The sequence below is a fragment of the Sphingopyxis sp. 550A genome, assembly GCF_053569535.1.
The window spans coordinates 3,138,321-3,193,504 of sequence record NZ_CM131615.1; the positions used below are offsets into that span (position 1 = coordinate 3,138,321).

The 55,184-nt window shown below is 66.6% G+C and carries 55 protein-coding genes and 1 tRNA gene (2 of these 56 cut by a window edge); 21 read left to right on the plus strand and 35 right to left on the minus strand.

All coding sequences use genetic code 11. The features are described 5' to 3' along the window. The 8 genes from ACVENA_RS15075 to argH form a co-directional block, all read right to left on the minus strand. A protein-coding gene (locus ACVENA_RS15075) for a hypothetical protein (RefSeq protein ID WP_449326019.1) crosses the window boundary here: on the minus strand, positions 1-664 show its 5' portion. The gene continues 395 nt to the left of window position 1, outside the view; 664 of the gene's 1,059 nt are visible here — the first part of the coding sequence; it begins with the start codon at positions 662-664; the stop codon falls past the left edge of the window. Positions 665-781: 117 nt separating this feature from the next. After that, complete coding sequence (locus ACVENA_RS15080; RefSeq protein WP_449326020.1) at positions 782-1,666, minus strand: transposase; 885 nt, start codon at positions 1,664-1,666, stop codon at positions 782-784. Continuing rightward, complete coding sequence (locus ACVENA_RS15085) at positions 1,626-2,660, minus strand: hypothetical protein (RefSeq protein WP_449326021.1); 1,035 nt, start codon at positions 2,658-2,660, stop codon at positions 1,626-1,628. The genes ACVENA_RS15080 and ACVENA_RS15085 overlap by 41 nt, the downstream gene beginning before the upstream one ends. Before the next feature lie 56 nt (positions 2,661-2,716). Beyond that, complete coding sequence (locus ACVENA_RS15090) at positions 2,717-2,860, minus strand: hypothetical protein (protein WP_257544426.1); 144 nt, start codon at positions 2,858-2,860, stop codon at positions 2,717-2,719. A gap of 183 nt (positions 2,861-3,043) precedes the next feature. Then, on the minus strand, positions 3,044-3,805 hold the full coding sequence (locus tag ACVENA_RS15095; RefSeq protein WP_449326022.1) for an NAD(P)-dependent oxidoreductase: 762 nt from the start codon (positions 3,803-3,805) through the stop codon (positions 3,044-3,046). 165 nt (positions 3,806-3,970) lie between these two features. Then, positions 3,971-5,230, minus strand: a complete 1,260-nt coding sequence (lysA, locus tag ACVENA_RS15100; protein WP_449326023.1) for a diaminopimelate decarboxylase — start codon at positions 5,228-5,230, stop codon at positions 3,971-3,973. Between the two features lie 129 nt (positions 5,231-5,359). Continuing rightward, a complete protein-coding gene (locus ACVENA_RS15105; RefSeq protein WP_257544433.1) occupies positions 5,360-5,614 on the minus strand; it encodes a hypothetical protein in 255 nt (84 codons plus the stop codon). After that, positions 5,614-6,990 (minus strand): argininosuccinate lyase, encoded by a 1,377-nt coding sequence (gene argH / locus ACVENA_RS15110; RefSeq protein ID WP_449328948.1) that lies wholly within the window; start codon positions 6,988-6,990, stop codon positions 5,614-5,616. Before argH ends, ACVENA_RS15105 begins: the two co-directional genes overlap by 1 nt. Before the next feature lie 52 nt (positions 6,991-7,042). Here argH and ACVENA_RS15115 point away from each other — a divergent pair, with 52 nt between their 5' ends. Beyond that, complete coding sequence (locus tag ACVENA_RS15115) at positions 7,043-7,624, plus strand: TlpA family protein disulfide reductase (protein ID WP_449326024.1); 582 nt, start codon at positions 7,043-7,045, stop codon at positions 7,622-7,624. Positions 7,625-7,896: 272 nt separating this feature from the next. Here ACVENA_RS15115 and ACVENA_RS15120 read toward each other — a convergent pair whose 3' ends face one another. From ACVENA_RS15120 to zwf, 11 genes are all read right to left on the minus strand, one after another. Further along, a complete protein-coding gene (locus tag ACVENA_RS15120; RefSeq protein ID WP_257544438.1) occupies positions 7,897-8,235 on the minus strand; it encodes a hypothetical protein in 339 nt (112 codons plus the stop codon). Between the two features lie 105 nt (positions 8,236-8,340). Then, positions 8,341-9,342, minus strand: a complete 1,002-nt coding sequence (locus ACVENA_RS15125) for an NAD(P)H-dependent glycerol-3-phosphate dehydrogenase (protein ID WP_449326025.1) — start codon at positions 9,340-9,342, stop codon at positions 8,341-8,343. Between the two features lie 135 nt (positions 9,343-9,477). Next, complete coding sequence (locus ACVENA_RS15130; RefSeq protein WP_449328949.1) at positions 9,478-10,434, minus strand: alpha/beta fold hydrolase; 957 nt, start codon at positions 10,432-10,434, stop codon at positions 9,478-9,480. A 120-nt stretch (positions 10,435-10,554) separates the two neighbouring features. Next, positions 10,555-11,403: an alpha/beta hydrolase gene (locus ACVENA_RS15135; protein WP_449326026.1), complete on the minus strand. Its 849-nt coding sequence runs from the start codon at positions 11,401-11,403 to the stop codon at positions 10,555-10,557. Then, positions 11,400-12,848, minus strand: a complete 1,449-nt coding sequence (locus ACVENA_RS15140; protein WP_449326027.1) for a DUF3336 domain-containing protein — start codon at positions 12,846-12,848, stop codon at positions 11,400-11,402. Before ACVENA_RS15140 ends, ACVENA_RS15135 begins: the two co-directional genes overlap by 4 nt. 147 nt (positions 12,849-12,995) lie before the next feature. Then, positions 12,996-14,627, minus strand: a complete 1,632-nt coding sequence (locus ACVENA_RS15145; protein WP_449326028.1) for a wax ester/triacylglycerol synthase family O-acyltransferase — start codon at positions 14,625-14,627, stop codon at positions 12,996-12,998. 116 nt (positions 14,628-14,743) lie between these two features. Beyond that, positions 14,744-17,086, minus strand: coding sequence for a glycerol-3-phosphate 1-O-acyltransferase (locus ACVENA_RS15150; protein ID WP_449326029.1), 2,343 nt, complete (start codon positions 17,084-17,086; stop codon positions 14,744-14,746). A gap of 163 nt (positions 17,087-17,249) precedes the next feature. After that, on the minus strand, positions 17,250-18,800 hold the full coding sequence (locus ACVENA_RS15155) for an HAD-IB family hydrolase (RefSeq protein ID WP_449326030.1): 1,551 nt from the start codon (positions 18,798-18,800) through the stop codon (positions 17,250-17,252). A 135-nt stretch (positions 18,801-18,935) separates the two neighbouring features. Then, positions 18,936-19,556 (minus strand): bifunctional 4-hydroxy-2-oxoglutarate aldolase/2-dehydro-3-deoxy-phosphogluconate aldolase, encoded by a 621-nt coding sequence (locus ACVENA_RS15160; RefSeq protein ID WP_449326031.1) that lies wholly within the window; start codon positions 19,554-19,556, stop codon positions 18,936-18,938. A 101-nt stretch (positions 19,557-19,657) separates the two neighbouring features. Continuing rightward, positions 19,658-21,499 (minus strand): phosphogluconate dehydratase, encoded by a 1,842-nt coding sequence (gene edd, locus ACVENA_RS15165; protein ID WP_449328950.1) that lies wholly within the window; start codon positions 21,497-21,499, stop codon positions 19,658-19,660. A 206-nt stretch (positions 21,500-21,705) separates the two neighbouring features. Further along, positions 21,706-23,109, minus strand: a complete 1,404-nt coding sequence (gene zwf, locus ACVENA_RS15170; protein WP_449328951.1) for a glucose-6-phosphate dehydrogenase — start codon at positions 23,107-23,109, stop codon at positions 21,706-21,708. A gap of 182 nt (positions 23,110-23,291) precedes the next feature. Here zwf and glpD point away from each other — a divergent pair, with 182 nt between their 5' ends. After that, positions 23,292-24,812, plus strand: a complete 1,521-nt coding sequence (glpD, locus tag ACVENA_RS15175) for a glycerol-3-phosphate dehydrogenase (RefSeq protein ID WP_449326032.1) — start codon at positions 23,292-23,294, stop codon at positions 24,810-24,812. Here glpD and ACVENA_RS15180 read toward each other — a convergent pair. Beyond that, complete coding sequence (locus tag ACVENA_RS15180; RefSeq protein WP_449326033.1) at positions 24,809-25,552, minus strand: SDR family oxidoreductase; 744 nt, start codon at positions 25,550-25,552, stop codon at positions 24,809-24,811. The two genes, glpD and ACVENA_RS15180, sit on opposite strands and share 4 nt — an antisense overlap. 93 nt (positions 25,553-25,645) lie before the next feature. On the opposite strand from ACVENA_RS15180, the gene ACVENA_RS15185 reads away from it, so the two are divergent. Beyond that, a complete protein-coding gene (locus ACVENA_RS15185; RefSeq protein ID WP_449326034.1) occupies positions 25,646-26,563 on the plus strand; it encodes an AraC family transcriptional regulator in 918 nt (305 codons plus the stop codon). Here ACVENA_RS15185 and ahpF read toward each other — a convergent pair whose 3' ends face one another. Together ahpF and ahpC are read right to left on the minus strand one after the other, a co-directional pair. Then, complete coding sequence (gene ahpF / locus ACVENA_RS15190) at positions 26,564-28,147, minus strand: alkyl hydroperoxide reductase subunit F (RefSeq protein ID WP_449326035.1); 1,584 nt, start codon at positions 28,145-28,147, stop codon at positions 26,564-26,566. Between the two features lie 183 nt (positions 28,148-28,330). Next, positions 28,331-28,894: an alkyl hydroperoxide reductase subunit C gene (gene ahpC / locus ACVENA_RS15195; protein ID WP_449326036.1), complete on the minus strand. Its 564-nt coding sequence runs from the start codon at positions 28,892-28,894 to the stop codon at positions 28,331-28,333. A 189-nt stretch (positions 28,895-29,083) separates the two neighbouring features. On the opposite strand from ahpC, the gene ACVENA_RS15200 reads away from it, so the two are divergent. Beyond that, positions 29,084-29,251: a hypothetical protein gene (locus ACVENA_RS15200; RefSeq protein WP_257544470.1), complete on the plus strand. Its 168-nt coding sequence runs from the start codon at positions 29,084-29,086 to the stop codon at positions 29,249-29,251. Between the two features lie 446 nt (positions 29,252-29,697). Here the strand turns inward: ACVENA_RS15200 and ACVENA_RS15205 are convergent. Next, positions 29,698-29,774: transfer RNA gene (locus tag ACVENA_RS15205), tRNA-Arg, on the minus strand. Positions 29,775-29,845: 71 nt separating this feature from the next. Here ACVENA_RS15205 and ACVENA_RS15210 point away from each other — a divergent pair. After that, complete coding sequence (locus ACVENA_RS15210) at positions 29,846-30,595, plus strand: queuosine precursor transporter (protein ID WP_449326037.1); 750 nt, start codon at positions 29,846-29,848, stop codon at positions 30,593-30,595. A gap of 7 nt (positions 30,596-30,602) precedes the next feature. Then, positions 30,603-30,998: a hypothetical protein gene (locus ACVENA_RS15215; RefSeq protein WP_449326038.1), complete on the plus strand. Its 396-nt coding sequence runs from the start codon at positions 30,603-30,605 to the stop codon at positions 30,996-30,998. Here ACVENA_RS15215 and purQ read toward each other — a convergent pair. Both purQ and purS read right to left on the minus strand, forming a co-directional pair. Next, a complete protein-coding gene (gene purQ, locus ACVENA_RS15220) occupies positions 30,960-31,625 on the minus strand; it encodes a phosphoribosylformylglycinamidine synthase subunit PurQ (RefSeq protein ID WP_449326039.1) in 666 nt (221 codons plus the stop codon). The two genes, ACVENA_RS15215 and purQ, sit on opposite strands and share 39 nt — an antisense overlap. Before the next feature lie 22 nt (positions 31,626-31,647). Then, complete coding sequence (gene purS, locus ACVENA_RS15225; RefSeq protein WP_058812514.1) at positions 31,648-31,878, minus strand: phosphoribosylformylglycinamidine synthase subunit PurS; 231 nt, start codon at positions 31,876-31,878, stop codon at positions 31,648-31,650. A gap of 181 nt (positions 31,879-32,059) precedes the next feature. Between purS and ACVENA_RS15230 the strand changes: the two genes are divergently transcribed. From ACVENA_RS15230 to ACVENA_RS15240, 3 genes are all read left to right on the plus strand, one after another. Beyond that, positions 32,060-32,233, plus strand: coding sequence for a (2Fe-2S)-binding protein (locus ACVENA_RS15230; protein ID WP_095387519.1), 174 nt, complete (start codon positions 32,060-32,062; stop codon positions 32,231-32,233). Between the two features lie 100 nt (positions 32,234-32,333). After that, positions 32,334-32,816: a bacterioferritin gene (gene bfr, locus ACVENA_RS15235; protein WP_449326040.1), complete on the plus strand. Its 483-nt coding sequence runs from the start codon at positions 32,334-32,336 to the stop codon at positions 32,814-32,816. Positions 32,817-33,098: 282 nt separating this feature from the next. Further along, the gene (locus ACVENA_RS15240; RefSeq protein WP_449326041.1) at positions 33,099-33,521 is read left to right on the plus strand and encodes an addiction module antidote protein; all 423 of its coding nucleotides are present in this window, start codon (positions 33,099-33,101) and stop codon (positions 33,519-33,521) included. Between the two features lie 236 nt (positions 33,522-33,757). Here ACVENA_RS15240 and ACVENA_RS15245 read toward each other — a convergent pair whose 3' ends face one another. From ACVENA_RS15245 to purC, 3 genes are read right to left on the minus strand one after another with little or no spacing between them, the layout of a single operon-like run. Beyond that, complete coding sequence (locus tag ACVENA_RS15245) at positions 33,758-36,670, minus strand: M16 family metallopeptidase (RefSeq protein WP_449326042.1); 2,913 nt, start codon at positions 36,668-36,670, stop codon at positions 33,758-33,760. A gap of 42 nt (positions 36,671-36,712) precedes the next feature. Then, positions 36,713-37,858: a diguanylate cyclase domain-containing protein gene (locus ACVENA_RS15250; protein ID WP_449326043.1), complete on the minus strand. Its 1,146-nt coding sequence runs from the start codon at positions 37,856-37,858 to the stop codon at positions 36,713-36,715. Positions 37,859-37,907: 49 nt separating this feature from the next. Then, positions 37,908-38,684, minus strand: a complete 777-nt coding sequence (gene purC, locus ACVENA_RS15255) for a phosphoribosylaminoimidazolesuccinocarboxamide synthase (RefSeq protein WP_449326044.1) — start codon at positions 38,682-38,684, stop codon at positions 37,908-37,910. A 259-nt stretch (positions 38,685-38,943) separates the two neighbouring features. On the opposite strand from purC, the gene ACVENA_RS15260 reads away from it, so the two are divergent. Next, on the plus strand, positions 38,944-39,867 hold the full coding sequence (locus tag ACVENA_RS15260) for a crotonase/enoyl-CoA hydratase family protein (RefSeq protein ID WP_449326045.1): 924 nt from the start codon (positions 38,944-38,946) through the stop codon (positions 39,865-39,867). On the opposite strand, the gene ACVENA_RS15265 is transcribed toward ACVENA_RS15260, so the two are convergent. The 5 genes from ACVENA_RS15265 to ACVENA_RS15285 form a co-directional block, all read right to left on the minus strand. Beyond that, positions 39,858-40,076, minus strand: a complete 219-nt coding sequence (locus ACVENA_RS15265; RefSeq protein WP_257544500.1) for a hypothetical protein — start codon at positions 40,074-40,076, stop codon at positions 39,858-39,860. The two genes, ACVENA_RS15260 and ACVENA_RS15265, sit on opposite strands and share 10 nt — an antisense overlap. A gap of 10 nt (positions 40,077-40,086) precedes the next feature. After that, the gene (locus tag ACVENA_RS15270; RefSeq protein WP_257544502.1) at positions 40,087-40,524 is read right to left on the minus strand and encodes an SRPBCC family protein; all 438 of its coding nucleotides are present in this window, start codon (positions 40,522-40,524) and stop codon (positions 40,087-40,089) included. Then, on the minus strand, positions 40,521-40,844 hold the full coding sequence (locus tag ACVENA_RS15275) for an ArsR/SmtB family transcription factor (protein ID WP_257544504.1): 324 nt from the start codon (positions 40,842-40,844) through the stop codon (positions 40,521-40,523). The genes ACVENA_RS15270 and ACVENA_RS15275 overlap by 4 nt, the downstream gene beginning before the upstream one ends. A gap of 66 nt (positions 40,845-40,910) precedes the next feature. Further along, positions 40,911-42,542 carry an alkaline phosphatase D family protein gene (locus ACVENA_RS15280; protein ID WP_449326046.1) on the minus strand — a complete coding sequence of 544 codons (1,632 nt, stop codon included), beginning with the start codon at positions 42,540-42,542 and terminating at the stop codon, positions 40,911-40,913. Positions 42,543-42,596: 54 nt separating this feature from the next. After that, positions 42,597-43,730, minus strand: coding sequence for a DUF3667 domain-containing protein (locus ACVENA_RS15285; RefSeq protein WP_449326047.1), 1,134 nt, complete (start codon positions 43,728-43,730; stop codon positions 42,597-42,599). A gap of 227 nt (positions 43,731-43,957) precedes the next feature. On the opposite strand from ACVENA_RS15285, the gene ACVENA_RS15290 reads away from it, so the two are divergent. The 11 genes from ACVENA_RS15290 to ACVENA_RS15340 all read left to right on the plus strand — a co-directional run bounded on the left by ACVENA_RS15290 (position 43,958) and on the right by ACVENA_RS15340 (position 51,851). After that, positions 43,958-45,241 carry a glutamate-5-semialdehyde dehydrogenase gene (locus ACVENA_RS15290; RefSeq protein WP_449326048.1) on the plus strand — a complete coding sequence of 428 codons (1,284 nt, stop codon included), beginning with the start codon at positions 43,958-43,960 and terminating at the stop codon, positions 45,239-45,241. Between the two features lie 31 nt (positions 45,242-45,272). After that, entirely contained in the window at positions 45,273-45,542 is a 270-nt protein-coding gene (locus ACVENA_RS15295; RefSeq protein WP_449326049.1) for a CopG family ribbon-helix-helix protein, read from the plus strand. Then, positions 45,542-45,829 carry a type II toxin-antitoxin system RelE/ParE family toxin gene (locus tag ACVENA_RS15300; RefSeq protein WP_449326050.1) on the plus strand — a complete coding sequence of 96 codons (288 nt, stop codon included), beginning with the start codon at positions 45,542-45,544 and terminating at the stop codon, positions 45,827-45,829. Before ACVENA_RS15295 ends, ACVENA_RS15300 begins: the two co-directional genes overlap by 1 nt. Further along, the gene (locus ACVENA_RS15305) at positions 45,826-46,479 is read left to right on the plus strand and encodes a nicotinate-nucleotide adenylyltransferase (RefSeq protein ID WP_449326051.1); all 654 of its coding nucleotides are present in this window, start codon (positions 45,826-45,828) and stop codon (positions 46,477-46,479) included. The genes ACVENA_RS15300 and ACVENA_RS15305 overlap by 4 nt, the downstream gene beginning before the upstream one ends. Beyond that, positions 46,476-46,859, plus strand: coding sequence for a ribosome silencing factor (gene rsfS / locus ACVENA_RS15310; RefSeq protein ID WP_449326052.1), 384 nt, complete (start codon positions 46,476-46,478; stop codon positions 46,857-46,859). Before ACVENA_RS15305 ends, rsfS begins: the two co-directional genes overlap by 4 nt. 32 nt (positions 46,860-46,891) lie before the next feature. Next, complete coding sequence (locus tag ACVENA_RS15315) at positions 46,892-47,320, plus strand: 23S rRNA (pseudouridine(1915)-N(3))-methyltransferase RlmH (RefSeq protein ID WP_449326053.1); 429 nt, start codon at positions 46,892-46,894, stop codon at positions 47,318-47,320. Then, complete coding sequence (locus tag ACVENA_RS15320; RefSeq protein ID WP_449326054.1) at positions 47,317-48,534, plus strand: murein hydrolase activator EnvC family protein; 1,218 nt, start codon at positions 47,317-47,319, stop codon at positions 48,532-48,534. The genes ACVENA_RS15315 and ACVENA_RS15320 overlap by 4 nt, the downstream gene beginning before the upstream one ends. Positions 48,535-48,644: 110 nt before the next feature. After that, on the plus strand, positions 48,645-50,033 hold the full coding sequence (locus ACVENA_RS15325) for a S41 family peptidase (RefSeq protein WP_449326055.1): 1,389 nt from the start codon (positions 48,645-48,647) through the stop codon (positions 50,031-50,033). 109 nt (positions 50,034-50,142) lie between these two features. Then, complete coding sequence (locus tag ACVENA_RS15330) at positions 50,143-50,625, plus strand: disulfide bond formation protein B (RefSeq protein ID WP_449326056.1); 483 nt, start codon at positions 50,143-50,145, stop codon at positions 50,623-50,625. After that, positions 50,622-51,137 (plus strand): demethoxyubiquinone hydroxylase family protein, encoded by a 516-nt coding sequence (locus tag ACVENA_RS15335; protein ID WP_449326057.1) that lies wholly within the window; start codon positions 50,622-50,624, stop codon positions 51,135-51,137. The genes ACVENA_RS15330 and ACVENA_RS15335 overlap by 4 nt, the downstream gene beginning before the upstream one ends. A 90-nt stretch (positions 51,138-51,227) precedes the next feature. Continuing rightward, the gene (locus tag ACVENA_RS15340; protein ID WP_449326058.1) at positions 51,228-51,851 is read left to right on the plus strand and encodes a hypothetical protein; all 624 of its coding nucleotides are present in this window, start codon (positions 51,228-51,230) and stop codon (positions 51,849-51,851) included. 157 nt (positions 51,852-52,008) lie between these two features. Here the strand turns inward: ACVENA_RS15340 and ACVENA_RS15345 are convergent, their stop codons facing one another. Together ACVENA_RS15345 and ACVENA_RS15350 are read right to left on the minus strand one after the other, a co-directional pair. Then, positions 52,009-53,271, minus strand: coding sequence for a SulP family inorganic anion transporter (locus tag ACVENA_RS15345; protein ID WP_449326059.1), 1,263 nt, complete (start codon positions 53,269-53,271; stop codon positions 52,009-52,011). A gap of 71 nt (positions 53,272-53,342) precedes the next feature. Further along, a protein-coding gene (locus ACVENA_RS15350) for a prolyl oligopeptidase family serine peptidase (protein WP_449326060.1) crosses the window boundary here: on the minus strand, positions 53,343-55,184 show its 3' portion. Its footprint extends 93 nt past the window's final position; the window shows 1,842 of its 1,935 coding nt (coding positions 94-1,935); its start codon lies beyond the right edge, outside the window; its stop codon occupies positions 53,343-53,345.

The window sequence follows — 55,184 nt, forward strand, 5'->3', positions numbered from 1 at the left end:
AACCCCACGTCACTTTGGTGACGATGCCGCACCGACCATTGAAGCCGCCGGGCAGGTCGAGCACGTCCCGGTCGCCGCGACGCACGATCATGGCGGGGGCAATCCAGCCCATGAAGCCGTCGAAAGCCTTGTAGCCGCCAGCCGTGGAAACGATGAAATCCACCGGCGGCCCCTGATCGCCATAAGCGGGACCGCTGGCGACGCAGCCATGTGCCGGCGTGGTGACGACGAAATCGGGTTTGCCGTCGGCATTGAAATCGGCGGACACGAACCCGCCCTTGCCGCCCGCAAAAAGCCGTTCCACAAGTTCGACGGATTCTGCGTGCCCCGCGAGCGGCGCAAAGCGCACGGCACCGAAACGCTCGCCTTGATCGCGGCACTGGCCGCGCGCGAAGCTTTCCCATGCCGCAGCGGCAGCCGGCGGCAGAGCCGTAGAGGCCGGCGCAGCGGCGGCCGCGGTCGCGATATTCGCGGCCGCGCCGCTCGCCGTTGTCGCCGCATCGACATTGTCGCTGGCGCGGGTCGATTGCGAACCGCATCCGGCAAGCATGGCTGCGGTCAGGAACAGCGAGACAAGGCGGCCACGGTTCGCTGTATGCGGAACGACCTCGCCGTGCAGCGCGATCTTGCAAAAGCGCCGGTTTCTCGTTTCGATATTCGCCATTCGTCATCCCCTCACATCCTGACTGCCGGATAGGGGGGAGAGGCGTTGAAGTCCTGACGGATATCTCAAGAAGTTCTGAAGCTTGCGGCGAACATCGAACCATGGCCGATCACGGCGCTAAATCGCCAGCCACCGTTCGCAATCATCGCGCACCCGCGCGTCCGCATCGCACAGCCCCCGCTCGAGCACCGTCGCCCTTCCAGCCCCTTCCTCGACCGCCGCCAGCGCCGCGATCGCATTCGCCCGCACCCGCGGGACCGGGTGCGTCCGCGCGAACTGTTCGGCGATGTCCTTGCCGTTGTCGGTCAGATGGACGGCGCAGCGGAGCAGCATTTCGGCGGGGGTCAGCGTCGGGCGCTTTGCAATCGTGCCATGCTCCAAATCGACGACATATTGATCGCGCCACGGAACATGCTCGCCCTCGTCCATGATGTTAAGACTGACCGACAGGCGCTCGGGCGGGAGCTGGCTGTGGATGTCGCGGTGGGCGCGATAGAGCATCATCCGGCCTTCGCTCAACGCACTGCGCTCGACGAAGGTCAGGTCCAGCGGCTCGCCGAGACGGCCGTCGACCCGCTCGGCGTCATAGTCGTAATAGTCGCTGACATAGCCCGGACCCCAATAGCCGGCGGTCAGAAACGAGAAATTATGGTCGTGCGGCACGCCGTAGGCGAAGGCGGCGGCGCCGCTCGCGGCATAGACGGCGTCCGTCGCGGCAGGCCACAGGTTGGCGCGGAGGAAAAAGCCGCGCGGGCTGCGGTGGAGAAGGAAGACCTGCGCCGAATAGCGGTTCGCCGCGAGTTGATCGGCGTAGCTTGCCTTGAGTTCGGCGATGATGCGGTCGGCGAGAAAGCCCCGATTGCGCGCCAGACCGGCGAGAAGCCGGGCGCAGCGAGCGAGACTGGCTTCGTCCGCCAGATCGACACCGCTCTCGTCGAGCCGCGCGGCAACCTCGGCAAGGTCATATTCGGGCGCGGCGGGAGGATCGATCGGGCGGGGCATGGGAGACTCCTGCTCTCTTCCCGCCTGCGGGCGGGGGTGAATAGAGCGCCAGCGTCGCGGCGGCGGCGCGGCGGATTTCGGGATGGGCGTCCGATGCCGCCATGCGGCCGAGATGCGGCAGCGCCGCGGCCGGATCGAGCGCGATCAGCTCGCGCATCGCCGCCCATCGCGCCGCGAAATCGCCGGCTTCGATCTCCGCGGCGAACAGGGGCGCGGCGTCGCGGCGGCCGAACGCGCGCAGCAGGGCGAGCCCCATCTGCCGGAAGCTGGCGTCGCGGCGCGACGAGGACAAGTGGACGAGGCGGCCGCTCGCCACATCATAGGCGCGCACCGGCAGCGGCAACGGCGGCTGCACGGCGAGTTCGAGGAACATTATATCGCCGGTGGCATCGGCGAGCGTGAAACTCTCGCGCGCCGTGTCGAATATCAGACATTCGTCCGTCACGAGCGAGCGCGCCGTCTCGCTCCGGCAAGGGGCCGCGGCCGCGGCGGTGAAGACGCCCGCCTCTTCGGCCGCGCTGACTGCGACACAATGCCGTTGGATCGATGCGCCGCCCGTGGCGAGAAAGCGGACAGCCGCGGCGCCCGGAACGAAGCGCGCGATCGCCGGCGCCTCCCCGCGCCACTCGAACCGCTGGATGCGGAGCGTCAGCTGAATCGATCCATGCTCCGCGAGGAGCAGGCCGCCAGCCCCCTCGCCGCCCCCGACCGGGGGTAGCGGCGGGACGGCGAAGGGATCGGCAGCGAGCAGCGCGGCCGCTTCGTCCAGCCGGCGGGCGAGCCAGCCGGGCTCGGCCAGCCAGGGCATGAGCGCGGCAAGCGCGACGGCTGGAGGCTCGGCCGCGACCGCCGCCATCGCCGCGCGCAGCCCGCCGGGCGCCCCGTCCTCGTCCCGCCAGCGCGCATCGAGATGCGATGCCGCGCGGCGGATGCGCTCACGGCGCGGGCGGTCGCGGCGGGGAAAATGATCATGGCGCGAAACGGCAGCCGTCATGGGATGAATTGCCGGTTGGGGGGCGGACAGCGGTTTCGGCTGCCCGCCCGGAACATTCAGCTGTAGATGATCATGGCGACGGTAACGGCGATCTCGAAGACCGAAGGCCCCGAGCTGACGCTTTCCCCCGCGAAAGTGCCGAACAGCCCGACCGCGGTGTCGAGCAGCGGAACAGCATCGATATCGATGGCAGGCAACATGCATCCTCCTGTGCTTGAGCGGCGGAAAACCGCCGGCACAAGAGCTATGGGCGATGCCGAGCCGCGCCCAGTTAACTTATCGTAATCGGGGGCGGCGGGCGAGCGGCAAGGATGGCGGCCTGCCGTCAGCGGGACGACCTTTGCGCAGAGATTTTGGTTCACGCGGAGACGCGGTGAATCTTTTCAGGAGGACAGCCAGAGCGACAGGCCCGGTGGTGGCTCAGCCGGCGGCGCATCGGCGACATGGCGCACCGCGTCGGCGCGGGCACGGTCGAGGATCGCGGCGGGGATGTCGGCGGGATGGAAGACATGATCGGCCTCCCCCAACAGGCGCGCGGCGCGCAGGGTAAGATCGTCGGGATCGGCGCCGGTGAGACGGATCGTTTCGAGGCGCGACGGCTGGACGGCGGCATCGCCCGCGAGCCAGTCGGCCAATTTGTCCGCAGCGTCACCGTCCAGCGGATCGAGCGCGCCGCCCGGCGCGAGCGCGGCGTCGATCCTGCGGCGGCGGTCAGCGGCAGCGGGCCAGCGCGCCTTCATCGCGCCGCGCGCGGCGTGGAGCGCGGCCGCGAGCGCGCCGAGGCGCGCGGGGAGCAACGCCTCGATGCGCTGGCGAATCGCCTTGGCGAGCCCCGCCGAAGCGCCGCCGGTGCCGATCGCGATGGTGACCGGCGCGCGGTCGACGATCGCGGGGGTGGTGAAATCGCAAAGGTCCGGGCGGTCGACGACATTGACCAGCAGCCCGCGGGCGCGAAGATCGGCCGCGACCGCTTCGGCGCCTTCGTCGAGCGCGACGAAGGCGAGGCTCGCGCCTTCCTCCCATGCGGGGACGATCCGTCCGCCGGCGCGCGCGATCAGCCGCGCCTTGGCGGCGGCCGCCTCCCCCTCCCCCACCAGCACGACGGTGCGGCCGGTGAGATTCAGGAAGATGGGGAGCTGGTGCATGAGAAACCTATAGCAAATCCTCCCCCAACGGGGGAGGGGGACCACCCGAAGGGTGGTGGAGGGGCAGGTTGCGCCATGATGCTTCCTCTCGGCGACAAGGAAAGCCGCGCGTGCCCCTCCACCATGCTTCGCATGGTCCCCCTCCCCGTGCCGGGGAGGATTTGGTCAATCGATCCAGTCGGGCACGCGTTCGGCGGCCATGATCGTCCCCGCCGCGATGCGGTCTGCAACGATGATGGAACGGTCGCCATCGACGAGCACCTCGGGGACGAGGCTGCGGCTGTTGTAGGTCGAGGCCATCGTCGCGCCATAGGCGCCGGCGGTGCGGAACACCGCGAGGTCGCCCGACTCCACCTTGTCGATCACGCGGTCGCGCGCGAAGGTGTCGCCGGTCTCGCACACCGGGCCGACGATCGACGCGGTCATCTTTTCGCCGGTCGGCCGCACCGCGACGAAGTCGTGATACGCATCGTAGAGCGCCGGGCGCGCGAGGTCGTTCATCGCGGCGTCGACGATCACGAAGGGATTCGTCGCGCCGGGCTTGACCCACAGCACTTCGGTCAGGAGCACGCCGGTGTTGCCCGCGATCACGCGGCCGGGCTCGAACATCAGGGTGACGTCCCAATCCTTCGTCACGCGCGCGACCATCGCGCCATAGTCGGCGGGCGACGGGGGATTGTCGTCGGGCCTGTAGGGCACGCCGAGGCCGCCGCCCAAATCGACATGGGTGATGCTGTGCCCAGCGGCGCGCAGATCGGCGACGAGCCGGCCGACGCGCTCGAAGGCCGCTTCGAGCGGTGCAAGGCTGGTGAGCTGGCTGCCGATATGGAGCGCGATGCCGCGCATCTGAAGCCCCGGCAGCGCGGCAAGGCGCCCGAATATCTCGGGGGCGACGTCGATCCCGACGCCGAACTTGTTCTCGGCCTTGCCCGTCGAGATCTTGGCGTGCGTTCCCGCATCGACGTCGGGATTGACGCGCAGCACCGCGGGCGCGGTCATCTCCTTGGCCAGCGCGATCTCGGCGAGCGCGACGCCTTCGGGCTCATGCTCGATATTGAACTGGCCGATGCCGCGATCGAGGCCCTGCGCCAGCTCGGCGCGGGTCTTGCCGACCCCGGAGAAGACGATGTCCTCAGGCGCCATGCCCGAGGCGAGCGCGCGTTCGAGCTCGCCGCCCGACACGACATCGGCGCCATAGCCCTGCCGCGCGAGAACGCGCAGCACGCCGAGATTGGGGTTGCACTTGATCGCGAAGGCGATGTGCTTCTTCGGCACATCCTTCAGCGCGTCGCGGAACACCTGCGCATGGCGTTCGAGCGTCGCGCGCGAATAGACATAGACGGGGGTGCCGATTTCCTCGGCGATGCGCGGCAGGGGAATGTCTTCGGCGTGGAGGACGCCGTCACGGTATTCAAAATGGTCCACGGTCAGATCCTAGTCTCTATGATCCGTTCGCCCTGAGCTTGTCGAAGGGCCGTCCTTCTCTCCATCGTTCAAGCAAGAACGGTGCTTCGACAAGCTCAGCACAAACGGAAAAAAGGGAAGGCTCAGTGGTCAGCCCGGAGGCGGCAGGTCGAAATCGTCGGGTTCGCGTTTTTCGGACCGTTTGAGAAGTTCGTCGCTGCGCGCGGGCTTGGCCTGCGCGTCAGGCGTCGTGAGCTCCTCCGTGGTCGGGGCGCGCGTCGCACCGACGGGAATCGTCGGGGCGGGCTGGTTCGCCGCGGGCTTCAGATCTTCTTTCGCGCCGCACGCGCCGAGCAGCGCGGCGGCGGCGCATGTCGTGACGATAAAGATGCGGCGCGTCGCCATCAATCGCTTCCTTCCAGCGCGCCGCGCGCGGCGGCGACCGCTTCCCTTACCCGGTCGGGCGCCGTCCCGCCATAGCTGCGGCGGCTGGCGACCGACGCTTCGACGGTCAGCGCGGCGAGCGCGTCGGGAGTCACCGCGGCGTGGATCGCCGCGGCGTCTTCGGCGGGCAGCGCCGACAATTCAACGCCGAGCTCCTCGGATCGTTTCACGCAGGCGCCGACGATGTGGTGCGCCTCACGGAACGGCACCCCTGCCTCGCGCACCAGCCAGTCGGCGAGGTCGGTCGCGGTCGAATAGCCCGAGGCGGCGAGCGCGCGCATCCGGTCGGTGCGGAAGGCCAATGTCTCGACCATCCCGGTCATCGCGGCCAGCGACAGCGTGAGCGCGTCGAAGGCGCCGAACACTGTTTCCTTGTCGTCCTGCAGATCCTTCGAATAAGTGAGCGGCAGGCCCTTCACGATCACGCTGAGCCGCTGGAACGCGCCGAGCAGCAGGCCCGCGCGCCCGCGCACCAGCTCGGCGGCGTCGGGGTTGCGCTTTTGCGGCATGATCGAGCTGCCGGTCGACCAGGCGTCGGGCAGGCTGACGAAGCCGAAGGGCTGACTCGCCCAGATCACGATTTCCTCGGCAAGGCGCGACAAATGAATCGCGGCGATCGACGCAGCGGCGCAAAATTCGAGCGCGAAATCGCGGTCGGACACGGCGTCGATGCTGTTCGCCATCGGGCGGTCGAAGCCGAGCGCCTCTGCGGTTGCGTGGCGGTCGACCGGGAAGCCCGTGCCCGCGAGCGCCGCGGCGCCGAGCGGCGATTCGTTGAGGCGCGCGCGGGCGTCGGCGAAGCGGCTGCGGTCGCGGCGGAACATCTCGACATAGGCGAGCAGATGATGACCGAGCGTCACCGGCTGCGCGACTTGCAGATGGGTGAAGCCAGGCATGATGCTGCCCGCATGCTCGTCGGCGCGCGCGAGCAGCGCGGTCTGGATCGCCTTCAGCCCGCCGTCGATGCGTTCGCACGCGGTGCGGACCCACAGGCGGAAATCGGTCGCCACCTGATCGTTGCGCGAGCGCGCAGTGTGGAGCCGCCCTGCGGCGTCACCGATCAACTGCTTCAACCGCGATTCGACGGTCATGTGGATGTCTTCGAGCGCGAGATCGACCGGAACGCCTTTCGCCCTGAATTCGCCGGCGATCTGGGTCAGACCGCTGTCGATCAGGACAGCGTCGCCGACGCTGATGATCCCGGCGGCGCCGAGCATCGCCGCGTGCGCGCGGCTGGCGGTGATATCCTCTTCCCACAGGCGCTTGTCGACGGGGATCGAGGCGTTAATCTCTTGCATGATCGCCGCGGGTCCGCCACCGAAGCGGCCGCCCCACATGCTGTTACTGTCCGGAGTATCCGCCATTTTCCGAATTCCAAACATCAGGCTGATGATCCTGCCGCTGATGCTGGCCGGATCGACGATCGCGGGCTGCGATAGGGAAAAGGCCGACGGGGAGCAAGCGGCAGGCGCGCAAGCAAATATTTCGGGCGGTGAAGCGAAGGATGCGCGCGGGGTCGAGACCTTTCAGCATGTCGTCGACCGCAGCCAGGCGGGCAAGGCGGCGCCCACGGCAGCATTCAAAGGCCCCGACGACGCGCCGGTGACGCTCGCGGCGTTCAGGGGCAAACCGCTGCTCGTCAATCTCTGGGCAACCTGGTGCGCGCCCTGCGTCGCCGAGATGCCGACCCTCGGCGCGCTCGCCGCCAGGCAGGGGAAGGCGATGACAGTGATCGCCGTCGCACAGGACCTGCAGGGCGCGGCGGTCGTCGATCCCTGGTTCCAGAAGGCGGGCCTGAAGGCGCTGCAACCCTATCTCGACCCCGAGAACAAGCTGCTCGACGCGGCCGCCGGGGCGCTGCCGACGAGCATCTTCTATGGCGCCGACGGGAAAGAGCTGTGGCGCGTCATCGGCGCGATCGACTGGCAGGGCGATGAGGCGAAGGCGCTGCTGGCCGAGGGTGGCATCTGACCTCGCTTCAATAGCCGTGTGCTCCCGCGAAGGCGGGAGCCCATCACCCGCCCGTGCCATTTTGAACCGGCCGGAGATGGGTCCCCGCCTTCGCGGGGACACACGGAAAAATTCCATTTCCTTTCCTTCGTGCCATCGTGCGAGTCCAATAAATCTCGCACGAAGGCACGAAGGAAAGCTGGATTCCCGCTTTCGCGGGAATGACGGGAATTTGGAACGAGGGTGAAGAAGGCGAGACGCTTAAGGTGTCCGCCCTCTCCTGTTCCGGCTAATCAGCCGCCCACCGTCACGCGGCCGACGCGATAGCCCTTCTTGCGCATTTCCTTGGTGTAATCCTTGTCGGCGTCGACGACCTCGTTCGACCATTCGTCCCACGCGTCCCAGCGGTCTTCGCGGTCGGTGGCATGGCGAAGGTCGCTGACGAGTTCCTTCTCGGCCTCGAGGATGTCGGCTTTGTAATTATACCAATATTGGTTGTAGACGCCGGCGATCGGCGCCGTGCGGATTTCGGGGCGATCGAACCCCGGCGGCATCGCGCCATAGGGGATCGCGGCCATCGCGGCGCTGGCGGGGAGAGCCGCAAGCGCTACAAAAATCGTCCATTTTTTCATCGTTCTTCTCCTGGTGGACCCTGTGGTCGGGAAAAGAACGAAGGAGCGAGGCCTTTTCTTCCCGGCTCGACGATGATTCCGCACGGCTGACGGTGAATCGGCGCCCTACCCCGGATGCGCCTCGTCGCCGACGCTCGATTTCAGCAAACCGCGGAACACTTCGCGCGCATCCCGCTTGCCCTGCGTCACGTCGAACACGTCGCGCGCGATCGGCATGTCGACCCCGTGATGCCGCGCGAGCGCCATCACCGTCGGCGCGCTCTTCACCCCCTCCGCAACCATGTTCATGCCCGCAATGATCTCGTCGATATGCCGTCCCTTGCCGAGTTCGACCCCGACATGGCGGTTGCGCGACAAGGGGCTGGTGCAGGTCGCGATCAGGTCGCCCATGCCGGTCAGCCCCGCGAAGGTTTCGGGCCGCCCGCCCATCGCGACGCCGAGGCGCGTGATCTCGGCGAGCCCGCGCGTCATCAGTCCGGCGCGCGTATTGTCGCCGGCGCCGAGCCCGTCGCCCATGCCGACCGCGATCGCGATGATGTTCTTGAGCACCCCGCCAAGTTCGCAGCCGAGCAGGTCGGTGTTGGTGTAGACGCGGAACAGCCCCGAATGGAACACCGGCTGGAGCGCGCGGACGACGATTTCGTCCTCCATCGACAGCACGCTCGCCGCCGCCTGGCCCGTCATGATCTCGCGCGCGAGGTTCGGCCCGGTGAGCACGCCGACGGGGTGGCCGGGCAATATCTCCTCGATCAGCTCGGTCATCCGCTTGCCCGAAGAAAGCTCGAGTCCCTTGGTAAGGCTGATCACCGGCACCCACGGGCGAAGGTGATTGCGCGCTTCCTCGAGCACGCCGCGAAAACTGTGCGAGGGCACCCCCATCACCAGCACGTCGGCACCCGCGACGACCTCAGCCATGTCGTTCGTCGCCCGGAGCACCGCCGGCAGCTTCACGCCGGGCAGATATTTGCGGTTCTCATGATCGGCATTGATGCTCCCGACCGTTTCGGCATCGCGCGCCCAGAGCGTGATCGGCGCGTTGCGCGACACCACCGACGCGACCGTCGTCCCCCAACTCCCCCCGCCGAGCAGGCCCACTTTCAGGCGCATGCGTCTCTCCCGCTGTTTCGGCGGAGAGTGGCGCGGGACGGGAGGGTTGGCAAGCAACGCTTCACGTCCTTTCGTCATGCCGGACTTGATCCGGCATCCCGCTTTCCACGTTGCAGAAAAAAGCGGGACCCCGGATCAAGTCCGGGGTGACGGCGATTTAGGAAGATTGATCAGAAAATCCTTCATCGCTTCCGCGGTCGCCTTCGGGTCCTCGATCATCGGGACATGACCCATATGCTCGAAGATATGCGAACGGCTGCCCGCGATCCCCGCTTCGAGCACCGGAACGCAGCTCACATCGAGCAGCTTGTCGTGGCGCCCCCACAGGATCAGCGTCGGCACCTTGACCTCGCCGAGCCGGTCGTTGAGCGGATGGTCGCGCCCCTCGATCGCGATCACCCAGAAGATCGCGTCGAGCTGGTCGCGATATTGGAGCGCGTCGGCATAAAGCACGGGCTTCAGTCGCGACGGGATGTGCGGCGGCTTGTGGACGACCATTGCCACCAGCCGGTCGGCATCCTCCAGCCCCGCGAGGACGAGCGGATTATAATCCTCGTTCGCGGCCAGCTTCTGAAGCTCGCTTTCGTCGGCGCCGTTGACCCCGGCATTGTCGAGCAGGATCAGACTGGCGAGCGCATCGGGGTAATCGATCGCATAGCGCAGCGCGATCCAGCCGCCCATGCTGTTCCCCGCGATATGCGGCCGGACGAGACCGAGCGCATCGGCGAAGGCTTTGAGGCGCGCGGTCTGCGCCGCGATGTCGTAGGCAAGGTCGGGGTTACGTTCATTTTCGCCGAAACCCGGCAGATCGGGCGCGATGATATGATAGTCGCGCGTCACATAGGGGGCGAGAAAGGACCAATTATCCTTGTCGCCCGAAAAGCCGTGGACGAGCAGCAGGGTCGGCTTCGCGGGATCGCCGCCCTCCAGATAGGGCCAGGCGCGGCCGTCGACGACGACGCTCTTCTGCCCCGTGCCGCCGCGCTTGCGGAGCAGCCAGCGGCCGAATGCGACGAGCCGGCCGGGAAAGACGAAATAAAGGATCGCGAGCGCGATCAGCGGGGCGGCGATGAGGGTGAGGAGGAATTTCATCACGTGCAGGATTTCCCTCTCAAACCACTCGTGTCGAGCGAAGTCGAGACACCCATCGGAACAGCGCAAGACCGATGGGTGTCTCGACTTCGCTCGACACGAACGGAATTGGGGTTGGCTTCAAGCTGCGACATGCGCGTCGAACCAGCCGATCAGGTCATCGAGCACCGCATCGCGCTCGGGCTCGTTGTAGATTTCGTGGAACAGGCCCGGATAGATTTTCAGCGCCTTGTCCCGCGACGACACATGATCGAACAGATAGCGCGAGCCCTCGGGCGCGGCGAGGCTGTCGACGGCACCGTGCTGGAGCAGGATCGGGAGCGTGATCTTCGGCGCGCCCGCCCGCGCGGCCGCCATCGCGTCCATGAACTCCTTGCCGAGCCGCGCGCCGATCTTGCCGGTGTAGACGAGCGGGTCGGCAAGGTAGGCGGCGACCACCGCGGGGTCGCGGCTGACGCCGTTCGCGTCGAGCGCCAACACGCCGAGGCGCGGGAAGAAGCGCGAGAGGAAGCAGCTGATCCAGACGGTGAAGCGCGATGGCGGCGCGCCGGGGACGATCGCGGGGCCCGAAAGCGCGGCGGCAACGAAAGCATCCTGCCGCTCGATCAGGAACAGCGTCGCGATGAGCCCGCCCATGCTGTGTCCGAGAAGCAGGCGCGGCGTGCCGGCATGACTGGCCTCGACCAGCGTCAGCAGCTCGGCCATACCGTCGGTGAAGGCCGAGAAGCGCGGCACATAACCGCCCTCGCCGTCCGACCGGCCGTGCCCCCAATGATCGACCGCGTAAACGGCATAGCCGGCATCGGTCAGCCGCTTCGCGACATGCGCATAGCGCCCGGCATGTTCGGCATAGCCATGCGCGAGCAGCACCACCGCCTTCGGCGGCCCTTCGGGAAGCCAATGGGTGACGTGCAGCTTCGCCCCCGCGCCGGCCGAGCCCGGCGGCAGCATCACCGCGGCTGCGCTCACCGCACCGCCTGCTTCAGCGCCGAAGCGCGGTGGCCGGGGCCGTCGTCGCCCGCCTTGTCGATCTTCGCCAAAATCGCGTCGAGCGCGCGGCTGATCGCGGTCTGGGTGCGCACCATCTCGACCTTCGGCCAGGCGGTGCGCATGCCGGTGTCGATCAACTCGTCGATATCCTCCTGCGCGAGGTCGGAGAGGATTTTCGTCGGCGACCAATATTTGGGCGGGCGGATGATGTTGATGTCGCCGGTATAATCCTGATTGATCACCGAGCGCGCCATGTTCGCGAGGCTGTTGAGCGGCGGCACCATTTCGAGCGGCTTCTGAAAAATCACCATGTTCGCGTTGAGCCACGCCTTGAAGGTCGCCATCGACGCATGCTGGATGGCCTCGAGCGGCGCCATCTGCTTGCGTGTGTCGGTCGCGAAGGGCAGCGCCAGAGGATTGGCCTGGCTGACGATATGATGGTTGACCCCGTACAGCCGTTCGAGCCGCTTGGTCGGGATGTCGTGCGTTACCGACCCGTCGACCCAGCGCCGGTCGGGCTGATAGGGAACGCGGTTGCCGTCCTCGTCGCGCGCCATCAGCATCACCGGCGGAAAGACGCCGGGCACCGCGCAGGAGGCGAGCACCGCCTCGCGGATCAGCACATTGGGCGCGGTGATCGCGTTGAGCAGCCGGCCGTTCTGATGCTTTTCGGCGGGGGCGACCGAGACGTTGAGGTGGCGGCCCGAAATCTCATAGGCCTCCTGAAAGGTCAGGTCGGGGATCAGGTCGGCGAGGCGGCCGCGCACCTCGTCGGGGGCGAGGCGGCGCAGTTCCTCGCCGCGCGCGGGATTGGCGAGCCGCCGGCTTTCAAGGAAGGGGCCGACGTCGGCATTCTTGCGCGTGCAGACGATCGCCGCGACGATCGACCCGCCGCTCGACCCCGCGAGGATGTTCGGCAGCACGCCTTCGTCCCACAGCGCCTTGACCACGCCGACGTGGAAGAAGAGGAAGCTGCCCGAGCCCGAGAGCAGCAGCGCCGAACGGCCGTAGCAATGCTGCGCGCGGCGGAAGAAATCGCGCTTTTCCTCGCGCGGGATCGAGCGCGATGCAGCGATCCTGTCGAGCGCCGCAACGACTTCGGCAATATAGGCCTCGATCAGCTTCTTCGTCCCGAAGCGCGCCTTCTGATAGAGGCGTTCGTGCCCCATGCCGTCGATATTGCCGTGAATGCCCTCGTTGAGCACGAACAACAGTCCCTTGACGTCGTTCGCCGCTGACAGCTTGCGGAGCTTTTCGAGCCGGGCGCGGATCGCCTTGTAATCGAAATGCTGGCTGTCGTCGGCATCGCGCCACGCCTGCATCCCCGATTTGGCGTCATGCGCCTGCGCGGCCCTGGCCCAGGCGGTATAGTCGGGCGCTTTGGCAAGCTCGGCGTCGGCGCTGAGCGTCGGGGCGAAGATCATCCGGTCATCCTGTGTTGTTTCATTTTGGGCGAGAATTGCGGGTTGCGTTGTCTTTGGCAACTGTTTTGACGCCCGCCCTCTCCACCCACGTCACCCCGGACTTGATCCGGGGTCCCGCTCAGCGGCGGTGGGAAGCGGGACCCCGGATCAAACCCGGGGTGACGAAGTGGAGGGTTTCTTCTTTCCCGCTGCCTTCGCCTTGGGCTTGGCGGCAGCTTTCGACGCAGCCTTGGCCGCGCTTTTCGCTGCGGGCGCCGGTTTCGCCTTTGCCTTGGCCTTCGCGGGCGGCTTCGGCGCAGCCTTGGGGGCCGCCTTCGGCTTTGCCGTAGCGGCTTTCGGCTTCGCGGACACCTTCTCCGGTTTCGGCGCCGCGGCCATCAGGTCGGCGAAACTTTCGTCGATACATTGCCTGAAAAAGGCGATGTCAGGCATGATCGCGCGCTCGCAGATGATCGAGAAGGCGATGCGGCCGTTGTAGCTGGGGGTCGCGACGAACAGCCCCATATTGTTCGCGAGCGGTGCCATGCCGTGCTGCTGGACGAGCTTCGCGCCCGCGAGATAGAGCGGCACCTGCGCGCCCGGCACGTTCGAGATGAAGAGGTTGGTGCCGCGCACCGCGAAACGCTCGCTGGTCAGGATGCGCGCGACCGCCGCCATCGTCGCGCCCGGGATATGCTGCGACAGGTCGGTCATGATCCGCGCGCTGACCCCCGCCTTCGCCTCCTTCGCCTCGACCGTATAATCGCGCACCGCGGCGAGGCGTTCGAGCGGATCGGCGATGTCGGTGCGGATCGGCACGCTCATCGCCGAGACCTGATTGCCCGGGGTCGAAGCCTTGCCCGCCGCCTTTTCCTTGCCGCGCAAATTGATCGGCGCGACCGCGACGAGGCTTTCCTGCGGCAGGTCCTTGTGCTTCGCGAGATATTTGCGCAGCGCGCCGCCGACGGTGGTGAGCACGACGTCGTTGACCGTCGCGCCCGGCACTTTCCTGCGGATTTCGGCGACATCGGCGAGCGCGACCGTCGTCGCGTCGAACATCTTGTGCGGGCCGACGGGGACGTTGAAGCGGGTTTCGGGGACGCCGGCGGTCATCCCGCCCTCGCCGATCGACTTGCGCGCCGACGCGACGATCGCGGGCGAGACCTTCATCAGCGCATTCATGAACTTGACCGGTGACTGCATCGACGCCGACCAGGCGCGCGTCATCGTCTCGGCGCTCGACGGCGCGCGGCCGAGGTCCTCGACCGGCGGCGGCTCGGGAATCGCCGGCGTGCCCTGCGCGTCGATGTCGCTCATCGCGATGAAGGCGTGCGCGCCCGAGGCGCCGTCGACAGCAGCGTGATGGACGCGGTGAAGCATCGCGAAGCTGCCCTTCGGGATGCCGGGAATGCGGTCGAGCCCCTCGATGATGTAGATGTCCCAGAGCGGCCGGTTCATGTCCATCGGCTTCGAGAACCAGCGCGCGACCGCGATGCAGAACTGGCGCCAGTCGCCGGGTTCAGGCAGGCGCGCGTGGCTCATATGCGCCTCGATGTCGAAATGCTCGTCCTCGACCCAATAGGGATGGTCGAGATCGAAGGGCAGCCGGTGGAGGCGGCGCTTGAACAGCGGCGAGGTGTGGACGCGGCTTTCGACGTGGCGGATGATGTCCTTGAAGCGCACGAAACCGCCCGGCGCGGTCGAGGGGTCGTAGATATAGACCCCCATGATGTGCGTCAGAATGTTCGCGGTCTGCGTGTAGAGGAACTGGGCATCCTGCGCGCTGAGTTGCTTAAGCATCACTTCCTCCATCCTTTACCCGTCATCCCGGCGAAGGCCGGGATCTCACCCTCTCGTAACAATGCACCGGCGAGATCCCGGCCTTCGCCGGGATGACGGAAAACGGGGCGGATGCGTCAAGCATCGCCCGCCGCCGGCAGCCGGTCCGCCAGCGCCGTCGTCGACAGGCGCATCGATTCCATCACATTGGCGAGCCCGCGCAGTTCGCCAAGCAGCGCGCGCCGCGCGGCGAGACCGTCGGGGGTCGCGGTTTCCGCCAGCCCCATATGCCGCATCAGCGACAGGCCGTTCTCGAAAAGCAGCTTGCCGATCGCCGCCTCGCTGCTGATCCGGCGCAGCAGATAGGCCTGCCGCCCCTCGACCAGCGCGGCATCGAGCAACGCCTTCGCATCGACTTCCTCCCCCGGCTTCGCACGCGCGAGCAGGTCGGCAACGACCGAATAGGCCTCGGCGAAGGGCAGCAATATCGCATGGCCGACCACGGGCTGACAGCGACGCAGAAGCTGCGCAACGCCACGGTCGCCGCTCGCGAGGCGGCGGTCCCAGACGGGATCGATGCGCGCGAGTTCGGCCTCGATCGCGGCGCGATGCTCGTCGCGCGGCGGATAGAAAAATTCGAATTTGAAGAGATCGCGAAGGCGGTCGATCTTCGCCCAGAAAGCCGCGGTGACATCGCCTTTGTCGGCGTCGCGAAGCTCGAACAGCGCCAGCTCGATCATCGCACGATCGAGGAAATGATGCGCGATGATGTTGCGGTAATAGCTCGCCATCGGATGCTTGGCGGGGTCGATCGAATAGATGGTCTCGCTCCCCGCTTCGTAGCGGGTCAGGAGGCCGCTTTCGACGAGCGTGTCGATGGTCGCCGACAGCGCGGCGTCGTCGCCGCTTTCGAGTTCGCGGCTGAGGCGGATGTCGCGCTCGCGCGCCCAGCGGGAGACCGCGCCGATCGCGGCGAGCAGTTCGGCGGCGGTGGCGCCGCGCGGCGCGAGGCCGAGCAGGATCAGGCACATCAGCGAGGTGACGGTGAGCGGCGTGACCCGGTTCGCCTCGACCGCGACCGCGAAGGCGATGCGTTCGAGCGCGCGCCGGTCGTCGGCATCGGGCGCCTGCTCGATCACCACCGGATCGCCGATGTCCAGGCGGATACGGCCCGAAGGCTCCTTGAGGCTCTTCATATAGCCGATGAACCAGCTCAGCGATTCGGGCTTCTTGGCCCGTCCGGTCTGCTCGGCGGCATATTCCTCAACGTCGCGGATCAGGTCGAAGCTGGTGACGAACGGGACGAAATGCACACCCCCGGTGCCCGTCGCGTGGGCCGCATCGAGAACATATTTCATCAGGCCGTATTTGGGCGGCGCCAGCTTGCCGAGCCGCGAGCGCGTTCCCTCGAACGCCCAGCTCAGCGGAAAGCGCTTGGCGAGCAGCCAGGCGATATAGTGGCGCAGCACCAGCTTGTAGAGCGGCTGGTCCTGAAAGCTGCGGCGGATGAAGATCATCCCCGAACGGCGGAAGAATTCGCCCATGATCGCGAAATCGAGGTTCGCGCCGCCGAACAGGTGCAGCATCGGCATGTCGTTATCGTAGGTCAGGCGGCTGGGGGTCGCGCCGTCGATATAGGTCTTGTGGGTGAAGAGGATGCAGGTCGGATGCTCGCGGAGAACCGCGCGCAGTTTCGCAAGCTCTGCGGCGTCGACCTCCATCTCGGGCTCGTAGCCGCCGAACATCATGCGATCGAGCCGCGCGCGCAGATCGAGGAAGAGCGCCGAGGGCCGCGCGATCACCTCCTTCATCAGCGGCCGCGCCTCGCGGTAGAGATCGGCCACGGGGCGGCCGAGCTGGCCTGCAAGTTCGGCGAGTGCGGAGCGGAACTTGGGATTGGTGCGCAGACTGTCGGCGACGAAGCGCGGCACCTTGTAGCGGCTGCCGCGAATGCCGCGCTCGGCGACGTCGAGCGCGAGCGCCGCCTGCCGCGCGACGAAGCCCGCGAATTCGGGGCTGTCGGCGCTCGCGCCGTCGCCGCCGCCGGTCTGCGCGCAGAAACGATCGCGCAGCGCATCGAGCGTCGCGGCCTCGCCGACGAGGATCTGCGCGCGCCGCCGGTCGCGCCAGAGGATGGCGCGCGCGCGCAGCGGGCCGGGGTGGCGCGGGTCGCCGAAGATCAGGTGGCGGAACTTGAGCGCGCGGCCGCGGTCGAAGGCGGGCATACGCCACGCAACGCGCAGCGGCACGACCTGTCGCGACGGCGACCCGTCGAGCCGCGTCCGCAGCGCGTCGACGGGCAGCGCATGGTCACCATCCTCGATGTCGAGGCTGGCCCATTGCGGAGCATCGTCGCCGCTTGTGGCATGGATCCAGTCGAGCAGGATGCGCCGTTCTATGCCATGCCGCGCGTCGATGATATAAAGCCGATCGGCCGCCTGCTCCGCTACGATCCCGGTGCGGGGGGTGCCGTCAGCCATCGCCCTATCTCCGCTCCGCCAGGAGAAATCCGCGACAGGCTTCACGACCCCATACGCCCGTTTGCCCTGAGCTTGTCGAAGGGCCGTCCTTTTCCTTTGCATCGGCTGCAAGGAAGAACGGCCCTTCGACAAGCTCAGGGCGAACGGAGGAAAGTATCATGCTCTAGGCCGTCCTTCCCTTGCGCGGGGAGGTCTTCTTTGCCGCCGCCTTTTTCTTCGCGGGCGCCTTCTTCGCGGGCGCTTCTTTTGCCGTAGCCTTCTTCGCCGGCTTGGGCGTAGGCGGCGCCGCAGCCACCTCTCCTTCCTCTTCCGCCTGCCCCAGCGTGCGCAGGAACATGTTGCGCACCTCGCGGACATGCGCGTTCAGCGTCCGGACGCTCCACCCGGAGGTATCGACCGGCGGCAGCACGGTGACGCGCACCGTCGCGGGGCGCATCACGAATTCATTCTTCGGCGCCACATCGGTCGCATTGTGGATCACGATCGGGACGATCGGCACCCCCGCCTGCATCGCGAGGTGAAAGGCGCCCTTCTTGAAGGGTTCGAGTTTGGGGGTCAGGCTGCGCGTTCCCTCGGGCGCGATGCAGATCGACTTGCCTTCCTTGCGGATCGCGTCGACGAGCGGCTCCATCGCCTTGATCGCGCTCTTGCCGTCGGCGCGGTCGACGAAGACGGTGCCGCCCCATTCCATCAGCTTCCCCAAAATGGGGATGTCCCTGATCTCCTTTTTCCCCACCCCGCCCATATCGCGGCGGATGAGCTTGGCGAGGATCATCACGTCCGCCTTGCTCTGATGGTTGAAGATGAAGACGCACGGGCGCGACGACCAGAGATAACGCTCGTCCTCGACCTCCAGCTCGACCCCGGTAATCGCGGTCGCGAAATCGCCGAACAGGCCCATCGAGAAATTGACCGCCTCACGCTGCGAGCGGGTGAGCGCCCAGATCGGGAGGCCGGCGGCAAAGGCACCGATCAGCGAGCCGGTCGCATAGATGGTGCGCGTATAGTCAACCCACGACGGCGTGCCGCGGCTCGCAAAGCGCTGAACGGGCCAGTTCCGTTCGTCGGCGATGCCCTTCAGCTTCATGTTCGGATTGAGCGGGCGCGGCTTGCCGACACGTTCGAGCAGTTCGATATCGTCGTCGCTGTCCGAATAGAAAAAGCTCTGATCGAGATCGAGGCCGTACTCGGCGGCCAGTTCCTCGGCGGCGAGCACCTTGCCCTCGCCGAAGCACAAAGGGCGGACAATCTCGCCGGTGAAGACGCCGTCCTCGATCTCATAGGCCGAGCATTTGATGTCGGCGATGCCAAGGTCACGCGCGGTCGGCTCGATCTGATAGATCGTCGCCGACGAGATGATCGCCACGCGGTGCCCCTTCGCCTGATGCGCCTCGATGATCGCGCGCGTCTCGGGATAGATTTTGCGCGCGATATGCTTCTTGTAGAGTTCCTCGCCGAACTGGGTGAAGCTCTCTTCGTCGACGCCCTTCATGAATTTGGCGGCGGCCGACATGAGTCCCGAAAAGCCGATGTTGCCGAGGCTGTGCTGCGCGATCACCTGCGCAGTCTCGGCGATCTCCTCGACCGACATCTCGCGGCGCTGGAATTTCTCGCGCAGCATCGCGGTCGCGGAATAGCCCGAGATGATCGTTCCGTCGAAATCGAAGAGCGCGGCAATGTGCGATCCGGGTTCGGACGCGAGAACTTCTTCCAAATGCGGCTGTGGTCGTGGCACAGCAGTCTCCCCACCAACGGCTTTGATGCCGCTTATCCCTGCACGATGACAGGTAAAATGGGGTTAATCAATGGGCCGAACGCGCGGATACCGTCCCTATTGCCATCCCCGCGACTAATGGGGCAGCGCCGCCGCCTCGCGCGCCAGCGTTTCGATACGCCCCGGATCGAGCGGTCCCGACGGAACGACCCAGCTCCCGCCAACGCAGAGCACCGGATCGAGCGCGAGCCAGTCGGGCGCGGTCGCAGCGCTGATGCCCCCGGTCGGACAGAAGCGCGCGTTCCCGAACGGCCCCGCCAGCGCCTTCAGCGCCGGGATGCCGCCGCTCGTCGCCGCGGGGAAGAATTTGAAGCGCGAGAGGCCGAGGTCCATACCGCGCATGATATCCCCGGCGTTGGCGATACCGGGAAGAAAGGGGATGTTGCTCTGGGTCGCCGCCTTCCCCAGCGTGTCGGTCAGGCCGGGCGAAACGATGAATTCGGCACCCGCGTGGATCGCGCTGTTGAGCATCGCGGGGTCGAGCACCGTCCCCGCGCCGACCACCGCGCCCCTTACCGCCTTCATCGCGGTCAGCGCATCGAGCGCCGCGGGGGTGCGCAGCGTGACCTCGAGCACCGGCAAGCCGCCCGCGACGAGTGCTTCGGCCATCGACACCGCATCCTCGACCCGGTCGATGACAATCACCGGAATGACGGGGGCGAGCCGCATGATCTGGTCGATGGACTTGTCGGTCATTGCAAACTTTTCTTTCATCGTCATCCCGGCGAAGGCCGGGATCTCATCGTTGCGTCAGGTCTCACCGTCGAGATCCCGGCCTTCGCCGGGATGACGGAAAGTCAAACGACAGTCTCCATCGCCGCCAGCATCGCCGACCCGCCCTTCTCGGCCTCGTCGGCGTGAATGCGAAACAGCGCGAACAGCTCGCGCCCGACGCCCAGTCCGGATGGCGGCGGCGCGGCGGGTGCGCGCGACGCCCATTCGGCTTCGTCGACCAGCGCCGTCACTTCGCCCTTCACCGCACAGACACGCACCATGTCGCCGTCGCGAAGATAAGCCAGCGGGCCGCTGACGCCGTCGATGCCGGGCAGCGCCTCGGGCGACAAATGGATCACTGCGGGCACCTTGCCGCTCGCGCCCGACATGCGGCCGTCGGTGAGCAGCGCGACGCGAAAGCCCTTGTCCTGCAACACGCCGAGCGCGGGGGTGAGCTTGTGAAGTTCGGGCATGCCATTGGCGCGCGGGCCCTGAAAGCGGACGACGACGACGGTGTCACGGTCGAGCTCGCCCGCCTTGAACGCGGTGAGCACCTGATTCTGGTCGTCGAAGATCCGGCACGGCGCCTCGATCGTCCAGCGATCCTCGGCGACCGCGCTCGTCTTGATGATCGCGCGGCCGAGATTGCCCGCGAGCAGGCGCATCCCGCCGTCGGGCGAAAAGGGCGCGGCCACCGGGCGCAGCATCGTATCGTCGCGGCTCTCGGCGGGCGCAGCCTGCCAGTGGAGTTCGTCATCCGCCAGCACGGGCTCCGACGCATAATCGGCCATCGTGCCGCCGACGGTCAGGATGTCGCCGTGGAGCAATCCGGCGCCGAGCAACTCCCTGACGACGAAGCCGATCCCGCCCGCGGCGTGGAAATGGTTCACGTCGCCCGCGCCGTTCGGATAGACGCGCGCGAGCAGCGGCACTGCATGGCTGAGTTCGTCGAAATCCTGCCAGTCGATGATAATCCCCGCCGCGCGCGCGATCGCGGGCAGATGGATCGCATGGTTGGTCGAGCCGCCGGTCGCGAGCAGGCCGATCATCGCGTTGACGATCGCCTTCTCATCGATGCAGCGCGCGAGCGGGCGATAGTCGTCGCCATCCCAGCCGATCCGGGTCAGCCGGTGCGTCGCGGCGCGGGTCAGCTCCTGCCGCAATTTCGTGCCGGGGTTGACGAAGGCGGCGGCGGGGATGTGCAGCCCCATCAGCTCCATCATCATCTGATTGCTGTTCGCGGTGCCGTAGAAGGTGCAGGTGCCCGCGCCGTGATAGCTCGCCGCCTCGGCCTCCAGCAGTTCGTCACGGCCGACCTTGCCCTCGGCATAGAGCTGGCGGACGCGCTGCTTTTCCTTGTTGGCGAGGCCAGAGGGCATCGGCCCGGCGGGAATGAGGATCGTCGGCAGATGGCCGAAGCGCAGCGCGCCGATGAGCAGGCCGGGGACGATCTTGTCGCAGATGCCGAGCAGAGCCACGCCCTCGAACATCGCATGGCTGAGCGCGATCGCGGTGCCCTGTGCGATATTGTCGCGGCTGAACAGCGACAGGTCCATCCCCGCCTGCCCCTGCGTCACCCCGTCGCACATCGCGGGAACCCCGCCCGCGACTTGCGCGGTCGCCCCGGCCTCGCGCGCGAAGAGTTTGATCTGCTCGGGGTAGCGGCCATAGGGCTGATGCGCCGAGAGCATGTCGTTATAGGCCGTGACGATGCCGATGTTCATTTCGGCGCCCGCGCGGATCGCGGGCTTGTCCTCGCCCGACGCCGCGAAGCCGTGCGCGAGGTTGCCGCACGACAGCGTGCCGCGGTTGGTCCCGGCGTCGCGCTGGCGCTGCATCAGGTCGAGATAGGCGGCGCGGCGCGGGGCGCTGCGCGCGATGATGCGGTCGGTGACCGCGGCGATGGCGGGGTGGAGGTCAGTCATCATATATTCCCAAACCCTCTCCCCTTGCGGGAGAGGGATGCGCAGACTTGCGAGCTTGCTCGCTAGTCGGAGCTGGGTGAGGGGTTGCGGTCGCACCGCGACCGCGCGAGCCGGAAGCTCGCATACCCCTCATCCAACTGCGCCTAGGCGCCACGCGCCAAGGCTTCGTATCCTTCTCCCGCAAGGGGAGAAGGGAGGAAACAATCTCAATCATGCCAGCTCGCTCCATCGCGTTCGATCAGCGCGATCGCGCTCGACGGGCCCCAGCTTCCGGCGGTGTAATTCTGCGGCGCCATGTCGACCTCGGCCCAGGCGCCGAGGATCGAGTCGATCCATTGCCATTGTGCTTCGACCTCATCGCGGCGCACGAACAACGTCTGTTCGCCCTCGATGAAGTCGAGCAGCAGTCGTTCATAGGCGATCCGCCGCCGCTCGCCTTCGAAGCTGTGCGAGAGCGAAACGTCGAGCGTCACTTCCTTCAGCTTGACGCCGTCGCGATCGAGCCCCGGCTGCTTCGCCATCACCTTGACCCGGATATTCTCCTCGGGCTGGAGGTTGATGATCATCATGTTCGCGTCGAGCTTTCCCGCACCGCCGCGCGCGAAGATATTGTGCGGCACCGGCTTGAACTGGATCAGCACTTCCGACTTGCGCTGCGGCATCCGCTTGCCGGTGCGCAGATAGAAGGGCACGCCCTTCCAGCGCCAATTGTCGATAAACGCCTTCAGCGCGACGAAGGTTTCGGTGTTCGACGGATGGCCAAGCTCGTCGGCATAGCCGGCGACCGCAGTGCCGTTCACCGCACCGCTCGTATACTGACCCTTGACGCTGTGCGCTTTCACATCAGCCGCGCTCATCTTGCGGAGGCTGCGGAGCAGCTTGACCTTCTCGTCGCGCACCGCGGTCGAAGACACGCTCGCGGGCGGCTCCATCGCGATGATCGCGAGCAATTGGAGCATATGGTTCTGCACCATGTCCTTGAGCGCGCCGACGCCGTCATAATAGGAGACGCGGCCTTCGAGGCCCACCGTCTCGGCGACGGTGATCTGGACATGGTCGATCGCCTGCGCATTCCACAGCGGCTCGAACAGCATGTTGGCGAAGCGCAGCGCGAGAAGGTTCTGGACCGTTTCCTTGCCGAGATAATGGTCGATGCGGAAGATATGATCCTCGGCGAAGGCATCGCCGACCTGTTCGTTGACCGCGCGCGACGAGGCGAGGTCGTGACCGATCGGCTTTTCCATCGCGATGCGGCATTCGGCGCAGGCGATCCCCGCGCTTTTGAGCCCCTGCGCGATCGGTCCGAACATCGACGGCGGAGTCGAGAGATAGGCCCCGAGCGGGCGGCCGAGCCGGTCGCCGAGCATCGCCGCGAGATCGTTGTAGCCGGTGCCCGCACCGGCATCGACCGGGCAATAATCGATGCGTTCGAGGAAGCCCGCGATCTCGGCGTCGTCGAGCCGGTCGCCGGACAGATGATCGGCCAGCGCCTCTCGCACCATCGCGTGGCAGGCGGGGCGATCCATCTTCGAGCGCCCCGAGGCGACGATTGTCAGCCCGTCGGCGAGCAACCCGTCGACATGGAGGTTGTAGAGCGAGGGAAAGAGCATGCGCTGCGCGAGGTCGCCCGTCGCGCCGAACAGGATCAGGGTTTCGACTTTCACGCTCACTTGGGTTCCCTTCGTAGCTCCGGTGGATTGGAGAAGGCTGGCGATGAATGCAACGCGCATACGTAGGCCGCATACGATGTCCGCTCTTGGCAAAATCCCCGCATTTGCCATAGGGAGCGGCGATGTCCGACAGCACACAGCCCTATGATGTCATCGTCGTCGGCGGCGGTGTCAATGGCGCCGGTATCGCGCGCGATGCCGCGGGACGCGGCGCGCGGGTGCTGCTGATCGAGCAGGGCGACCTGGCACGCGGCACCTCGTCGGCGTCGACCAAGCTGATTCACGGCGGGCTGCGCTACCTCGAACATTATGAATTCGGCCTGGTGCGCGAGGCGCTGAAGGAACGTGAAATTCTATGGGGGATCGCGCCGCATATCATCTGGCCGCTGCGTTTCGTCCTCCCCTATCGCGCGGGCCTCCGTCCGCGCTGGCTGCTGCGGCTCGGCCTGTTTCTCTACGATCATATCGGCGGGCGGAAGAAGCTGCCCGCGACGCGCTCGATCGACCTGAAGCGCCACGAAGCTGGGGCGCCGCTGCAACCGCAATATGCAAAGGCGTTCGAATATTCGGACGGCTGGGTCGACGACGCGCGGCTCGTGCTGCTCAACGCGCGCGATGCCGCCGACCGGGGGGCACGGATCAGGACGCACACGCGCGCCGAACTGATGCGCGTCGAGGACGGGCTGTGGGTCGTCGAGGCATCGGACGATCGCGGCCGCAGCTATCGCTTCACCGGGCGGAGCCTCGTCAATGCAGCGGGTCCGGCAGTGCTCGACCTGCTCACCCGCGCGTCCGCCCCGCCCGACTATCAGATGCGGCTCGTGCGCGGGTCGCATATCGTCGTGCGCCGGAAGTTCGAGCACCCTTACGCCTATTTCTTCCAGCTTCCCGACGGGCGCATCTTCTTCGCCATTCCCTATGAGCGCGATTTCACGCTGATCGGCACCACCGATCAGGATCATGACGGCCCGCTGGGCGACGTCCGCGCGAGCGCCGAGGAAATCGCCTATCTGTGCGAAGGGGCAAGCGAATATTTCCGCGAGCCGGTGACCCCGGCCGACGTCGTCTGGACCTATTCGGGCGTCCGCCCGCTGGTCGAGGATGGATCGGGCCGTCCCGAGGCGGCGACACGCGGCTACCGGATCGACGTCGATCTGGAGGAAGGCGCGCCGCTGCTCACCGTCTATGGCGGCAAGATCACCAGCTATCGCCATGTCGCCGAACATGCAGTCGACGAGCTGTCGGACCATCTGGAGGCAGTGTCGGTCAAGCGCTGGACCGCGACGGCGCCGCTGCCCGGCGGCGATTTTCCGACGAACGGCGCGGCGGCGCTCAAGGCCGAATATAAACTCGCATACCCCTTCCTGCCCGCCGCGACGGTCGACCGGATCGTCAAGGCCTATGGCACCGACGCGCGCCGCTGGCTCGGCGATGCCGACGGCTGGGACGCGCTCGGCGGCGAGATCGCGCATGGGCTGAGCGTCGCCGAGATCGAATGGATGATGACTCGCGAATGGGCGCGTGATGTCGAGGACATATTGTGGCGGCGCAGCAAGCTGGGACTGCTGTTCACGGAGGCGGAGGCAACGAAGCTGGCGGCATGGCTGGAGGCGAAGCGCTCGGTTCCCTCGCAACCGGCCTAAGCCGCCATCAACGCCTGTGCATCGGCCCCGGCGGGAAAATGCGGACGGCCGGTCGTGTCATGCACCGCCGCCCACACCGCTTCGGCCACGTCCCCTTCGGTCGTGAACAGCGCCGGCTCGGCCATGGCGGCGAGGATCGGCGCGGCATAGCTGGCATAGGGTTCGGACAGCACATCCTCGAGCCTGATGTCGGTGTTCTGCGAAAAGGCGGTCGTCGGGCCATAGCCGGGTTCGATCAGCTTCACCGCAATGCCGAGCGGCGCGAGTTCGTGCGCAAGACTGCCGGTGAACCCCTGGATTGCGGTCTTGCTGCCCGTATAGGCGGCAGCGAGCGGGAACGAGGCGAGCGTTGCCGACGAAGTGACGTTGACGATCGTCCCCGCCCCCCGCGCACGCATCTGCGGGATCACCGCCTGCGTCATCGCAATCGTGCCGAGCGTGTTGGTCGCGTAGACGTCGCGAATCTTTTGCATCGGCGAATGCTCAAGGGCGCCGAACAGGCCGATGCCCGCATTGTTGACGAGCACGTCGATCGGGCCGGCCAGTTCGAGCGCCAGCGCAATGCTGTCGGGATCGGTCACGTCGAGGGCGAGGACACGCATCCGTTCCGAAGCTTCGAACAGATCGGTGCGCGGCGTGCGCATCGTCGCGATGACGTTCCAGCCACGGGAATGGAAATGGCGGGCGGCTTCAAGGCCATAGCCCGACGAGCAGCCGGTAATCAGGATGGTCTTCATCATGCGTCCTTTCGAGTTGCGATGAAAACCGTCTAGCCAGACCATGAAGGACTATCTATAATCTATAATCCATATATTATTATAGATAGTCCTGACATGCTCGACCCTCTTTCCGATCTCATCACCCTGCTCCGCCCGAGTACCGTCTTTTCCAAGGGGATCAGCGGTGCCGGCCGCTGGGCGGTGCGCTACGCGGCGTTCGGACATCCGAGTTTCTGCGCCATCCTGGACGGTGCGTGCCGGCTGAACGTGGATGGTCAGCCGCCGCTGACGCTCGAAGCGGGCGATTTCCTGCTGCTGCCCGCGACGCCGGGCTTCACCATGTCGAGCTTCGAACCGGCCGAACCGGTGGCGCTCGACCCGCATGCGACCATCGGCGTAACGGGCGAAGTGCGCCACGGCTTGCAGGACGGGCCGCCCGATGTGCGGATGCTGGGGGGCCACTTCCTGTTCGCCTCACCCGATGCCGGCCTGCTCGTGTCGCAGCTTCCGGCGCTCATCCATTTACGCGGCGCCGGGCAACTGGCGGCACTGGTCCGGATGATCCGCGCCGAAACCGGCGAAGAGCGGCCGGGACGCGACCTTGTGCTCGCACGGCTGGTGGAGGTGCTGCTGGTCGAGGCGCTGCGCGCGGTGGCGGGCGACGAAGCACCGCCCGGGCTGCTCCGCGGTCTCGGCGATCCCCGGCTGGCGGGGGCGATCCGGCGTATCCATAACGAGCCCGCGCGATCCTGGACGGTCGCAAAGCTCGCAAAGGAGGCCGCGCTGTCGCGTTCGGCCTTTTTCGACCGCTTCGCGCGGATCGTCGGGATGTCGCCGATGGAATATGTGCAGGGGTGGCGGATGAGCCTCGCCAAAGACATGCTGCGCCGCCGCACGGGCAAACTCGACGAAATCGCCGAACGCATCGGCTATGGGTCGGCAAGCGCGTTCAGCACCGCCTTCACGCGCCAGGTCGGGCTGCCGCCGAAGCGCTATGCGCTGGCGGCAGCCCCGAACGGATCGGGCGCCTGATCAGGCCGCTTCGACATCCGCTTCCACCGGTAGGCGGATCATATAATCGAACGCCGACAGCGCCGCCTTCGATCCTTCGCCCATCGCGATGACGATCTGCTTGTACGGCACCGTCGTGCAGTCGCCCGCGGCGAAGATACCCGCCTGGCTCGTCTCGCCGCGATGATCGACCTCGATCTCGCCGTGGCGCGACAGGGTCACGCTGTCCTTCAGCCATTCGGTGTTGGGGACGAGGCCGATCTGGACGAAAATGCCTTCGAGCTCGATCTGGTGCGGCTCGTCCTGGTTCCGGTCCTTATAGGCGAGCCCAGTCACCTTCGCGCCGTCGCCGAGCACTTCGGTGGTCAGCGCCGAGGTGATGATCTTGACGTTCGGCAGGCTCGCGAGCTTGCGCTGGAGCACCGCGTCGGCGCGAAGCTGGCTGTCGAACTCGATCAAGGTCACATGCGCGACGATGCCGGCCAGATCGATCGCCGCCTCGACGCCGCTGTTGCCGCCGCCGATCACCGCAACGCGCTTGCCCTTGTAGAGCGGGCCGTCGCAGTGCGGGCAGTACGCCACGCCCTTGTTGCGATATTCGTCCTCGCCCGGCACGCCGAGCTGGCGCCAGCGCGCGCCGGTCGACAGGATCACGGTGCGGGCCTTGAGCGACGCGCCACTCGCAAGCCGAACCTCGTGGAGCCCGCCCTCCTGCGCCGCCGGGATCAGCTTTTCAGCGCGCTGGAGGTTCATGATGTCGACGTCATAGTCTTTGACGTGCTGTTCCAACTGCGCGACGAGCTTCGGCCCTTCGGTGTGCTGGACCGAGATGAAATTCTCGATCGCCATCGTGTCGAGCACCTGCCCGCCGAAGCGTTCGGCGGCGATACCGGTGCGGATGCCCTTGCGCGCGGCATAGATCGCGGCCGCGGCGCCCGCGGGGCCGCCGCCGACGACGAGCACGTCGAACGCATCCTTGGCAGCGATCTTTTCGGCCGCCTTCGCCTCGGCGCCGCTGTCGAGCTTGGCGAGGATCTGTTCGAGCTCCATGCGGCCCTGGCCGAAATTCTCGCCATTCAGGAAGATCGTCGGCACCGCCATCACCTGACGTGCCTCGACCTCGTCCTGAAACAGGCCGCCGTCGATCGCGGTGTGGGTGATGCGCGGATTGACGACGCTCATCAGGTTGAGCGCCTGCACGATGTCGGGACAATTCTGGCACGACAGCGAGAAATAGGTTTCGAAATGATAGTCGCCGCCCAGCGCCGCAACCTGCTCCAGCACCTCAGGCGCGACCTTCGGGGGGTGGCCCCCGACCTGCAGCAGCGCGAGGACGAGCGAGGTGAATTCATGGCCGAGCGGGATGCCGGCGAAACGAACGGCAATCTCGGGATGCCCGGCGCGGCGGATCAGGAAGCTCGGACGGCGCGCATCGTCGTCGGTCTGCGACACGCTGACCTTGTCCGACAGCGTCGCGATCTGGTCGAGGAGGCCCGCCAGCTCGACCGACTTCGGACTGTCGTCGAGCGACGAAAGCAGCTCGATCGGTTCGCGAAGATTCGTGAGCAGACCTTGAAGCTGCTGCTTCAGATTGGCGTCGAGCATGGGGGAGAGCTCCTGTTTGGTTTCAGAAATATCCGTGTGCACCCGCGAAGGCGGGTGCCCATCACCGGATGGTGCAAAATAGAACCGGCCGGAGATGGGTCCCCGCCTGCCCCAAAGGGGCAGTCTATCCTGAGCGCCGCCGCAGGCGGCGTCGAAGGGCGGGGACACACGGCACGTTACGTTTTAGATCTTGCCGACGAGGTCGAGCGAGGGAGCAAGCGTTTCGGCGCCCTCTTCCCACTTCGCGGGGCAGACTTCGCCCGGGTGGCTGACCCAGTACTGCAGCGCCTTGATCTTGCGCAGCAGTTCGGCGGCATTGCGGCCCACGCCCTCGGGGGTGATTTCGAGGAGCTGGATTTCGCCCTGCGGGTCGAGGACGAAAGTGCCGCGGTCGGCAAGGCCGACGCCTTGGCGCAGGACCTCGAAATTGTTCGAGATGCTGTGGTTCTGGTCGCCGACCATGTAATAGTTGATCTTGCCGATCGCCGGCGAGGTGTCGTGCCAGGCCTTGTGGCAGAAATGCGTGTCGGTCGACACGGCATAGACTTCGACGCCCATCTTCTGCAGCTGCGGATAGATGTCGGCGAGATCTTCGAGCTCGGTCGGGCAGACGAAGGTGAAGTCGGCGGGATAGAAGAAGAAGACCGCCCACTTGCCCTTGACGTCGGCATCGCTGATGTCGACGAACTTGCCGTCCTTGTAGGCGGTGGCGTTGAAAGGCTTGAGGGTCGTGTTCAGAACGGACATTCGGGAGAGCTCCTTGGTTGGTGGAGCCCTCCCCTAGCCATGTTTGTTGCAATGCGGAAAGTGAAAATACCGGCCCCTTTGATCGAAAATTTCGATCATTCTTTCTGCCTTCGCTACCTGACCCGATTCGGGAAAAAGCGCCGAATTGCGTTAGGTCTTTTGTGACGGGGTCGTGATAATTGCCCCCGAATGGACCAGATTCGCGATTCCATCTATTATGAGCAGCTCGCGCGTGTCGCGCGGCTGAAAGCGAATGCGTCCGACGACCCCTTTCTCGCACGCCGCCTGCGCGAGGCGGCGGTCCGCCACGAGCAGAAGGCACGCAAGCTGAAGCGCGCCGAACAGGCGCCCGAATAGCGCTGGCGACGGCGATGGCGGAAGCAATGGCGCGCCGGGACCAGCGGAGATGAGCAATACCGTTTCGCTATCGCTCTCTAGGTTACGCCTAGCGTCCCGTCGCCGCCCCTTTGGATGCCTCAAATGGGGTAGGAAACGGACGTGGGATAAGCGTCGCCCCCGCGAAGGCGGGGCCGCTATCGGCCTTATCCTTCAGCGCGTCGTAAACCGACAGCGGCCCCCGCCTTCGCGGGGGCGATGGCTAACTTCGACCGAACCCCGTCATCCCGGCGAAGGCCGGGATCTCGCCGGTGCGACATGGCGATAGGGTGAGATCCCGGCCTTCGCCGGGATGACGGGAGCCGTTAGTAGATGGCCGCTCTCCACCCCTAAGCTGCTTTGCGCAGATGCGGGCGAAGGATGCGTACCGCTGGCTGGAATATCGCACTGTAGAGAGCGATGGAAAATGGCGCGCCCGGCAGGATTCGAACCTGCGACCACCCGCTTAGAAGGCGGGTGCTCTATCCAGCTGAGCTACGGGCGCGCGGCACGGCTGTGCCCGGCGCGAATAGCGTGGTTTGCGCCGGGCGCAAAGCGCGTTAAGCAGCGAGCGCGATGACCGAAACCCAATCCCCGTCCGCGAAGCCCGCGCCCGTCAGCGCGTCGGCCGTCCGGCATTTCCGCTATTACGACCTCATGATGGCGGCCTTCGTCGCGATCCTGCTGCTCAGCAACATCATCGGCGCGTCGAAGCCGAGCTACATCACGCTGCCGAACGGCACCCAATGGGCATTCGGCGCCGGCGTGCTCTTCTTTCCGATCAGCTACATCATCGGCGACGTGCTGACCGAGGTCTATGGCTATGCCCGCGCGCGGCGGGTGATCTGGACCGGCTTCGCGGCGCTCGCCTTCATGGCGTTCATGGCATGGGTCGTCGTGTCGCTGCCCCCCGCCGCGGGGTGGCCGGGCCAGGCCTCCTATGAATTCGTCTTCGGCAATAGCTGGCGCATCGTCATCGCGTCGATGACCGCCTTCTGGGTCGGCGAATTCGCCAACAGCTACGTCCTCGCGCGGATGAAGATGTGGAGCGGCGGACGCCACCTCTGGATGCGGACGATCGGTTCGACCGTGGTCGGCCAGGGGCTCGACAGCCTGATCTTCTACCCGCTCGCCTTTTACGGGCTTGCGGGCTGGCCGCCCGAACAGCTTTACGAGGTCGTGCTGTCGCAGTGGTTCATCAAGACCGCATGGGAAGCCGCGCTGACCCCCGCAACCTATCTGGTCGTCGGGGCGTTGAAGCGGCGCGAGGGTGTCGACGTGTTCGATGAAGGCACCGATTTCAATCCGTTCGGCGCCAAGGTTTGATGTTTCCATGACCCTGATCGAACTGGCCTCCTTGTTCGAGGCCCGCAAACTGTCGGTGATCGAAGCGACCGGTCTCGATAAGGATGCGCTGCATATCTATTTCGGAATGGCGCTGTTCCTGCTGATCCGCCTCGCCTGGCGGGCACGCGGCGGGTGGTTCGCGGCCTGGCTGGCGGTGCTGGTCATGGCGTGCGGCGGCGAATGGCTCGACCTGACCGCGGAATACAGCCATTCGGCGATCCAGCCCGACGCGGCGCACTGGCACGACATCTGGAACACGATGTTCTGGCCGACGGTGCTGCTGGTCGTCGGGCGCTGGCTTCAGCCCGTGGCAGAGGCCCCGACAGACTCCGCCGACGCAATATCAGACGAGAACGCCGAGCGCCGCCTCGAACAAGCGTAGTCCGTCGGTGCCACCGTGCGCGCGATCGATCGCGCGCTCGGGGTGGGGCATCATGCCCAGCACATTGCCAGCATCATTGAGCACGCCTGCGATGGCGCGCGCCGAGCCGTTGACGCCGTCGGTGTAGCGGAAGGCGACGCGTCCCTCGCCCTCGATGCGGTCGAGCGTCGCGGCGTCGGCGAAATAATTGCCGTCGTGGTGCGCGACGGGGATGCGGATTTCCTCGCCCGCGCCATAGGATGCGGTGAACAGCGACTGGCTGTTCTCGACCTTGAGCGGCACGGTGCGGCACACGAAGTTGAGTCCCGCATTGCGCATCAGCGCGCCCGGAAGCAACTGCGCCTCGGTCAGCACCTGAAAGCCGTTGCACACGCCGAGCACGGGCACGCCGCGCCCCGCGGCCTCGGCGACCGCGCGCAGGATCGGCGAGCGCGCCGCCATCGCCCCCGAGCGGAGATAGTCGCCATAGGAAAAGCCGCCGGGCAGCGCGATGAAGTCGGTCCCCTCGGGCAGCCCGGTATCGCGATGCCAGACCATCGCGGGCGCCTTACCGGTGACCTGCTCAAGCGCGACGGCCATGTCGCGGTCGCAGTTGGAGCCGGGAAAGACGATGACGGCGGTCTTCATGGGGCGGGCTCCTGTCCTGCGCTCAGGCGCGTTCGATGCGGTAGTTTTCGATCACCGTATTGGCGAGCAGCTTCGCGCACATCGCGTCGAGATCGGCATCGCTCGTGCCATCGGCGACGTCGAGCTCGATAAAGCGCCCGGCGCGAACGTCCGCGACCCCGCCGAAACCCAAGCCTTCGAGCGCGTGGTGGATCGCCTTGCCCTGCGGGTCGAGCACCCCGGGCTTCAACGTCACATAGACATTCACTTTCATGGGATCGGACCTTTGCGCGCGGGCTTGGGAAGATGGGCGCGCCTATGCCCGCGAATCACGTTGCGGGCAAGGGCCGGAGCGGCGAAAAATGCGTCTCTTCGGACTGCGAACCAATCGCATCTTTCCTGTTGCGAATCCCTCGCACTATCCCTAGATCATGCTTGTTGAGAAGGATTCGCACATGGTCGTCTGTGTCTGCAACGCAATAAGGGAACGGGATTTGCGCGACGTCGCAAAGAACGGCCAATTGCGGTGTGCGAAGGCCGCCTATGCGCAACTGGGTCGCAAACCCAAGTGCGGCCAGTGCCTGTCATTCGCTCGCAATATCATCAGCGACGTCGCCGCGACCGCCTGATTTTTCGCAGATTTCTGCCATTTTCACCCTTGGCCTGAAGGGGCATGGGGCGGTATAATGCCGCCACTCCCACACCCAAGAAAATGACAGGACTGACACCATGAAGGGCGACGAAAAGGTCATCGACTTCCTCAACGAAGCGCTCAAGAACGAGCTGACCGCGATCAACCAATACTGGCTGCACTATCGCATGCTCGACAATTGGGGCGTTGCGCGCCTCGCGCATTTCGAGCGCGAAGAGTCGATCGACGAGATGAAGCACGCCGACAAGCTCGCCGACCGCATCCTCTTCCTTGGCGGGCTCCCCAATTTCCAGCTGCTCGGGCGCCTGCGCGTCGGCGAGACGGTCGAGGAAATCCTCAAGGCCGACCTTGCGGTCGAGGAGGAAGCGATCCCGCTGCTCCGCGATGCCATCGCGCATAGCGAAAGCGTCCGCGACTATGTCAGCCGCGACCTCTTCTCCGACATCCTCGAAAGCGAGGAGCATCATGTCGACGAGCTCGAAAAGCAGTTCGAGCTGATCGAACGGATGGGAATCGAGAATTACATCCAGCTCCAGTCGAAGCCGGTCGGCGAGGATTGATCCGAATCCTGTCATCCCGGCGAAGGCCGGGATCTCGCCGGTGCGTCGCTGCGTGAGGTCGAGATCCCGGCCTTCGCCGGGATGACGAACGGGTCGAAAAGCCGCAGTTTTCAGAGGCATCTTCGGATGCCTCTTTTTTTGCTTGTATTTGCGAATAATTCTCAATAGCAAGGTCGGGCAATCCCCTCCTGCCGGCCGCTGCATCTTCCAGCTGCACCAAAGCGGCCGGCATCTTTTTCCGCCCGAAGCGGACAGGGGGAACAGACCATCAAGGGAGACCTCATGCAGCGCAGCAGCGACCTGATCCGGAAATTCACCGAACAGCCGCTCATCCGCGACCTGCCGGTCGACGCCGCGCAAGCGGTGCTTGCGCTGCGCTACTGCATTCTCTGCCGCCGCAGCGAACGCGACCCGATGCCCGAACTCGAACGGCGCTGGGGCAATATCCTCGCGGCGCGGCGCTATCGCCTGGTGGTCGAGGCGATCGGCCATATCTGGCCCGATCCCTTCGCGGTCGCCCCGCCCTGCTGCCCGCGCGTCAGTTTCGACGAAGCTTTGCTCGCCGCGATGGTCGGCGCTGCGAGCTGCGGCGACCAAGCGCGGTTCGACGCGCTCACCGCCGAGATGCTGGGCAGCGACGCGCGCGCGATGCTGTTCACCACGCTCGAGAATTTCGTCCGGGCCAGAGCGCCGGGCCGGGTCTAAAGTTTGCAGAGGTCGGGTGCGGGGTGTGGAGCGGGCGTTTTAGGGCGAAGCATGTTTCCCCTCCCGCAGGCGGGAGGGGCAGTGAGACTTACGAACTTTGTTCGTTAGTCGCAGCGGGGTGGGCCATTGCAACGTTGCTGCCCACCCCCAGCCCCTCCCGCCTGCGGGAGGGGAGAAGAGTGTCGCCTTCCGATCGAGAGCACCGCCTTTCGTAAGCGACGCCTACACCACCCTCGCTACTTCCCCGCCTTGTCGCTCACCGCCTTGATCACCAGCGCCTTGTCATCGAGCAAATAGCGCTGCGCCAGCGCCTGCAGCTCGGCGGGCGTCGCGGCTTCGACGACGGCGAGGCTGTTGCGGCTGCGGTCGAGGCGGTCGGCGCGGCTTGTCGCTTCGGCCACATAGGGCAGCCAATAGCTGTTCTCGCGCCGCGCCTTGGTCATGCTTTCGAGCAGCGGTTTGCGCGCGCGGTCGAGCAGGTCGGCGTCGACCGGCGCGTCGCGCAATTCCTTCGCGATCGCAAAGATCGCCGCGCGCGTCGTCGCCAGATCCTTGTAGTCGACATTGCTCGCCGCGAGGAGATGCCCATAGCCCGGATATTCGTCCGACAGGCTGACGCCCGCACCGGGGCTGTAGCTTTCGCCGAGCTTCTCGCGCAGTTCCTCGGTCAGCTTGAGCTGCATCAGCCGCGACAGGAGGTTGAGCCGCATCGCCTCGGTCAGGTCGCTGTCGTCGCGCGCGGGCCAATAGACGCGGATCTCAGCCTGCTCGGCCGGCCCCTTGTGGATCAGCGTGCGTTCGCTGCGGTCGGTTGCGAAATGGCGGACGCGCGCGTCGGCATGCGGGTCGAAGGCGGCGCGGCGTTCGGGCAGCGCGCCAAAGGTCTTCGCGATCGCGTCGATCGCCGCCTGCTCGTCGATGTCGCCGACGACCCCGATCTCGATCGCGCCATGCGCCAGGCTGTCGGCGATCGCGGGTTTGAGCTGCGCCCAGTCGAGCGCCATCACCTTGGCGAGCGGCGGCGTCTGCTCGCGCGGATCGTCACCGGCGAGGATGCCCTCGGCGTCGCGGCCGATCACCGCGGCGGGAGTCGCGTCGTTCGCGGCATATTGCTGCGGCAGATAGCGGCGGATCAGCGCCAGTCCATCGGCGCGATAGCCGGGGTGGGTCAGGAAGGCCGCCATCAGTCCCGCCTGCAAGCCGAAATCCTCGGGCGAGGTCAGCGCGCTGCCGCCGAAGGCGTCGTCACTTGCGCCGAAAGCCGGGTTCACCGTTCGGCCGGCGAGGATCGTGCGGAGTTCGTCGAAGCTGTGCGCTTCGAGCCCGCCGAGCATCAGCGAGCCTGCGAGCGCGACTTTCGTCGGGTCATCGCGCGTCGCGAGCAGATTGCCGCCGTCGACGCGCAGCGACAGATAGACGCGGTCCTTCTGGAAATCGGTCTTCTTGATGTTGAGCATCACATTGTTCGCGAAGCGGATCCGGCGGATGCCGAGGTCGTCGATCCGCGTGTCGCTGACCACCGTCCCCGGCGTGCCGAAATCGTCATAGGCGAATTTCGCGCTCGCCGCCGCGGCGGGCGCGCTGACCGCGACCTGCTGCGAGGCGTTGAGCGCGGCGAGGATCGCGCCGGTGCCGCCTTTGATCGGCGCCTTGGCGGTGACGCGCGCGAGCGGCGGGCTGAGCCCCTCCATCCGCTTGCGGAACGCCGCGGTCACCGCGTCGGCGGTCAGCGTCGGCGCCACCGCGTCGAACATCGCCTGGGTGGTTTCGGGGCGGACGACGACGAAGCTGCCGTCGGCGGCCTTGACCAGCACGTCGGCCATCGTGTCGCTGCGCCGCGTATCGACCCCGGCGACCGCATTTTTAAGCGCAGTGCGGCGGTTGGCGATCTGTTCGTCGACCTCGGCCTGAGTGAAGCCATATTGGACCGCGCGGCGCCATTCCTGCTCGACGAGCGCGAGCGCATCCTTCCACGCGCCCTCCTTGGCGACCGCGCCGACGCTGACCTGGTCGAAGCGCTTCCAGCCGTCATTGTCGCTGAAATAGCCGGCGAGGATCGGCGAATTTTCGTCGAGCGCGATCTTCGCGAGCCGGCGGCTGAGGATCGCCTCGCCGACATCCTCGGCCAGCTTGCGCGCGCGCTTCGCCTTGCTGTCGACCTCGTCCACCCACGGCTTGAACGCGGAGATCGTCACCGAATCCTGGATCGCCGGATCGATGAAATCGTCCGCCGCCTCGGGCCGCTTGAAGTCGATGCCGCCGATATCGGGGTCGGCACCCGCGGGGCCGCGGCCCTTCCAGTCCGAAAAGCGCGCCTTGATCTTCGCCTCGATCGCGGCGGGATCGAAATCGCCGACCATCACCAGCGTCGCGCGCTCGGGGCGGTAATAGCGGTCATAGATATCGCGGATGCGCGACGCGGGGGCGGTCTTGATCACCTCTTCGGTGCCGACCGGGATGCGGCTGGCGACCTTCATCCCCTGCATCTGGAAATCGAGCTGGTCGATCAGGCTGCGCAGCTGATAGCTGTCGCGCGCGCGGCGTTCGGACAGGATGATGCCGCGCTCGCGGTCGACCGCGGCGGGGTCGATCGTCACTTCGCTCGCGGTCTCGCGCATCAGCATCAGGCCGGTGTCGACCAGATCGTCGGAGGCGTTCGGCAAGTCGAGCTGATAGACGGTCTGGTCGAAGCCGGTGACCGCATTGGTGTCGGCGCCGAAGGCGAGGCCCTTGCGCTCGAGCAGCTTCACCATCTCGCCCTCGGGCACATGGGTCGATCCGTTGAACACCATATGCTCGAGGAAATGGGCAAGGCCGCGCTGGTCGTCGGCCTCGGCAAAGCTGCCGACATCGAAGCGCAGGCGGACGAGGACACTGTCCTTGGGCGTGCTGTTCTTCAGCAGCGCATATTTCATCCCGTTCGGCAGGACGCCGAAGACGATGTTGGGATCGACCGTGATATCGCTCGCGGCGAAGTTCCAGGCCCTGGCGGCGGCGGTTTGCGGATTGACGGTCGCGGCGGCGGGCGCGGCGGCGGGCGCGGCGGCGGGCGCGGGTGCCGGTTTGGCAAGGACGGGCGCGGGGCCGGCAGCGAGGAGGGCGAGGGGCGACAGCGCGAGCGACGCGCGCCGGAGCAGGTGCAATTTCATGCCGCCGGTGTGACGGCGCCCGCGCGGCGGGTCAAGCGCCGCCTAGGCGCGGCGCGACACGCTTTCGACGGACGACTTGATGTTTCGATCAATCGCCTTGGCGGCATAGAGCGCGCGGTCGGCGACCTCGAACAGGTCGCGGCTCGTCGGTCCGTTTTCGGGCCAGGCGGCGACGCCGACACTCGCGCCGACGCGGATCACATGCCCCTCGATCCGGCAAGGCGCGGCGAGTGCCGCGAGGATATGGTCGGCGAGCGCGGTTTCGAGCAGCGGCGATCCCGCGGGCACGAGGATCGCGAACTCGTCGCCGCCCTGACGCGCAACCATCGCGTCCTTGCCGCAGGCGCGGCGCAGCCGCACCGCGATTTCGCAGAGGAGCTGATCGCCCACCGCATGGCCGTGCCGGTCGTTCACCGGCTTGAAACCGTCGAGGTCGAGCAGCGCGATCGCAAAGGGCCGGCCCTCGCGCGCGCGTCCGATCTCCTCGGCGAGGCGGAGGTCGAAGGCGCGGCGATTGGGCAGCGCGGTCAGCGGATCGCTGTGCGCAAGCTCGCGCATCTGGCGCTGGAGCATCAGCAGATCGACGAGCTGGCCGTGCTGCTGGACGATCATGCGGATCAGAAAGATCGTCGCGACGATCAGGCTCGTCCCCGCACCCACTTCGGGGGCATGGCCCGAGGTCAGCATCAGCCCCGCGACGGGCACCAGCCCGATGGCGATGTTGACCAGCGCGGCGAAGCGGATCGGCGACAGGCAATAAGCGGTCGCGAGCGATCCCATCGCCATGATCATCGCATAATAGCTGTGATTTTCGGGCGCGGCGGCAAGCCAGTTGACCACCGTCCAGACGCTGCACATCGCCCCCATCACCGCCGACAGCCACGTCGCCTCGATGCGGACACGCCGCGCCCGGCGCGGGCTCATGCGGCGGCCGCGATTCTTCATCAGCGTGCCGAAGCCGAGCAGACAGACGCCCGCGAGGATGACGGGGAAACCGATACGGATGATCGGATGAACGGTGGCGATGCCGGCATAGATGGCGGTCGGCGTCGTCGCCGCCAGCATCAGGAACAGCATCGGGGTTAGCGTCTCGATGCGATGCGCGCGCAAAAGCGCCAGATCGTCCCGGATATCACCCGGAACCGGCGGGAACACCCGCGCGCCGAACCATTGAAAGACCCCCGTCATGCGCCGGGGGTAGCAAGCTGTGGTAAATCAAGCCTTAAGGATGGCCGCCTCAGTTCTTCTTCTTGCGATGGCTTTCGAGGTCGAGCACCGCATTGTCGCCGCCCTCGGGCAGCAGGCCGAGCCGGCGCGCGACCTCCTGATAGGCCTCGACCTCGCCGCCGAGATCGCGGCGGAAGCGGTCCTTGTCGAGCTTTTCGTTCGTCGCCATGTCCCACAGGCGGCAGCCGTCGGGGCTGATCTCGTCGGCCAGGATGATGCGGCTGTAGTCGCCCTCATAGAGCCGCCCGAATTCGAGCTTGAAGTCGATGAGGCGGATGCCGACGCCCGCGAACATGCCCGACATGAAGTCGTTGATGCGGATCGCCAGATCCTGGATATCGTGAAGCTCGTCCTGGCTGCACCAGTTGAAGCAGGCGATATGCTCCTCGGCCACCAGCGGATCGCCGAGCGCGTCGTCCTTGTAGCAATATTCGATCAGCGTGCGCGGAAGCGGCGTCCCCTCCTCGATCCCGAGCCGCTTCGACAGCGTGCCCGCGGCGACGTTGCGCACGATCACCTCGATCGGCACGATCTCGACCTGGCGGATGAGCTGCTCGCGCATGTTGAGGCGGCGGATGAAATGATGCGGCACGCCGATATTGCCGAGCAGCGTGAACACATGCTCGGAAATCCGGTTGTTGAGCACGCCCTTGCCGTTGATCGTCCCGCGCTTCTGCGCGTTGAAGGCGGTCGCGTCGTCCTTGAAATACTGGATCAGCGTGCCCGGTTCGGGGCCTTCGTAGAGGATCTTGGCTTTGCCTTCGTAGATCTGGCGGCGACGGGCCATGGCGCGCGGACTTTCTGTCGGAACCAAAAGAAGAACCCGGCGAAAGCGACTCAGGCAAGAGGCGCGCCGCCGGGGCGATGCGGCGCCTATAGCGGCAAAGCGCGGGCGCGTCATCCCCGGCATCGCGTCCCACCATTCCCCTCATCATTCCGGGTATCGGACCGCGCCGCATCCCCCTACCCACTTACGTTTACGTAAACTAGAGCTTGCCTTCGCCCGCCCGGCTTGCAACCATGCCGCGATCCCCAAGGAGAGAGACATGAGCTACAACGAGATTCGCCTCGACAAGCAGGACGGCATCGCCATCCTGACCCTCTACCGGCCCGAGCGGATGAACGCCTTCACCGCCGACATGATGGCCGAGATCATCGCCGCGCTCGACGAATGTGACGCCGACGACGCGGTGCGCGCGGTGATCTTCACCGGCCATGGCGACAAGGCCTATTGCGCGGGCGCCGACCTGGGGTCGGGCGGCGACACCTTCGATTACGACAAGCGCGCCGACAAGCAGCGCCAGCTTCCCGAAGGCACGCCGCCGAGCCCGGTCGCGGAGGATGGCACGATCGACTGGTCGCATCCGCTCGTCCGCGACGGCGGCGGGCGCGTGTCGATGCGTATCTTCGCGGCGAAGAAGCCGGTGCTCGGCGCGATCAACGGCGCCGCGGTCGGGATCGGCGCGACGATGACGCTGCCGATGGACGCGCGCCTCGCGAGCGAGACCGCGCGCTACGGCTTCGTCTTCGCGCGGCGCGGTATCGTCCCCGAAGCGGCGTCGAGCTGGTTCCTGCCGCGCCTCGTCGGCATCGCGAACGCGGTCGACCTCTGCTATTCGGGTCGCCTGATCTCCGCCGCCGAAGCGCATGAAAAGGGCCTCGTCCAGTCGGTCCACGCGCCGGGCGCGCTGATCGACGCCGCCATCGCCAAGGCGCGCGAGATGACCGAGCACAGCGCCCCCGTCTCGGTCGCGCTCACCCGCCACATGCTCTGGCGCATGATGGGCGCCCCGCACCCGATGAGCGCGCACCGCTGGGACAGCCGCGTCATCTTCTCACGCGGCCGCAGCCCCGACGCCGTCGAGGGCGTGACGAGCTTCCTCGAAAAGCGCGCGCCCAATTTCACCGCCAGCGTCGCGAACGACTATCCCTGGTTCGACGAGTTCGAGGAAAGCCCGCCCTATGGCTGAGGCGCCCCAGCCTTGACCTGCCGCGCTTTGAAATAGGGGCGGAAAAACAGGTAGAGGCCGGTCAGGGTCAGCAGGAACAGCGGCGCGAGCGGGAGATAATAGACCCATTGCGCCGGCTGCCTGCCGATGCCGAGCGTCGCGAAGATGGCGGCGACGATCACGGTGAAGACGATCGACGTCCAGCGGTGGAACGGCCGGATCCAGGTCATGACACTCTCCTCATCCGCGCGCGCCATCGAGCGCCGCGACGGTTTTTTCCAGATTTTCGAGATGAATGCGCCAGCCGCCCTGCGCGCCGCCGAACGCCTGCTTCTGCTCGGGGCGGAAGCCGGTCTGCTCGACGCGGAGCAGCGTCCCGGCATCCGCGGGTTCGAGCGTGAAGGTGACGACGCTTTCGAGGTCGAACGCGGGGTCCGCGTGCGGGTGATTCCAGCTGTACGACAGCATCCGCCCCGGATCGACGTCGAGGATTTCGCATTCGACCTGTCCCCAGTCGCCGCGAAGCTGGAAGCGATGACCGAGGTCGAGGCCGAAGTCGTTCTTCATCAGCCATTCCTCGATCAGATGCTGCGTCGTCAGCGCGCGCCAGATTTTTTCGGGCGGATGCGGGATTTCGCGTTCGACGGTGACCGTGCGGACGTCGGGCGATGCGTTCATTGATCCATCCTTTTCAGCAAATCTTCGAGATCGTCGAACCGCGCTTCCCAGAAGCGAGTCATGCGGCCGGTCCAGTCGACCAGCGGCGCGAGCGCGCGTTGCTGCGCGCTGTAATGCGTCTGCCGCCCCTCGTGGCGGTCGAGCACCAGCCCGGCCTGCCGAAGCACGCCGAGATGCTTCGACACCGCAGGCTGCGAGATTCCGGCGCCGCTGGTCAACGCGGCGACCGTCTGTTCGCCGTCGAGACAGAGCCGCTCGAACAGCCCGCGCCGGGTCGGGTCGGCGAGCGCCCGGAACAGAAGGTCGGGGGATGCGGTCATAATCCATAACTCCGTGGCTATGGATTTCTCATAACCATAGAGTTATGAATGTGTCAAGCGCTCGCGTCAGGCCGTATCATAAGTCCGCCGCCCGCGCGTCGCGGTCATGCGGTGCGAGCTCGTCAGCTGAAGGTCATGCGCGCGCACCGAAGCGACACTATGCCAGTCGGCGGTCACCCGATCGGGGGCCAGCGCGACGGTCACGTAACCACGATCGCGCGTATTCGCCCAGCGAAGCTGCGGCGATGAGGCGCGCAAGGCGGAAACGCGCGTTTCGTCCGATATGCCCGGGGTATAGGCCTCGAAGCCCGGCGAACTGACGCTCTGTCCGGCGACCTCGATCCCCGCCGGCCGGCCGTCGTGCGCCAGGTCGAATGCCCAGGCATTGTGACTGTCGCCCGACAGGGTGACGAGATCGGCATCGGCGCTTTGCGCCGCGGCGAGCAGGCGGTCGCGCGCGGCGGGATAGCCGTCCCAGCCATCCATGTTGAGCGGCAGCCCCGCCTTCGCGGCAAGCTGCGCCACTTCGACGCGGCGCTTCACGAAATCGGGCTGATCGGGACCGAACCAGTCACGCGATTCGGGGGGCGTGAAGAGCGCCCCCATGACGATCTGCTGCGCGCAGACCTGCCAGCGCGTCCCCGCCTTCACCGATCTCGCGAAACCGTCGAACAGCCATTTTTCCTGCTCGGCGCCCATCAACTGGCGCTGCGGGTCGCGATAGGCGGTTTCGGCGAAGGTCTTGAGCGTCGCCGCGACGTCGCCCTTTCCTTCCAGCAGCGCGCCGAGATCGAACGGCTCGTCGCGCGCGGTGACACGCGTTTCGGGAAGGAAGATCGTCGCGAGGTCGCCGACCTGATAGTCGCGCCAGCGGGTCTCGGCGACGGGCATCCATTCGCTGTGGGCGCGCTCGGCCGCCGCCTTGCGGTCGACCCAGCTTCCCTCGCCCGCATTGTGATTCTCCGCCCCGCCCTTCCACGTATCGTTGGCGAATTCATGATCGTCCCACTGGGCGATCATCGGGAAGAGCTGATGCAGCCGTTGCAGATCGGGATCGGCGCGATAGGCGGCATAGCGGAGCCGATAGTCGGCAAGCGCGATCAGTTCCTGCGGGGGCTGCACCAGCCGTCCCGGCACCACCTCCTTCGCCGTGGGATAATCCCCCGCCCGATATTCGTAGAAATAGTCGCCGACGTGCGCGACGAGATCGATGTCGCCGCGCGCCGCCGCGTGACCATAAGCGTTGAACCAGCCGAACGGCATGTTCGCGCAGGAAAAGAGCGCGAGCGTGAAGCCGCTCGTCGGCCCCTGCGGCAGGGTGCGGGTGCGGCCGGTCGGTGACGTGGTGCCGTCGGGCGCGATGAAGCGGTAGAAATACCAGCGGCCGGGCGCGAGTCCGTCGACGCTGATCTTGGCGGTATGATCGCGCTCGCCCTCGGCGGTGACGCTGCCCCCCGCGGCAATGGTCGCGAAATTGGACGTCGCGGACAGTTCGACCGTCAGCCGCGTATCCGACGGCGCGGCATAACGCGTCCACAGCAGGATGCTGTTCGCGCCGGGCTCGCCGCTCGCGACGCCATGGGTAAAGCCCTGCGCCGCCATCGCTCGCGCCGCGCCGGGCAGCGTCAACGCGGCGAGCCCTGCAGTGCCGAGCTTGATGAGCAGGCGGCGGTCGATTTCACCCCAGAGCCGATGCATCGCTTGTCCTCCCGTTTCGCCGGGCCCTGCCCGGCCCTTCGTTACAGTTCCTCGTCAGCCGGCGGCGCCGAGCGCGAGCAGCAACAGCATGAACATGATCACCGCGAACAGGCTGAAGAGAAGCAGCAGGCTCGTTCGCGCCAGCGCCCCGATCCGCGACGATCGATAGGCGCCGCGAAGCTGGCGATACATGTGGAAAGGTACATAGAGCAGCGCGACAAAGGTCGCGAGCTCGCCGAAGATCGTCAGGTTGAGCAAGCGCACGGCCACGAACATCAGCAGCATGAAGCTGATCGAATAGGTCACGAAGACGAAATGATCATATGTGTGGAAACGCCGGCTGAACGGATAGAGCAGCCATAGGAAGGGCAGCGACAGCGGAATCAGCGCCCACGCGAACTTATAGGCGTTCGCCTGCACCTTGTAGAGGATCAGCGCGGGATTCGCGAACGCCTTTTCCATGCCGTGATCGATGAACGGGATGCCGGAGCCGACCTTGTTCCGCGTGACGAAATCGGCGCTCGTCCTTACCTGCTCGACCGGGTTGGCAAGCACCGGCGGGCCTGCGGCGCGGTCGGCTTCGCGTTCCTCTGCGCTGCGGCTGCGCGTTACGCCCAGATAGCCGGCGCTCTTCTGGAGCGTGTCGCGCTCGGCCTGCAATTCGCCGCGCCGCGCCGCGGGCAAGTCCTTTTTCGCCAGTTCGATGTCGATCCGGTCGACCTCGTCCTGCATACTGTCCTTGATCGCCGCCGCGCGCGTCTGTTCGGCGGCGGCCTTGTTCAACTCCTGACCGAGCCCGCCGCCCGCGCCGACCATCGCGAGCACGGCATAGGTCAGGAACACTGCAAAGAGGAACAGCGCCAGCGGCGAAATAAAGCGCGCGCGCTCGCCGTGGATATAGCGCCGCGTGAGGTCGCCAGGCCGCCACGCGAGCAGCGGCAGCGTGTTCCACAGCTTGCCCTCGAAATGAAAGATCGCGTGGACAAGGTCGTGCCCGATCGCGCCGAAGCTGCGATGGACGTCGGCCTTCTGCCCGCAGCGATGGCAATGCGACCCGACGAGGCTCGTCCCGCAATTGAGGCAGCGTGCGCCGCCGTGCCCCCCGGTGCCGCCGTGCCTGGGCTCGACCGCCGAGCCCGCCAGCCCCGCCGTGATCGCCGCCCCGATGCTTTCGATGTCCCCGCTCATGCGCCCCGACTGGATAGGATTGTTGGATCGATCCCGGCGTCATTGCGAGGAGCGAAGCGACGAAGCAATCTCCAGCCATGCTGCTGTCTCGCCGATGGCTGGAGATTGCTTTGTCGCCTGCAGCTTCCCGCCATGACGATCACGATTGGCTACCCGCTCTAATGGGGCGTTGCAACCTGCGCAACGAGGGCTTTCGGCACCCGCGTGAATCATGATAGGGCCGCGCGATGAACGCCGAAGCCCTCACCCCGCCGCGCCCCGCCGACGCCGACGCGCTGATCGCCGACATGGGCGCGCGCGCACGCGTAGCGGCGAAGCGGCTCGCGGTCGCATCCACCACGGAAAAGGCGGCGGCGCTGCGCGCAGGCGCGGCGCAGCTTCGCACGCAGGCGGCGAAAATCCTGGACGCCAACGCCCGCGACATGGAGGCTGGGCAGGCTGGCGGACTGACCGCGGCGATGCTCGACCGGCTACGGCTCGACGAGGATCGGCTGAGCGCGATCGCCGATGCGGTCGATGCCGTCGCGGCGCTCCCCGATCCGGTCGGGCGCGAGATCGACCGCGCGGTGCGTCCGAACGGCATGGAACTCAGCCGCATTCGCGTGCCGCTCGGCGTCGTCGGCATCATCTACGAAAGCCGTCCGAACGTCACCGCCGACGCCGCCGCACTCGGCCTGATGTCGGGCAATGCGGTGATCCTGCGCGGCGGCAGCGAGGCGGTGCACAGCAACCGCGCGATCCACGCGGCGCTCGCCGCCGGACTCGCCGCAAGCGGCCTGCCCGCCGATGCGGTGCAGCTCGTTCCGACACAGGACCGCGCCGCGGTCGGCGCGCTGCTCCGCGCGCAGGGGCTCGTCGACATCATCATCCCGCGCGGCGGCAAGGGCCTCGTCGCGCGTGTGCAGGACGAGGCGCGCGTACCCGTGCTCGCGCATCTCGACGGGATCAACCATCTCTATATCGACGGCGCCGCCGATCCGGCGAAGGCGCTGCCGCTGGCGGTCAACGCCAAGATGCGCCGCACCGGCATCTGCGGCGCGACCGAGACGATCCTGATCGACCGCGCCTATCCCGCGCCGCTCGCCATCGTCGACGCGCTGGTCCAGGCGGGCTGCGAGGTGCGCGGCGACCGCGATGTCGTCGCGCTCAGCCCGCATGTCGATGCGGCATCGGCGGGCGACTGGGACAGCGAATATCTCGACGCGATCGTCTCGATCGCCATCGTCGATGGCCTCGCGGGCGCGCTCGCGCATATCGACGCGCATTCGAGCCGCCACACCGACGCGATCGTCACCGAAGACGAGGCGGCGGCCGAACGCTTCCTGTCGGAGGTCGACAGCGCGATCGTCATGCACAACGCCTCGACCCAGTTCGCCGACGGCGGCGAATTCGGCCTCGGTGCCGAAATCGGCATCGCGACGGGACGGCTCCACGCGCGCGGCCCGGTCGCGCTCGAAGGGCTGACGACCTATAAGTGGCTGGTGCGGGGGACGGGGCAGACGCGTCCTTGAATCATTTGTATACAAATGATACATTCAGACCATGACCAAACAGACCGTCATTTCCGCCCGCGTCGATGACGACACCGTCGCTCTGGTCGATGAGATCGTCGCAGCGCAGGGTCGCAGCCGCGCATGGTTCGTCTCGCAAGCGGTTCGTGAACATGCCCGACGCGAGGCGGACTTTCTGGCGTTTGTTCAGGAAGGCGTCGATGCTGCGGAAGCAGGCGACTGGATTTCGCACGACGATATGAAACAATGGATCGCCGATCGACGGGCGCAGCTGCGGGCAAAAAGGGACGGCACCGCTTAATGGCCCGGCTCAGATGGTCCGGGCCGGCGCGCTCGGATCTCGCGCGTATCGAAGATTTTTACGCGACTCGCGATGCCGAATTTGCCGTCCGTGCCGTCGATGCCGCGCTGGAGGCAGCGGAGTTTCTGCTTGATCGTCCACGCGCCGGTCCGACGTTCACGGACGGCGCCTTGCGCAAGTGGCGCGTGCCCGCGACGCCGCTGCTCCTCGTCTATCGCGTCGAACCGGATGGGATTCTGATCGCCCGGGTTCAGCATAACCGCAGCGACTGGCAGTCGCTCCTGTGATCACCACCGGGCTCCTCGGCGGCAGCTTCAACCCGGCGCACGGCGGGCATCGGGCGATCAGCCTCGATGCGATCGCGGCGCTGGATCTCGACGAATTGTGGTGGCTCGTCTCGCCGGGCAATCCGCTGAAGCCCGCGAAGGGCATGGCGCCGCTTCCGGCCCGTCTCGCATCGGCGCAGCGCATGGCGCGGCGCTCGCCGATCCGCGCGACCGCGATCGAGGCCGAACTCGGCACGCGCTATACGGTCGATACGCTGAAAAAGCTCGTGCGGCGCTATCCCAATCGCCGCTTCATCTGGATCATGGGCGCCGACAATCTGGCCCAATTGCCCCGCTGGCGCGACTGGCGGGGGATCGCGCGATTGATGCCGATTGCGGTGATTGCGCGTCCGGGCTATAATGGCCGCACCCACGCCGCCCAGGCGATGGGTTGGCTGCGGCGCTTTGTCCGGCCCGCGGACCAGAAACGTCACTGGACGGACTGGAGACCGCCTGCCCTCGTGTTCCTGCGTTTTTCGCCCGATGTGCGATCCGCAACTGCAATACGGCAGGCCGACCCCCGCTGGTTCGAGAGCTATGCAGGCCGCGCGATGCGCGACCCTGTCACGCATTCGCGGCTGGCCATGGATGAAAGGAATGAAACCGCTTGATAGCCGCCAGTAAGGATGCCGCACCCGCCAACAGCGTGGACGCGCTCCACGCGCTGATTCTCCACCAGCTGGACGAGGATCAGGCCCAGGAAACCATCTCCATTCCGCTTGCCGGCAAGAGCAGCATCGCCGATCATATGGTGATCGCGAGCGGCCGGTCGACGCGTCATGTCTCGGCGATCGCCGACAAGCTGGCGCAGCGCATCAAGCAGGAAACGGGCCGCAGCGTCCGGGTCGAGGGGCTGCCGAACGCCGACTGGGTGCTGATCGATTCGGGCGACGTGATCGTCCACCTGTTCCGCCCCGAGGTGCGCAGCTTCTACAACCTCGAGCGCATGTGGTCGTTCGGCGACGCGCCGCCGGTTGCCGCGGTAAATTGACGCCTTTGCCTCGCTAACGTAGGCGAGGCGTCATGTTGCTGCACATCATCGCGCGCGGGCGCATCGGGCGCGGGCCCGAGGCCGAGCTGGTCGAGCGCTACATGAAGCGCGTGACCTGGGCGCAGAAGATTTCGGAGCTTCCCGACACCGGCGGGCGCGTTCCTGCACCGGCCGACAACAGCCGCACCCTATTGCTCGACGAGGGCGGCGAGCAGCTCTCCTCGCTCGAATTCGCGAAACTGCTCGAAAAATGGCGCGACGGCGGGGTGCGCGAGGCGCGCTTTTGTCTCGGCGCCGCCGATGGCTTCACCCCCGCCGAGCGCGAGGGTGCCGACCGGGTCATCGCCTTCGGTCGCGCCACCTGGCCGCACCTGATGGCGCGTGCGATGCTCGCCGAGCAATTGTGGCGCGCGACCAGCATCATTGCAGGGCACCCCTATCACCGCGAGGGGCGGCAATGAGGCGCTGGGCCTTCCCGCTGGCGCTGGGCTTCGCTGCCGTCGGCGGCACGCTGGCGGTCGCGCAAAGCGACGATGTCTTCGACCCTCAGGCGATCGCAGCGCGCGAGCGCGAGCAGCTTCTGACCGCCAAGCGGCAATCGGCCGACGCGATGACGCGCAGCGCCGCGCTCGAAGCGCAGGCGACCGCCGCACACGACGAGGCCGAGCGGCTGAAGAAGCGCAGCGCCGCCCTCGCCGCACGCATCCAGTCGGCCGAAGCCGACATCAATGCCGGCGAAGCGCGCGTCGCGCTGGTGTCACGGCGGCTGAAGGGGCAAGAGGCGCGGCTCGCCGAGCAGCGGCAGCCCTTGCTGGAGCTTACCGCCGCGTTGCAGCAACTCAGCCGCCAGCCCCCGGTGAGCGTCCTCGCCCAGCCCGGATCGCTGACCGACATGGTGCATGCGCGCGCCGTGATCGACGCCGCCATGCCGGTGATCGCGCAACGAACGGCGGGCGTGCGCCGCGAGCTTGCCGAACTACGCGCCGTCCGCCGGCAGCAGGGAATCGCGCTGCAGGCACTCGCTGCGAGCAAGACCGAACTCGCCCAGCGCCGTGACGCGCTAACCCGGCTCGAAAACGAGGGACGGCTGCGCTCGCGCGAGTTGATGAGCAGCGCCCAGCTCGAAGCCGACCGCGCCCTCGGGCTGGGCGAAAAGGCGCGCGACATCGTCGAACTGATGGATGCACTCGAAACCGACGGCGCAGTGCGCGGCGAACTGGCCCAGCTCGCGGGCCCGATCCCGCGCCCGCGCGATCCGACGAGCGCGGTGATGCGGACGGCTCCGCCTGCACCGGCCGAGGCCGAGCTTGCGCGCGGCGTCTATCGCCTGCCCGTCGTCGGGCGCATCGTCGCGGGGCTGGGCGAAGTCAATGACAGCGGCGTCCGCTCGCGCGGGATCACCATCGCGGCGCGCCCGGGCGGGCAGGTCGTCGCCCCCGCACCGGGGCGCGTCAGCTTCGCGGGCGATTATCGCGGCTATGGCAAGATCGTCATCATCGACCATGGCGGCGGCTGGATTTCGCTGGTCACCGGGATGATCGCGCTGTCGGCGGGGGTCGGCGACACGCTGGACGCCGGGGCGCCGATCGGCCGCGCCGGGTCCGACGACAGTCGGATTACCGTCGAACTGCGGCGCGCCGGACGGCCCGTGGATATCGCCCGAATGTTGGGGTGACCCCATGTCTCTGTCCCGGAACTCCCGCTTGACGCTCCCAAAATTCCGTAGGACGATGGCGCGCCGGGGATTATAAGGCAGGTTCACGCCTGCGCGATTGAAAGATGACCATGACCGAATCGATCCAGACTGCCTCCTCTTCCCGGCGCCGCTTCGCGCTGTGGCAGGGTGCCGCGGCGCTTTCAACCCTTGCGCTCGTCCCGCTCGCGACCGGGGCGATGGCGACCGTCGACGCCTCGACGCAGCAGGAAATCGCCCGCTTCATGGATGTCTTTCTCGAGGTCAAATCCAACTATGTCGAGCCGGTCAGCGACGACAAGCTGATCGAGGGCGCGATCAACGGGATGCTCGCCAGCCTTGACCCGCATTCGGGTTATCTCGACGCGCGCGACTATTCCAATCTGCGCACCCAGACCGACGGCGAATATGGCGGGCTGGGCCTGTCGGTCACGATGGAGGACGGCGTAGTCAAGGTGATCGCGCCGACCGCCGACACCCCCGCCGACCGCGCCGGGGTCAAGGCGGGCGACTATATCACGCACATCAACAAGCAGTTGATTTTCGGAATGACGCTCGACGAAGCGGTCGAGCAGATGCGTGGGCGTCCCGGCACTCAGATCGAGATCACCGTCGTGCGCGAAGGCCAGGACAAGCCGATCGAGATGACGCTGACCCGCGAGATCATCGACGTGAAGCCGGTCAAATGGGAAGTGAAGGACGATGTCGGCGTGCTGACCATCGCCAGCTTCTCCGCCGACGCGACCCGCGACCTCAAGGCCGCGATGATCTCGGTCGAAAAGTCGCTCGGCCACAAACCGCGCGGCTGGGTGCTGGACCTGCGCTCGAACCCCGGCGGGCTGCTCGACGAAGCGGTGGGGGTCAGCGACATCTTCCTCGACCGCGGCGAGATCGTCTCGCAGCGCGGGCGCAAGAAGGGAGATATCGAACGCTATTTCGCCGAACCCGGCGACCTTGCCGGCGGCGCGCCGATGATCGTGCTGATCGACGCGGGCTCCGCCTCCGCTTCCGAAATCGTCGCGGGCGCGCTGCAGGATCAGCATCGCGCGGTGATCATGGGCGAACGCAGCTTCGGCAAGGGATCGGTGCAGACGGTGCTGCCACTGACCGACACCACCGCGCTCCGCCTGACGACCGCGCGCTATTACACCCCCTCGGGCCGCAGCGTGCAGGAAGGCGGGATCGAGCCCGACATTCGCGTGCCGCAGCTTTCGGACCCCGATTACAAGGATCGCCCGCGCTTCCGCGAAAGCGACCTGCGCCGCCATCTGATCAACGAGAAGAAGGTCGACAACAGCCTGCTCGAAAAGGACGAGAAGGACGATCCGCGCTTCACCGCGACCGCCGACGAGCTGAAGGCCAAGGGCATCAAGGATTATCAGCTCTATTATGCGCTGCAGACGATCGGGCGGATCGGCCCGGCGACGCCGCGCATGGCGCAGGGCGGCAAGCCGCCCGCGAAACCGGCCGCACGCAACTGATTTGTTCAATCCGTCGTCCCGGCGAAGGCCGGGACCTCGCCTTCTGTATCTGACGCACCGGCGAGATTCCGGCCTTCGCCGGAATGACTATAGTTCAAGGTAAGTGTTGATGCTCCAATCCCGCCTTGCCGCGCCGCTCGTCGCGCTCGCCGCGCCGCTGCTTCTTTATGGCGGCGCGCTCGTGTCGCAGTTCGGCTTCGGCCTCCATCCGTGCGAAATGTGCTATTGGCAGCGCTGGCCGCACCAGGCGGCGATCGTGCTGGCGTTGCTCGCGCTGCTCCTCAATCGCAACGACAAGGTCATGCGCGCGCTGACCCTGCTCGCCGCCATCGCAATCGCGGTCAGCGGTGCGATCGGCATTTTCCACGCCGGGGTCGAATATGGGCTGTGGGAGGGGCTGACGACGTGCAGCACCAGCCATAGCGGCCCGATTTCGCTCGACGAGATCATGGCGGCGCCGATCATCCGCTGCGACGTCGCGCAGTGGCGGCTGTTCGGCATCTCGCTCGCCGGCTTCAATGCGATCTTCTCGCTCGCCGCCGCCGCGCTCGTCTTGACCTTGCTGCGCCGCCGGACCACATCGGCGGCATGAGCAAGCACCGCACCGCCTCGATGATCCGCGTCGACCAGGCCGGCGAATATGGCGCGACGCGCATCTATGCCGGCCAGCTCGCGGTGATGGGCGACCGCCACCCGATGGCGCGCGAGATCGCGCATATGGCCGAACAGGAAGAGCGACACCGCGCCTTCTTCGACGCGATGATCGCGCGCCGCGGCGTGCGCCCGACCGCGCTCCAGCCGGTCTGGAACGTCGCGGGCTTCGCGCTCGGCGCGGTGACCGCGGCCATGGGTCCGCGCGCCGCGATGGCCTGCACCGCCGCGGTCGAGACCGAGATCGACCGCCACTACCGCCATCAGATCGACGAACTCGGCGACAGCGATCCCGAGCTCAGCGCCGCGGTCGAGGATTTCCGCGCCGAGGAGCTCGAACACAAGGAAGCCGCGCTCGCTGCAGGGGCCGAAAGCGCGCCCGGCTATCCGCTGCTCAGCCTCGCGATTCGCGCGGGCTGCCGCGCAGCCATCGCGCTGTCCAAGCGTATCTGATAGATAAGCCTCTCGCCGTTCCGCGGCGCGAAGGACGACGGAATGTTCATGGACTATGCAGAGAGCGCATGCCATTCCGACCGAAACGCAATGAAGGATAAGATGATGACCCGCCTGCCGCTCGCCGCGCTGTTTCTCGCCAGCAGCCTCGCCGCTTTCCCTGCCGCCGCGCAGGAGGCCAACACGGTGAACGCCGACAAGATCAATCAGGTGATCATCTATGGCGACGACAAGTGCGAGCAGTCGAGCCCCGACGAGATCGTCGTCTGCAACCGCCTGCCCGAACAGGATCGGTATCGCGTGCCGCAGATCTTCCGCGGTGGCGATCCGCTCGACCCGCGCAACCAGGCGTGGCTCAACCGCGTGACCTCGATGGAGCGCGTCGGCCGCTTCGGCACCGACAGCTGCTCGCCGGTCGGGCTTGGCGGCTTCACCGGCTGCACGCAGGCGCTCCTCGCGGGCGCCAAGGCCGAACGCCAGGCGGCCGACAAGACCGACTGGCAGGCGATGATCGCCGACGAGCGCGCCAAGCGGATTGCGGGCATCGACGCCGCGGCGGACGAGGTCGAAGCCGCGGTCGTCGCCGAGGAAAAGGCGCTCGCCGAACGGCAGAAGGCGGCCGAGGAGCTCGAACGCCAGGCCAGCGGACAGGCTCCGGCGCCTGAAACGCCCGATGTCGACGCGGGCGACCTGCCGGTGCCGCCGAAGAATTAGAACGTGATCGGCTTAGGCTGAAATATCGCCTTCCTTATCTCGTCATCCCGGCGAAGGCCGGGATCTCGCCGATGCGTCAGGCCGAGACGGTGAGATCCCGGCCTTCGCCGGGATGACGATTCCTTCAAGGAGGCGGACGGTCAGGAAACCGGGCCGCTCACCCCTCGCGCGGCGTCCACGGCGTCGGTCCCCGCCCCTTCCACCAGCGCAGCAGCAGGCCGAGCGCGACACCGACCCCGATCGCGATCGTCAGGTCGGCGAACACCGTCAGCACCAGCGTCAGCACGAGCAATAGCAGTTCGTCGCGCGGCAGAGTGAGATGCTCGCGCCACTTCTCAGGTTCGGCCATGTTCAGCGCGGTGACGAGCAGCACCGCCGCGAGCGCCGGCAGCGCCAGCGCGCCGGCGAGCTTTCCCGCGACGAGCAGCACCGCGAGGATCACCAGCGCGTGCACCATCCCCGCAACCGGCGTGCGCCCGCCCGCGCGGACGTTTGTCGCGGTGCGCGCGATCGCGCCGGTGACCGGCAGCCCGCCGAACAAGGGCGAGACGATGTTCGCATAGCCTTGCGCGAGCAGTTCGGCGCTCGGGCGGTGATGCCCGCCGAACATGCGGTCGGCGACGATCGCCGACAGCAAGGATTCGACCCCCGCGAGAAAGGCGATGGTGAAGGCCGAGGGCAGCAGTTCGATCAGGCGATCCGCCGTCACCTGCGGCCAGTGCGGCGCCGGAAGCCCCGATGGCAGCGCGCCGAAGCGCGATCCCACCGTATCGACCGGCAGGTGAAAGGCGGCAACCGCCAGCGAGGCAAGACCGACCGCGATCACCAGCACCGGCCAGCGTGGACGCCAGCGGCGCAGCAGCAGGATCGCGGCGACGGTCGCGGCGGTGACGCCCAGCGCCGCCGGGCTGAGTGTCGCGCGCGCTGCCCATAGCGCCTCGATCTTCGGGATCATGTCGGCGGGAACCTTGCCCGCCGACAGGCCGAGCGCGTCCTGGAGCTGGCTGGCGGCGATGATCGTCGCGATGCCGATGGTGAAGCCGTCGATCACCGGTTCGGGGACCAGCGCGATCAGCCGGCCGGCGCGGAAGAAGCCGGCGATCGTCAGGATGATCCCCGCCATGATCGTCGCGACGATCAGCCCGTCCATCCCGTGATTCTGGATGACGCCATAGACGACGACGATGAAGGCGCCGGTCGGCCCGCCGATCTGCACCCGGCTGCCGCTCGTCGCCGAAATGATGAAGCCGCCGATGATCGCGGTGACGAGCCCGACGAAGGGCGTGCTGCCCGACGCAATGGCGATCGCGATGCAGAGGGGTAGCGCCACGAGCGCGACGCTGACCCCGGCCAACGCATCGGCGCGGAACAGCGGCCAGCTGTAATCGCGCATCGTATCCAGCAGCTTGGGCCGGCGCATCGCATCTCCTTGGGCAAGAACCTGCCAAAAGCCGCTAGGCCTCGGCCCGCACTGCGGTCAAGTCGCGTGCGTCAGTTCAGCAGATATTGCTTCCAGAAAAGCAGAGAGGTCCAGAAGGTGTAATCGACATTCTCCTTCTTGCCCCACTGATGCCCCTCGTTGGTCGCGACCAGATGCCAGGCGGTGCCGCCGTTCCCCCGCACGGCGGCCACGACCTGCTCGGCCTCCGATGCCGGGACGCGCGGGTCGTTGGCGCCGGTGACGACGAACAAGGGCTTCTTGATGTCGGCGACGCGGGTGAGCGGGGAGATTTCCATCAGCTTCGCCCGCTGCGCGGGATCGCGCTCGTCGCCATATTCGACGCGGCGCAGGTCACGACGATATTCCTGCGTGTTTTCGAGGAAAGTCACGAAGTTCGAGATGGCGACGACGCAGAGGTTCGCGCGCAGCTTGTCGGCGAAATGCGTCGCGGCGGCATAGCACATATAGCCGCCATAGCTGCGCCCGGTCAGCCCGAAGCGCGTCGCGTCGAGCCTGGGATCCTTCGCGAGCGCGTCGAGAAACACGCCCATGTCCTTGACGCTGTCCTCGCGCTTGAACGGCCCGTTGTCGAGCCCGACGAAGCGCTTGCCATAGCCGGTCGAGCCGCGGACGTTGGGGTAGAAATAGGCGACCCCCAGCTCATTGACGATATAATTGGTGCTGCCCAGAAACTCGGGGCGCCACTGGCTTTCGGGTCCGCCGTGGACGTGCATGATCAGCGGCCGCTTGCCGGGGAATTTCGCGGGATCGGGGCGATAGAGGAAACCCGACATCTCGAGTCCGTCGAAGCTCTTGATCGTGACCAGTTCGGGCTCGATGTTGCGTGCGGCGTCGAGGCCGCCGGTCTCGCTTTGCGTCCAGCGGGTCACGGCGAGCGTTTCGGGATCGACGCTATAAGCATCGGCCGCGCTGTGCGCCGAGGTGAAGCCGATACCGATCGCGCCCCACGGCGCAATCTCGAGATGACCGATCACGCCCGCGGGCAGCCCATCGACCGTCTGCGCCGCGCCGCTCGCGACGTCGAGCACACGCAATCGGCTCACCCCCGCCTCGTTGATCGCATAGGCGATGAAGCGCCCGTCGGGGGAGATGTCGAACGCCTCAACGTCCCATGTCTCGGCCGGGCCGCGCGGTGTGAAGGCACCGGTCTTCGGGTCGAGGGTGCCGAGGCGCAGCACGTCGCTGCCAGCATCGCTCGTGGCCCAGATCGCGCCGTCGGGCGCGAAGGACGCGCCCTCGAAAGCGATCTTCTTCTTGTGATCGCCGATCGGCGTCATCTTGCCGCTTGCGAGGTCGAGGCGGAACAGGTCGGTCTTTTCGATCGAGGCCGATCGCGCGACCAGCGCCCAGCTCTTGTCGGGCGCGAAGCCCGCGACCGACCAGCCGTTGCTGTCGACCTGCGCCGCCATCCGCATCGACGCGGGATCGCGCGGGTTCATGACGTAAATATCGTTGTCGCGGCCGTTACGCCGCGTCGAGGTGAAAGCGACGAGGCTGCCGTCCTTGCTCCACGCATCGAGCGAATTACGGCTCTTGCCGTCGGTGAGCAGGCGAAGGCGCCCGTCCTTCATCGCATAAATCTGATAGAATTCGCTGCCGCCAACGTCCTTCTGGACCAGCATCATGTCGCCATTGGCGGGCGACCAGCCGCCATGTGCGACCGGTTCCGCTTCGAAGGTCAATTGCTCGCGCGCGGCCAGCGGGCGGGCGACGCGGTGAAGCTGCGTCGTGTTGCCGAAGCGCGTCGCGATCAGCATCGATTTGTCGGCGGGGTTCCAGCCGACGAAGGCGGCGCCGCGATATTCCATATAGGGGCGCGTGGCGGCGGTCAGTTCGGCGGGCACCGCGGGAACGCCGTCGGCAACCAGCGC

Bases quoted from the DNA above. Each gene is read 5' to 3' on its own strand.
- ACVENA_RS15080 (WP_449326020.1), bottom strand. From the start codon at position 1,666: ATGCCCCGCCCGATCGATCCTCCCGCCGCGCCCGAATATGACCTTGCC.
- ACVENA_RS15085 (WP_449326021.1), bottom strand. From the start codon at position 2,660: ATGACGGCTGCCGTTTCGCGCCATGATCATTTTCCCCGCCGCGACCGC.
- ACVENA_RS15090 (WP_257544426.1), bottom strand. From the start codon at position 2,860: ATGTTGCCTGCCATCGATATCGATGCTGTTCCGCTGCTCGACACCGCG.
- ACVENA_RS15095 (WP_449326022.1), bottom strand. From the start codon at position 3,805: ATGCACCAGCTCCCCATCTTCCTGAATCTCACCGGCCGCACCGTCGTG.
- ACVENA_RS15105 (WP_257544433.1), bottom strand. From the start codon at position 5,614: ATGGCGACGCGCCGCATCTTTATCGTCACGACATGCGCCGCCGCCGCG.
- argH (WP_449328948.1), bottom strand. From the start codon at position 6,990: ATGTGGGGCGGCCGCTTCGGTGGCGGACCCGCGGCGATCATGCAAGAG.
- ACVENA_RS15115 (WP_449326024.1), top strand. From the start codon at position 7,043: ATGATCCTGCCGCTGATGCTGGCCGGATCGACGATCGCGGGCTGCGAT.
- ACVENA_RS15120 (WP_257544438.1), bottom strand. From the start codon at position 8,235: ATGAAAAAATGGACGATTTTTGTAGCGCTTGCGGCTCTCCCCGCCAGC.
- ACVENA_RS15125 (WP_449326025.1), bottom strand. From the start codon at position 9,342: ATGCGCCTGAAAGTGGGCCTGCTCGGCGGGGGGAGTTGGGGGACGACG.
- ACVENA_RS15130 (WP_449328949.1), bottom strand. From the start codon at position 10,434: ATGAAATTCCTCCTCACCCTCATCGCCGCCCCGCTGATCGCGCTCGCG.
- ACVENA_RS15140 (WP_449326027.1), bottom strand. From the start codon at position 12,848: ATGATCTTCGCCCCGACGCTCAGCGCCGACGCCGAGCTTGCCAAAGCG.
- ACVENA_RS15145 (WP_449326028.1), bottom strand. From the start codon at position 14,627: ATGCTTAAGCAACTCAGCGCGCAGGATGCCCAGTTCCTCTACACGCAG.
- ACVENA_RS15150 (WP_449326029.1), bottom strand. From the start codon at position 17,086: ATGGCTGACGGCACCCCCCGCACCGGGATCGTAGCGGAGCAGGCGGCC.
- ACVENA_RS15160 (WP_449326031.1), bottom strand. From the start codon at position 19,556: ATGACCGACAAGTCCATCGACCAGATCATGCGGCTCGCCCCCGTCATT.
- edd (WP_449328950.1), bottom strand. From the start codon at position 21,499: ATGACTGACCTCCACCCCGCCATCGCCGCGGTCACCGACCGCATCATC.
- zwf (WP_449328951.1), bottom strand. From the start codon at position 23,109: ATGCTCTTTCCCTCGCTCTACAACCTCCATGTCGACGGGTTGCTCGCC.
- glpD (WP_449326032.1), top strand. From the start codon at position 23,292: ATGTCCGACAGCACACAGCCCTATGATGTCATCGTCGTCGGCGGCGGT.
- ACVENA_RS15180 (WP_449326033.1), bottom strand. From the start codon at position 25,552: ATGATGAAGACCATCCTGATTACCGGCTGCTCGTCGGGCTATGGCCTT.
- ACVENA_RS15185 (WP_449326034.1), top strand. From the start codon at position 25,646: ATGCTCGACCCTCTTTCCGATCTCATCACCCTGCTCCGCCCGAGTACC.
- ahpF (WP_449326035.1), bottom strand. From the start codon at position 28,147: ATGCTCGACGCCAATCTGAAGCAGCAGCTTCAAGGTCTGCTCACGAAT.
- ahpC (WP_449326036.1), bottom strand. From the start codon at position 28,894: ATGTCCGTTCTGAACACGACCCTCAAGCCTTTCAACGCCACCGCCTAC.
- ACVENA_RS15200 (WP_257544470.1), top strand. From the start codon at position 29,084: ATGGACCAGATTCGCGATTCCATCTATTATGAGCAGCTCGCGCGTGTC.
- ACVENA_RS15210 (WP_449326037.1), top strand. From the start codon at position 29,846: ATGACCGAAACCCAATCCCCGTCCGCGAAGCCCGCGCCCGTCAGCGCG.
- ACVENA_RS15215 (WP_449326038.1), top strand. From the start codon at position 30,603: ATGACCCTGATCGAACTGGCCTCCTTGTTCGAGGCCCGCAAACTGTCG.
- purQ (WP_449326039.1), bottom strand. From the start codon at position 31,625: ATGAAGACCGCCGTCATCGTCTTTCCCGGCTCCAACTGCGACCGCGAC.
- purS (WP_058812514.1), bottom strand. From the start codon at position 31,878: ATGAAAGTGAATGTCTATGTGACGTTGAAGCCCGGGGTGCTCGACCCG.
- ACVENA_RS15230 (WP_095387519.1), top strand. From the start codon at position 32,060: ATGGTCGTCTGTGTCTGCAACGCAATAAGGGAACGGGATTTGCGCGAC.
- bfr (WP_449326040.1), top strand. From the start codon at position 32,334: ATGAAGGGCGACGAAAAGGTCATCGACTTCCTCAACGAAGCGCTCAAG.
- ACVENA_RS15240 (WP_449326041.1), top strand. From the start codon at position 33,099: ATGCAGCGCAGCAGCGACCTGATCCGGAAATTCACCGAACAGCCGCTC.
- ACVENA_RS15245 (WP_449326042.1), bottom strand. From the start codon at position 36,670: ATGAAATTGCACCTGCTCCGGCGCGCGTCGCTCGCGCTGTCGCCCCTC.
- ACVENA_RS15250 (WP_449326043.1), bottom strand. From the start codon at position 37,858: ATGACGGGGGTCTTTCAATGGTTCGGCGCGCGGGTGTTCCCGCCGGTT.
- purC (WP_449326044.1), bottom strand. From the start codon at position 38,684: ATGGCCCGTCGCCGCCAGATCTACGAAGGCAAAGCCAAGATCCTCTAC.
- ACVENA_RS15260 (WP_449326045.1), top strand. From the start codon at position 38,944: ATGAGCTACAACGAGATTCGCCTCGACAAGCAGGACGGCATCGCCATC.
- ACVENA_RS15265 (WP_257544500.1), bottom strand. From the start codon at position 40,076: ATGACCTGGATCCGGCCGTTCCACCGCTGGACGTCGATCGTCTTCACC.
- ACVENA_RS15270 (WP_257544502.1), bottom strand. From the start codon at position 40,524: ATGAACGCATCGCCCGACGTCCGCACGGTCACCGTCGAACGCGAAATC.
- ACVENA_RS15275 (WP_257544504.1), bottom strand. From the start codon at position 40,844: ATGACCGCATCCCCCGACCTTCTGTTCCGGGCGCTCGCCGACCCGACC.
- ACVENA_RS15280 (WP_449326046.1), bottom strand. From the start codon at position 42,542: ATGCATCGGCTCTGGGGTGAAATCGACCGCCGCCTGCTCATCAAGCTC.
- ACVENA_RS15285 (WP_449326047.1), bottom strand. From the start codon at position 43,730: ATGAGCGGGGACATCGAAAGCATCGGGGCGGCGATCACGGCGGGGCTG.
- ACVENA_RS15290 (WP_449326048.1), top strand. From the start codon at position 43,958: ATGAACGCCGAAGCCCTCACCCCGCCGCGCCCCGCCGACGCCGACGCG.
- ACVENA_RS15295 (WP_449326049.1), top strand. From the start codon at position 45,273: ATGACCAAACAGACCGTCATTTCCGCCCGCGTCGATGACGACACCGTC.
- ACVENA_RS15300 (WP_449326050.1), top strand. From the start codon at position 45,542: ATGGCCCGGCTCAGATGGTCCGGGCCGGCGCGCTCGGATCTCGCGCGT.
- ACVENA_RS15315 (WP_449326053.1), top strand. From the start codon at position 46,892: ATGTTGCTGCACATCATCGCGCGCGGGCGCATCGGGCGCGGGCCCGAG.
- ACVENA_RS15320 (WP_449326054.1), top strand. From the start codon at position 47,317: ATGAGGCGCTGGGCCTTCCCGCTGGCGCTGGGCTTCGCTGCCGTCGGC.
- ACVENA_RS15325 (WP_449326055.1), top strand. From the start codon at position 48,645: ATGACCGAATCGATCCAGACTGCCTCCTCTTCCCGGCGCCGCTTCGCG.
- ACVENA_RS15330 (WP_449326056.1), top strand. From the start codon at position 50,143: ATGCTCCAATCCCGCCTTGCCGCGCCGCTCGTCGCGCTCGCCGCGCCG.
- ACVENA_RS15335 (WP_449326057.1), top strand. From the start codon at position 50,622: ATGAGCAAGCACCGCACCGCCTCGATGATCCGCGTCGACCAGGCCGGC.
- ACVENA_RS15340 (WP_449326058.1), top strand. From the start codon at position 51,228: ATGAAGGATAAGATGATGACCCGCCTGCCGCTCGCCGCGCTGTTTCTC.
- ACVENA_RS15345 (WP_449326059.1), bottom strand. From the start codon at position 53,271: ATGCGCCGGCCCAAGCTGCTGGATACGATGCGCGATTACAGCTGGCCG.